Here is a 43918-nt window from a genome sequence, read left to right as displayed (position 1 = left end):
AAGAATTACGGGCGGCGGAAGACCCTGAGTTTGAAACCTTCTATACCAAAAACATTTTGCTGAACGAGGGTATCCGCGCTTGGATGGCTCCTCAAGATCAACCCCACGAACAGTTTGTATTCCCTGAGGAGGTATTACCACGTGGTAACGCTCTCTAATAGACCAAATATATTAGGCGGCACTGGACGCGACCAAGAATCTACTGGCTTTGCCTGGTGGTCTGGTAACGCGCGTTTAATCAATCTATCCGGCAAACTCTTGGGCGCTCACGTTGCCCACGCTGGCTTGATTGTATTCTGGGCAGGAGCGATGACTTTGTTTGAAGTCGCTCACTTTGTTCCTGAAAAACCCATGTACGAACAGGGCTTGATCCTGTTACCTCACCTCGCTACCCAGGGTTGGGGCGTTGGTGCTGGTGGTGAAGTTATCGACACCTTCCCCTACTTTGTTGTCGGTGTACTCCACCTAATTTCCTCAGCCGTCCTTGGCTTTGGCGGTATCTATCATGCCGTTCGTGGCCCAGAAACCTTAGAAGAATACTCTTCTTTCTTTGGTTACGACTGGAAAGACAAGAACAAGATGACCAACATCATCGGCTTCCACCTGATTATTTTGGGATGCGGTGCCTTGCTGTTGGTTCTAAAGGCAATGTTCTTTGGTGGTTTGTATGACACTTGGGCACCAGGTGGTGGTGACGTTCGTGTTATTACCAATCCAACATTGAACCCAGCAGTTATCTTCGGTTATGTAATCAAGTCTCCCTTCGGTGGCGAAGGCTGGATTGTCAGCGTTGATAACTTGGAAGATGTGGTCGGCGGTCACATTTGGATTGCCTTTATCTGTATTGCTGGCGGCGTTTTCCACATTCTTACCAAGCCTTTTGCTTGGTCACGTCGTGCATCCATCTGGTCTGGTGAGGCTTACCTCTCCTACAGCTTGGGCGCTCTTTCACTGATGGGCTTCATTGCCTCAATCTTTGTTTGGTTCAACAACACCGTTTATCCCAGCGAATTCTTTGGCCCTACTGGTCCAGAAGCTTCTCAAGCTCAGGCTTTGACCTTCTTGATTCGTGACCAACGCTTGGGTGCTAACGTCGGTTCTGCCCAAGGTCCCACAGGTCTAGGTAAATACCTGATGCGCTCTCCAACTGGTGAAATCATCTTCGGTGGTGAAACCATGCGCTTCTGGGATTTCCGTGGCCCTTGGTTGGAGCCTCTACGTGGCCCCAATGGTCTTGACTTGGAAAAAATCAAGAACGATATTCAGCCTTGGCAAGCTCGTCGCGCTGCTGAATACATGACTCACGCTCCTCTGGGTTCTTTGAACTCTGTAGGTGGTGTGGCTACCGAGATTAACTCCTTCAACTACGTATCTCCTCGTGCTTGGTTGGCGACTTCTCACTTCGTACTAGGATTCTTCTTCCTAGTTGGTCACTTGTGGCACGCTGGTCGCGCACGGGCTGCGGCTGGTGGTTTTGAGAAAGGAATTAACCGTGATACTGAGCCAGTGATGTTCATGGACGACCTAGATTAGGTTATAAAGTTTATTTCATCACTGACAACTAAATAATTTAAAAGCTCTTGCGTAAAAGCAAGGGCTTTTTTTATAAGAAAATTAGTAATCTATTGATTAAACTCAGCGACTTACCAAAGGAATTAATACTATGAGCGACTCTAATTTTATTGATGCTTTGCGGTGGACATCAGAAGCTAAAGAAAAGTTACAAAATATTCCCTTTTTTGTCCGCTCTCAAGCTAAAGCCAGAATTGAACAGCTAGCTCGTGAATCAGGTCAAGAGGTTGTGACAGATGATTTGGTAGAACAGGCTAGGCTTGAGTTTGGACAATAAAACATTCTGGAGCTCGTAACAATGACAGTCGTCAAAAATCGAGCGGACCGAGTAATGCTCTACGACATTAGCTGGCAACAGTTTGAAAATCTTCTAAAAGACTTGGAAGAGCATCGAGAGTAATTGTTTTAGCTTGAGAAATACTAATTTATACTTAGTTTATTTATCTACGTCAATTTGAATGGGTGATGTATCGAAAAAATGTCTCATATCAGTCCATATAAATCGATTTTTTATTGTTTGTGAGAAATTTGCGTTAATGCGCTTCTTTTCAACAGAACACTTTTCACAAGCTTCTTTTACAATCTTGATTTCATCAACTGTCAAAAGCTCATCAGGCTAAACCAGACGCTAAAATCCTAGCTGCTTTTAGGGGTCAAATGAGCAGTGATTCCGAAAGTTACGCTAAGGAATTGTTTTCAATACTGCGTAGCTTGCCGCCGCAGGCATCGCCACGGATGAAACTGTACCAATTGAAGTCTCTGAAATTTAGGAGCTTCAAACCCAAGATGAGCCGTATTAAATTGTTACACCAAATAGCCTATGGGTTAATTGGTACATTGAGAATTGCCAAAAATATCGATTGACATAATGCTTGTACAGTAAGGGTTCCAGCCTTAGCGTATCTGTACCGTTGCTCATTTGACCCCGTTCCCATCGCCCAAATAAAGCAAATTGCCAACTAAACTCATGAAAGGCGATGGATTCTCCAGTTTTTTGGCGCTCGTTGTCAAAAATATTATCTTCTCTCTTAACTAACCTGTGGAATGTAGAGTGAAAAGTCAGATATGTAGTTGGGATAATTAAGCGTTTGGCAGTTGCTGAGGCTCCATAGGCTGAAATTGTGCTTGCGAAGTTCTTCTTACCCAAGGGGTAAACCGATTAGGATGAACACATTCAGCACCATTTAGTTGGTCTTTAAGGTTACTGGCGAAGACCTCAAAAATCTCAACCAGAGCTTGGCGATCGGTTAAGCAACCTTGAAGGGCAATAAGTTGTTCGAGAGTCCAATTATAAAGTTGGGTATCACCCTGTTCAATATGAAAATATAACTGACTCTCAAACTGTCCTAAACGGGCGTAAAAGTTCTCTACCTCAGTTTTGATTGATTGCATATCAATGTAGAACTGCTGTTTTTTGATATCTGATAAAATCGTCGTTTTGAGAGACTCCGTGAAGTTTTGGTTAATCTCATTGTTAACGAGCATAGATACTTCATTGCGGAAGTTGACAATTTTATTGTCTAAGTTGACATTGATGCGATTATCAAGCTCGTTGGCGACATTATTAACGACTAACTGAACATTGTTATTGGTAGATTGATTAACGACAGACTTGATGCGTTGATCGAAATCAGCTTCAATCTGTTGGACTACCAGGCTCTTAATATTTTGGGTTTGATTAGCGATTTTAAGGTTAACTACCGCATCAATACGCTTATCAATGTTACTTTGGATCTGCTGAACCACTTGATTGGTAATGTCTTGGGCTTGATTAGCAATTTTGATGTTAACTGCGTTGTCAATCCGTTCCTCAATGTAGTTTTGCATTTGCTGAATCACAAGATTCTTGACATCCTGGGTGTGATCAGAAATTTTCAGGGTGACGACATTATCAATACGCTGATCGATGTCAAATTGTATCTGCTGAGTTACTTGATTGCTGATCTGTTGAGATTGATTAGCAATTTTGACGTTAACCACATTCTCAATGCGCTGGTCAATGTCATTTGATATCTGGTTAATGACTTGAGTGTTAATCTCTTGAGATTGATTAGCAATTTTGACATTAACGACATTTTCTATCCGTTGCTCAAGTTCTGTTTGCATTTGCTGAACGACTGAAGCCTTAATCTCTTGAGCTTGATTAGTGAGTTTCAGATTAACTACAGACTCAACACGCTCATTGAGTTCTGTTTGTATCTGTTGAATTACTAAGTTTTTAACTTCTTGGGTTTGTTCTGTAATTGCCAGATGGACCTGATCATTAACTATTCTGGGAATTCTCGTAATAAACAAGTCATTGAGATTTTTATTAAAGTAACTAGACCAACCTTGGAAGCTTTGGTTAAAATTTACCTCCGTTTGTTGTATCAGAGTCTGCATCATGAATTCAAGCCGTGCTACCTGCATGGCAAGTTGCTTAGCTTGGCTTTGATAGCCTTTGAGTATCGATTTTTCAAGACCTTCCCAGTAGGCTTGTTTATTTTCGTCTTTTTGAGCCGTTACGCTTACTGAGCTTTCGAGCCTGGCTGACATCTCTTGCCACATTCGCTCCATCTGATCTTGATCGAAACTGAAGCTGAAAGCATTCTCTCCACTGAGGCTACCTCCTCCACTACTGATAGCAGAACCTGTTCCTCCAGTGCTAGTTCCACCACCAGTGCTTACAACAGTGACATTGCCTTCTTCATTCACATTACCGTCTGGCACTCCTGTTACTGGCAGTTTCGGCTGATTGCCATAGCCTGTAGTTACTACAGCCTGACTCACTGTGTTAATTTCTAGAACAACTTGTCCTTTGTTATCTTCTTTGTAGGTATCAAAGAAAAATCCTAAAATAGTGGTTTTTTCTTTAACTTCTAAAATGAATTCGTCTTGTAATCCATTGAGCGAACACCAAGTTTCTTTAACCTCAAGACCAGTAAGATTAGAAACAAATTTCCCATCTTTAATCCATAGCAAAGCCCAAGGCTCTAATTGAAATCTTTGCTCAGAAGACCAATAAGTAGCGTTGCTTTCACGAATCTTTATCTTGTAATTGCCTGGTTCCAATTCAACAAAATTGGAACTTGGTTGCTTCAGATTGGATATAAAATTTTTATCAAGAACATAACAATTTTGCTTACTATCAACTGTTATAATTTGAGGATTAAAATGTGGTTTATTGCTGCTAACTAAAAGATTGACCGATCCTTTGTTCTCACTATTGTTAACATCAAAAAATAAAGCACAAATAACGGTTTTCCCTTTGACTTCCAACTGTAACTTCTTGTTGTATCCGTTTAAAGTTGTCCAAGTTGCACCTGTTTCAGTGCCTGTGTTTTTGTTGATAAATGTACTGCCATCAGCCCCATATATCCAAAGTACAACTAAAGGTTCGCCTTCAGTTTCGCTCTGAGCATAACTATAGCGACCACTGGTAATTCTTATATCAAAAGTCCCTTTCTCCAAAGTAAAAGTGCTAGCAACATCTTGTTGCAGGTGGTTCATTGCATTAGCGTCAATAACGTAACAATTGTTTTTGGTGTCAATCGTTAAAAGTTTCATTTTTTCTTGGTGAGTTTTAGCGTTTTGAGAAGTTTTCGGCTGGAGTTTAAAATAAAAGCGATATCGGGATTTAAACAAAATCGAAGGTAAAAAAAGAGTATAATGCTATCTGGGCATAGCTTTCACATTGAAAAAAGCTTATGGATACTGTCGGCAAACTTAACAATTCACCGGAGAGAAGATAGGAAGGAGGGCGAAAGAAAAAAGATTCAAATCCCACTTCCGCTACATCTTTATATATAAGTTTCGCGTTTTTTGTACAGTAAACATATATCCCAAGAGGTAAATGTCCTTCCTTTCCTCTGAGCTTAAAAATAAAACCATAATCATACTTGCAGATTTTTTTCGAGAGTTAGGTGGTGAATCAAGTCGTGCCGCAATGCAACGGGCAGTTGCAGTAGTAAATGAAACTTTGTTGTACGATACTAAGACTACGATTATTGTCATGCATGGTAATTTAATGACCGTGCTATTAAAACATTTCCACCAGCAGAATAGGTTTTGCTGAGTGGCAGCGTTTGACAAATCCAGACATATATAATGTTGTGACTGGCAATGATTATGTAGAAGTTAAGCGGGTATGGGGTACAGCCGGGATACGTGTAAATTGGGACATGCTGTAAAGTTTTGTAACGTCAAAGAGTTGAAACCATTGATTTAGCGTTGTTTCAAACCGTGGTTTTGATGTCAACTGAATATGAAAACATCACCCAAAATGATTGTTTATGGGCAAGATTGAGGCACTGAAAGGGGTAAAGAGTTGATTTTACTGTGTAAAATTTTGATTGCTTGAAGCCTGATGATTGCTAATTTATAGTTACTTTTTTTAGTCTCATAAATTTCAATAGATGATATATCAAAAAATGTCTTACATCAAGTGATGTGAATTGATTTTTTGTTGTTTGTGAGAAATTCGCGCTGGGAGTACTAGAACTCTGGTGTTATGACTCCGGTGAACTAAAGATTTACCACCTACAAAATGGGGAATATGTCGAGTTAGAGAACAGTTTAGTATTTCCTACTTTAGCAATTCGATATCTGCCAAAACTCATTGATAATCGGGCAAATGGCAGACGGACAATTCGTTAGGCAGTGCGGAAGTGGGTAAATATTGAACTACCCAAGCAACCTAGTTCATAATTACGAATTACGAATTACGTTAGCGTAGCGATAGCGAGTCCGCGTTAGCGACGCAGGAGCGTCGCGTCATTACAAATTAGTATCAACTTCCTCCCACATTCATTGCTGCTAAAAAAGCCTTTTGGCTCACATCTCTGTAAACTGTATTTAAATACTTCATTACCACATCACTGGAAGTTGAATTTACTGTATTTTCCTCTTCCTTCGCTAGGAGAATTGCTCCTAATACATCTAGTACCATCTCATTAGTAGAGGGCGCAATCACTACTAATGATGACTCTAGTGGCTCATTGTATTGCCAGAAAGAATCAATTTTTACAGAATATTTATTATTAGGAATTGACTGTTGAATTTCGGGCGATTCTGTAGTAATTGGCTGAATCTTAGCGCTACGTAATTGACGTAAATCGCTGATAATTTGCTCTTTGGTGCGTCCGCGCAATTGAAACAGTACAAAAGGGTCTTCACTGAAGCGATCGCCTAACTGATAGTACAGCGCACCAATGTGTTTACAGGGATTTGCTTTATCAGGACAAGAGCATTTACTCTGGACATCACCAAGAGTAAAAGGGAATATCGAAAGACCATTAGCCGTGAACACTTCTTCTATATTTTGTGGCATTTCTCCTGCTAGTAGCTTGGCAGCAAAAATTGCCCTTTGGGACATGGTTTCAATTACATAACCCCACTGTTCATCGCTAAAAGGTTCAAGGGAAAGAGAAACTTTATAAGGTTCTACTTCACTACCTTGCACCCTAGCTAATACTTTTGCACCTTTAAATTCGATACTCAAAACATTTCCTTGACGAGCATAATTTCTCGCACGTTCTAAACGCTTTTTAAAGCGATAAGAATCTAGCAAATCTAGCCATTGTTGTGACCACCATTCTCGACTTGCTTGTAATGTGTAGTTAGTCATAATAAATTTAAAATTCAAAATTATGCAATGGATAGGTTGATCTAGTTTTGTGATAGTTACCTCAGACTCTAGCATTTATGGTTGGGAGCATATCAGTTTCGCAAAGATACGGCTACAGATTGGAAGCCTGAGACTACATATAGACGTAAAACCTTGAATTAATTACGAATTACGAATTACGAATGACGAATTATTCTATCCCCGTATTACGCCGCAACCACTCAACCAATTGGCGCGAAAAATCCAAGTTCTTATCGCGCAGGCGTTCTCGGATTTCCAGCGCAGTCAGTGCTAAGGGTAGTGCCTCTGCATAGCGCCCCTCCTGCTTCAAAACTCGTGCTAGCCCCTGTTGAGCATCAGCGACCAAACTTTGCTGTCCTATTTCCAGCGCCAGGGTTAACTGATGCTCGTACCAGGTACGGGCTTCTGTAAGGCGGTTGCGGTCAAGGGCGAGATGTCCTAAACCAGCAGAATGAGAAGCTTCTTGTTCTTTAAAACCCAGCTTTTTAGTGATCATCAATGCTTGCTTGTAGTAGGATTCGGCGCGATCGTAGTCTCCCTGTGATCGTGCAAATCCTCCCAAATTGTTAAGGGCGATCGCCTCTCTCTTCTCATTCCCTAACTTTCGGTAAATTGTTAATGCCTCCTGATACAGCTGCTCCGCTTCGGCCCAGTCCTGCCGTTGCTCTGCAATCACTCCTTGCATACGGGTTGCAAAAGCCTTGTCCCGAAGGTTGCCGCCCCGTTCCATCATCTCCTTCATCTGATCTCCCGAACTTGCTGTTCGATCTTTGTCCGCACGTTGGTAGTGAATCCAGGCAACATGATATGCACCCCAACCAGCATCGCTCCACTGACTCAGCGCCTTTCCTGCCTGATATCGCCACTCAGCCAAGCGTACCCACTCATCCCAGTAGCCTCGAAACCGGAGGAAGCTAGACAAAGCGTTTTCCAAATCGATGAGCATTTGGGCAGCTTGTTGGTCTTTCAGCGTACCGGGGATACTTGCCACCTCCCACAAGGTTGTCGCCACGCCTTCTAGATTCTGCCACTCGGCTTCCAGCTTGTCATGGGTCTGATAGGCATCTTTGCCCTCACCCCCGTACTTTTGGGCAAAGTCTACCCAGTAGCGCAGAACTTTGCGTTGGGCAGCAGAGTCAAACCGAATTCCACTTAGGGGTGCAGTTACAACGGTATCCGTTCCGCCCACAGCTGCCAGGATATATGTGCGAGTGAGGGGGTGCAGGCCAAACCGTTCTCCATCCAAGTCATTTACCAAAGATAGAGTGACTAACCGCTCTAAAGAAACTTGGATCTCGGTTATGGCTAAATCTGTAGCATCTGCCAGTGCTGCGGTTTTTGCTGGTGTCAGGAACACAGCCAGGGCAGACAACACTGTGCGATCATTTCCAGCAAGAGTTTCGGCGGCATCGGCAAACAGAAACCCATAGAGATCAGGAGATTTAGCGGCATTACGCAACCGCTCTAGGGCATCACTTATGGAGTAGCCTTTATGTGCCACCTGTCCCAATGTCCAATCCAGCGCTAGGGGATTGCCACCAGACGCTTCATATAAAGCGGTCAATATCTCTGGCTTCGTGGCATTTAATTCCTGGGCTAGACGGGGGTGCGATCTTCCCTTCGCCTGCATTAACTCCAAAGCTTCTGTCTCTAAGAGACGATCTAAGCGGATGGTGACGGCGCTTTCCCCAGTGCGGCGGCGGCTGGTGATGATGGCTTTGTTGGGGGCAGGCAGTTTCCGCAAAAACTCGGCAATCATATCGCGTTCTTCTGCATTCAGCGTTTCCAAGTTGTCCCAAATCAACAGGGTGCGCCGTCCCCGTAGAGCATCGAGAAGGGCGCGGCGGCGTTCTGTGGCATCAGTCATTTTCACAATATCTGTCTGTCCTAACCCCTTGGCAAATTCCCGGCAGAAGCTATCGAGAGAAGACAGGGCAAGGGTTTCTTGCCGGACTCCTTCAGTTGAGAGCCTGGTAGTCTTGGCAGAAACAAATAGGTAGGCATCAAACAAGGCTTGCTTACGGGCAAGGTGTGCTACCTCTAGCGCTAACACCGTTTTGCCCATACCACCAATACCATCAATCACAACACCCCAACCGCGCTCCTCTGGTGAAAGTGCTTCCAAACAACGGGCGATTTCTTGTTTGCGTCCCACAAACACATCGTTATAGCGGGGCAGGTTATCGGGCAAACTTTCCGGGCGTTGTCCCTGTAACTGGCTTAATCGCGCCTCTAGGCTAGTGACTTCCTGGCGTTTCTCGTCTAGTTGTACCTTCAGATGAGCCGGAATAGTCAAGTTGGTATAGCCTGCCGCCTGCTGTTCCAACACCATCAGTATCATGCGGGCGGTAGAAAGCATTTGTTCGAGGTTTATTTGATCTTCCATAGCAGCCTGTGGGAATTACTTACTCTGATTTTTTCAGTCTAGCTTCAAGATTTGCCACTTCTTGACGTTTTTCTTCTAGCTCAATTCTCAGATGACCTGGCATTTGCAGCTTACCAAATCCAGCAGCCTGCTCTTCTAAAATTGCTAGTGAACGACGTGCCATTGCCAATGCAGGTGTTACAACCTCTTGATTGCTCATCACTCTAGGCAAATCTGAGATTGGGGTTGAGTTTGGTAGTCCTTTCCCTCCCCGCAGCATGGCAATAGGAAAATCTTCCATCGCTGTATCAAAAAACGGAGTCTGTTCTGCCTGATGTTGGGTTCTGGCGCTCTCTGGAACAGTTTTACCCAAATGATTGATCAGATTTGAGAGCATAACTTTGGAATCCCCTGGTTGATTAGCCGCTCCCCGCAATGCCTCAATTAGATGATAAGTGTAGAGACTCATGGTTCCATCAGGACGTATCCAAGAAACCTGATTGCCTCTGGAAGACGTAAACACCGCCCTTCCTTCGCCCTGCTTCAAGGCATCGACTATGCCCTTGGGCAATGCCGTAGCGATAAAATCAGCAGGTAGTTCGCCTTTAGAAGTAGCCATACCCTCTGCATGACAACTATCAATTACCACCCACAACCGCTTTGCTTGAATCTGCCGCAAAGCTTGAGTAAATTCTTGGGCAGATAGGGCGGTGTTAGCAATGTCTGTGGAATTGAAGTCATGTTGTAGCAAATAATAAGATTGACTTGATAAGTCAAAACACCCATGACCAGAGTAAAAAACTACAATTGTTGCATCTTTATCGGCAGCAGCCTTTTCCTTTAACCACGTTAATCCATCTAAAATTGCGCTGCGCGTTGTCTGTTGATTCTGCAATCAGCGAATATGTTCGGAATCATCCAGATAGGCACACAAGTTTGGATCGGTTAGTACTGTTTTCAGGGCTTGCACATCTTTAACTGTGACAGGCAATGAATATCGAGATTCGGCTGTTCTGCCAACCCCAATTAACAATGCATAACCGTGGGCAAAGTGATTCGACATGATGGCACAGGGTAAGGAAGAAGGTGTGATATTTTTCAATATCGCATATTTAATTTAGTGGTTCATCGCGTTAATTATCAGGGGGGTGAGAAACGAACCGCAAAGGGCGCAAAGAGCGCAAAGGAAGAAAAGTTAAGAATAAGTTTACTTTGTGGTAGGTGGCTCTAACCCTAAATTCAAGAACTAAAGCCCTTACTACAAACTTATTCTGCATCATCGTCAATTACTGCACTGCGATCGAGTATTAGTAAGTTGCGAAGTTGGTCTGTATCTAGTTCAGTCAACCATTCTTCACCAGCACCTACAACTTGTTCAGCCAATTGTTTTTTACTCTCAATCATGTCATGAATTTTTTCTTCTAAAGTGCCTGTACAAACAAATTTATGTACTTGCACATTCCGGGTTTGACCAATCCGAAATACTCTATCTGTGGCTTGATTTTCTACGGCTGGATTCCACCATCTATCAAAGTGGAATACATGATTTGCTCGTGTTAAATTCAATCCTACTCCACCCGCTTTCAGAGAAAGAATCATAATCGGTGGCCCTTGAGGATCGTGTTGGAAACGATCGATCATTTCCTCACGTTGTTTTTTACTGGTACTGCCATATAAAAAGAATATTTCTCGCCCTAACTGTTTTTCTAAATAGGGTTTAAGTAATTTACCCCATTCAGCAAATTGTGTGAATATTAGAGCGCGATCGCCTTCTGCTAAAACTTCTTCTAACATTTCTTCTAGCCGCAGAAGTTTGGCTGAATTATGTTGCTCTAATGTCGCTTCTTTCAAATATTGGGCTGGGTGATTGCAGATTTGTTTGAGTTTAATTAGTAATGCTAAAATCATCCCCCGGCGTTGCAATCCTTCCGCAGATTCTATCTCTACTAAAGATTGTTCTACAACTTGTTGATAAAGTGCGGCTTGTTCACCAGTCAAACCGCAAAATACGGTCATTTCTTGCTTATCTGGTAAATCTTGAATGATGTCGCGATCGCTTTTCAATCGCCGCAGTATAAATGGTTGCACTAATGAACGTAATTGAGTCAAAGAAGCCGTATCACCATACTTTTCAATTGGCATGGCAAACCGACGCTGGAAAAATTGCTTATTGCCTAAATAGCCAGGATTGAGAAAATCTAAAATAGACCAAAGTTCTTGCAGCCTATTTTCTACTGGTGTCCCCGTCAACGCAATACGAAATGTCGCTTCTAATTCTCGCACTGCTTTTGACTGCTTTGCCTCTGGGTTTTTCACATTCTGGGCTTCGTCTAAAACAATTATCTGCCAGGAGACACTTTGCAATGACTTGATATCTCGATGAAGAAGCGAGTAACTAGTAACGATTAAATCGTGCTTTTTCACTGCTTCTAAAAACGCTTTTCCTTTTGGGCGTTTGTCACCGTGATATTGCAAAATTTTCAGACTTGGTGCAAATTTATTGACTTCCCTTTCCCAATTGCCTAAAACCGAAGTTGGACAAACTAGCAGTGTTGGATTTTCTAGCGCATCTTGTTCTTTCAAGTGCAGCAGAAAAGCAATGAACTGCACGGTTTTTCCGAGTCCCATATCGTCGGCGAGACACGCACCCAAACCCCAGCGTTCTAAGAATGACAGCCAAGCAGCACCACGTTCTTGATAAGGTCGTAACTGCCCTTTAAAGCCTGTTGGTGTGGGCAAAGGTGCGATCGCTTGATTATTACTTAACGCCCCAATCAACTCTTGCAATGCCCCAGATGCCTCAAAGCTGACGACTGGTAATTTTTCTATTACCTGGGTATCTCCTGTACTAAAACGCAAGGCATCCTCCAAGGAAAGGGCCATTTGGTCTTTGCGAGTAGTAAAAAAAGTTTGGGCTGTCTTGATATCTTGAGGCCGCAATTCCACCCACTCGCCGTTAATTTCTACTAGCGGACTATTTAAAGCCACAAGTTTATCAAACTCAGCTTTGGAAATAGTTTGTCCACCAATTGCCAATTGCCATTGGAAATTCAGCAGACTTTGCAAGCCTAAACGCCCCTGCTTTTTCTTTGGGGTTTCGGCAGTAATTTTCAAACCCAAACGGTTCGCCCATCCTTCGCGGTTCGCTAAACTGGGAGGCAAAATTACTCCTAAACCACTGTCTTCCAACCTCCAAGCTACAGCTTTGATAAACTCATAAGCTTGCATGGGGGTGATACGAGAAGATTGGGGATATTCGGTTTCAAAACTCGGTGCGATCGCTGGATATAATCGAGAAGCTAGCCCCAAACCTCGCAAAAAGGTTTCCTGTGGTTGCTCAATTGTCCGATTTTCATAAACCAATCGTTCAACTGGATTGTTCCAAATAGTTACCGCATCCACCAAAAACTCAGGATCGTCAGCCGCTTGCAGAAAATACGCCAATGTCCAATCTGTTTCGCCAGATTCTGGAGAACGCAGTTGAAAACAGGTGCGAAATAGAGTTTTAAGAGTTAATTGGTACTGTAGCGGCATCGTCCAAGCCTTCAGTGCCGCTTCCAGTCGTTCCACTTCAATTGAATCTGCGTTAACTATATGAGATGCACTAGTTAAGCCTTGCAACCACTGTCGCACCCCACTTGGTAAAGATGCCATCGCTTTAGCTTCCATTGGAGGCTGAGAACCTACCATCCCTCGCACTTGCGTATCTATCGTACTGTTGAGAAATCCCAAAAGTAATTCTTGAGGTTCGGCTGGAAAGTCTACATAAAGTAGGGATTGCGAAAACTCCTCCCCAGTCCCCAGTCCCTCTTGATAAGTCCGACAAACCAACGGCATATCCGCAGAAAATTTTTCTAGGCGAGTTCCATCTACAGCACTGTCTAGAAGTACTTGCCATTTAGCAGCAAATGCACCGTCTGATTGCCGTTCAATTCTTGGTAAAAACTTACACCGCGAGATTAAATCTAAACTCCATCGGGAAACTTGCGACCAAAAACGTAAATCTCCTCCTAAAAAGGCATCTTCCCCTTTTGCAGCATTTAGAGGAATAGCAGCGAGAAATTTTACTGCTTCGCTGGGGTTAAGACAAAAACCCTCAACTCGCCACGGTTGTAAATATTGTGGAGAGTCTGTTTCTAGCCCCAAGCTGGCAGAATGCACAGGGAAAATTGCAGATGTTCCTTCTGCACTCTCTTCGGGAATATAAGTTGGTAAGGCAATTATTTGTGAATGCGTTGGTAAATTTATCTCAGTGGCACTGGCGGCTTTACGTGTTCGCCCAGTAGTAGCGTTCGCAATTTGGGGTTGCTGGATAAAGTTGGTAATCGCCATCTTCTGGGAAACCAACCACTCGCTTAACTCTACTGATGTCATTGCCAATGGATGTAGTGGGATATCTTCAGATCCATTAGACTCGAAATTAACTCGTGGCGATCGCCAAGTTTCTCCCCAAATAAATAAACAACCCTTTTGACTTTTTAGTAACCAATTACCGTGTAAAATCGCCATTTGCTAACTACTCAGATTCTCGTAAAATTAAATAATTTAACTCGCAAAGCTATAACTATTAAATCTTGTCAATAGCATTTATAATCAAATCATTGCATACAAATAATTTTCAAATAATCATTCTGCATCAACATTATTACTAATGGATTTCCCCATTGTTAAAGTTATAAAAAATAACATAACAGTAGAACTAGATTATATTTATCCTCAAGAACAGGAGGTTGTAAGAACATTACTCAATGTTGTAATTGTTGAAGGTAAAACTTATCCCCAAAGGCAACCTCTATCTCAGGCAGAATTTTCAACTTACTGGTTAAGCAAGGATGCCTTTGTTGTCAGGACATCTGTTTTGGATGCTACACACAAGCCCAAAGAAATATTAGGGGCGTTTTATTTAAAACCAAACTTCCCCGGTCGGTGTTGCCACATTTGCAACGCTGGTTTTATTGTACAACCTGGGTTGCGCGGTCAGGGCATCGGGCGGTTCATGGGGGAGGCTATGCTCTTGATAGCAGCAGACCTAGGCTACGAAGCAGTAATGTTCAATTTGGTCTTTGAAACTAATATACCTTCAATTACCCTTTGGCAGTCGTTAGGATTTGAGATTATTGGGCGAATTCCTCGTGCGGCGAAGCTAGATAATGAACAGGTGGTAGACGCGCTGATGATGTATCGTGCTTTGGGTTGATGACAACTCTTATCTTTGTATGTACTAGAAGTCAGCCCTAGTGCATAAATGTTAGGATTGCCACAGAAAGAGAATAGCGAAAGAGAAGGAAAAAGAACTGAATGGCAGAAGTTGATAAGTCAATATCCTTCGATGGAAGGGATATTCGACTGAAAGTAGGCTTACTAGCTCCCCAGGCAGGTGGGTCGGTTTTGATAGAATCAGGGGACACATCCGTTTTAGTGACAGCTACGCGATCGCAAGCCAGAGAAGGCATTGATTTTCTTCCCCTCACAGTAGATTACGAAGAAAGACTGTATGCAGCTGGTAGGATTCCCGGCGGGATCATGCGGCGGGAAGGTCGTCCACCAGAAAAAACAATTCTCACCAGCCGTCTTATAGACCGTCCCATGCGTCCCTTGTTCCCTTCATGGTTACGGGATGACCTGCAAATTATCGCCTTAACACTATCGATGGACGAGTTGGTTCCACCCGATGTATTAGCAGTTACAGGCGCTTCCATCGCTACCCTGATTGCCCAGATTCCTTTTAATGGGCCAATGGCAGCAGTTCGCGTTGGTTTAGTGGGAGATGATTTCATTATTAACCCCACTTATGCAGAAATTGAAGCCGGAGATTTGGATCTGGTAGTAGCCGGTTCTCCACATGGCGTAATCATGGTGGAGGCGGGAGCCAATCAGTTGCCAGAGCGAGATATCATCGAGGCGATTGACTTTGGTTATGAAGCAGTGCGGGACTTAATCAAAGCGCAGCAAGATTTAGTAGCAGAACTGGGCTTAGTGATAGTGCAAGAAGCACCACCAGAAGTAGACCAGACGCTAGAAAATTATATCCGCGATCGCGCTAGCGGTCAGATTAAGAAAATCCTGTCTCAATTTACCTTCACCAAACCCGAACGCGATGCAGCTTTAGATGTCGTCAAGGATGAAATTGCCACGACGATTAAGGAACTACCAGAAGAAGACCCAATTCGAGTTGCCGCAACTGCAAATAGCAAGGCACTTGGTAACACTTTTAAAGATATTACCAAGTACTTCATGCGGCGGCAAATCATCGAAGATAATGTTCGCGTTGATGGTCGTAAACTCGATGAAGTTCGACGTGTATCTTGTTTAGTTGGTGTCTTACCAAAGCGAGTCCACGGTAGCGGTTTATTTAACCGGGAACTAACTCAGGTATTATCCACTTGTACTTTGGGTACACCGGGTGATGCTCAAAACCTCAACGATGATATGCAGTTAGACCAACATAAGCGTTATCTGCATCATTACAACTTCCCGCCGTTCTCAGTCGGGGAAACCAAGCCAATGCGTTCTCCAGGAAGGCGTGAAATTGGTCACGGAGCATTAGCAGAGCGATCGCTAATTCCTGTGTTACCCTCAAAAGAACAATTTCCCTACGTGATTCGCATCGTATCGGAAGTACTTTCTTCCAACGGTTCCACCTCAATGGGTTCAGTCTGCGGTTCCACTCTCGCCCTTATGGATGCTGGTGTACCAATTCTCAAACCCGTTAGTGGCGCAGCAATGGGTCTGATTAAGGATGGGGACGAAGTGCGAATCCTCACCGACATTCAGGGCATTGAAGACTTTTTGGGCGATATGGACTTCAAGGTTGCCGGGACGGATACCGGAATTACCGCCTTGCAAATGGATATGAAAATCCCCGGTTTGTCGTTGGATGTTATTTCCCAAGCCGTCCACCAAGCCAAAGCAGCTAGGTTGCACATTCTGGAGAAAATGCTCGCCTGCATCGATGTGCCACGGATTGAAACCTCACCTTATGCCCCACGTCTGTTAACAATCAAGATTGACTCAGACATGATTGGTCTGGTCATCGGGCCTGGAGGCAAGACTATTAAGGGCATCACAGAGGAAACTGGTGCAAAAATTGACATCGAAGATGATGGCACCGTGACAATTTCGGCTGTGGATGAGAACAAGGCGAAGAGAGCCAGAAACATCATCCAAGGTATGACCCGCAAGCTCCACGAAGGGGATGTCTATGCAGGACGTATTACTCGGATTATACCGATAGGTGCATTTGTGGAATTTCTGCCTGGGAAAGAAGGGATGATCCACATCTCACAACTAGCTGACTACCGCGTTGGCAAAGTTGAGGATGAAGTAGCGGTGGGCGATGAAGTGATTATCAAAGTCCGTGAAATTGATAACAAAGGTCGGATTAATCTCACCCGCTTGGGTATCCACCCAGATCAAGCAGCAGCAGCAAGAGAAGCTGCGGCGGTGAATCGATAACTCGATTTGGGATTTTAGATTTTATCTAAAATCCGCGATGCCTACTGTGAAGGCATCGCCGTATGCTTCTCCAAATTAGTTGCACGAAATTTATTGAAACTCCTACTTGTAAATCTCTCTGATGACTATAAAAGATAAGTAACTAAGCCTAAATAAATTAAAGTTTGTAGTAAGGACTTTAGTCCTAATAATCCTAATTTTGAGAAATTTATCCCTCAAAAGTAGGATTTTATTTTATATTTAATTTTACTATGATTAATTTTGCTATTATGTTTAATTTTAACTTCCTACTTAACACCATATAGCGATTCTCAATTGCATTGAAATTGTAGGGAAGGACAGTAAAATTCAAAGCTTTTCTCATTTTAAGCTACGGTGTACGTACAACTCTGTACAAGGTATAAAACGAAGTTAGATCCTCCTAAATCCACCTTAAAAAGGGGGACTTTGGCTCCTACAGTACTTACGCAAAAAATAGCCAAAACTTTGATTGTTAAATAGAGGCAATTCATGAATTTCCCCTACTGCGTGTAATTTTGCGTAAGTCCTATACTATTACGGTAGAGGAAATCTAAATGCTGTGAGACAACTTTAAAAGACTTGTGTAGACAACCTAGCATAGCGTCTTTGACAAGAGAAGAGTTAAGCAAAAAACGGGATAAAAAACACAATTTTTTTGAGTCAGGCGAACGCAAATCATTTAACTTTTATGAAAAAATAGATAAATTGGTATTTGATAAAACTCATGTTTCGATAAAGTTTAGTTATCTATTAAAATAAAAATAAGAGTTATTTGGGTTTTGCGATCGCTACCAAAGCTCCAATTATTTTTAACTAAAATTTAAGTTATCATCAATAAAGCTAACTTATGTGCTTCGCCATTTTCGGTAGTAGATAATGTTTACCTCTAACAGTGTAGTTATGTCTATTCCTAACGACTTATTTATTAGCTTGCAGTTGAATAAATCAGCAAGTATTAAATTAGTAAAGCCTGCTTTAATACCACACTAAATCTAGAGGCTTTTCGTATTTTAATTTATTATTAATTACCTAGAAATAAGCCTTGCTATTAAATACTAAATATGTCATATTAAATACTTCATTCAGAACTAAATATATTGACACAATGTTAGCTACATATCTAAAATCTCTTAATGAGAACGATCGAATTCTCAACAATGAAGGTGAAGATGTTATCCAAGGATTAATTCAAAGTCCCAAAACTTTACCCCCTAAATATTTTTATGATGATTACGGCTCAGAACTATTTGAACAAATATGTGAATTATCAGAATATTACCCAACACGAACAGAAGCATGGATTTTACGCCAATATGCCGATGAAATAGCTCAGATAACAGGTAATTGTGAACTTGTAGAGTTAGGCAGTGGTAGTTCTACAAAAACTCTTTTTTTGCTAGATGCTTACCAAAAAATTGCAAGCCACTGTAGATATATACCCATTGATGTTAGTCATGGCATTCTTAAATCCAGCGTAATAAAATTACAACAAAAATATCCACATTTCTTTGTTGAGGGATTAATAGGAACCTACGAACAAGCCTTGACAAAGCTAGAATCAACATTTGCAGCATCACGGATGATTTTTTTCTTAGGCAGTTCTCTTGGAAATTTTAATCCACGAGAATGTGATAATTTTTTAAGCCAAATTACTAGGACTTTGCAAGCAGGTGACTACTTCCTTTTGGGAATTGATTTACAAAAACCCAAAGAAATTTTGGAGCCAGCTTATAATGATAGTCAAGGAGTAACAGCTGCTTTTAATTTAAATATCCTTTCTCATTTAAATTGGCGTTTTCAAGGTAATTTTGACCTCAGCTTATTTACTCACCAAGCTATTTATAATGAAAATGATGCTCAAATTGAAATGTATCTGCATTGCCAAAAGAGTCATGAAGTATCTTTAGAAGCGCTAGATTTACAAGTTGGCTTTGCAGGTGGAGAAAGCATTCTCACCGAAATTTCTCGCAAGTTTGATTTAGTAAATATGCAAAAACAACTGGAGACACATGGACTCAAGACTCTGAAAACTTGGACAGATCCCAATCAGTGGTTTGGGCTAATTCTTTGCCAAGCTTAAATTTTGCTTCCCCAAATTTGAATTTAAATAGACATATCCGTTAATTAGGCTTTAAACCTTAACTTACAAAGCTTATGGTTTGTTTATGAATGGCGCTTACTTAAGGCTGATAGGCATTGATCGTCCTACAGTATCTCAGTATTTTTAGCCATTTTATAAATGCCTAATGAAGCGGCATTTGTTTGTTCATGGATATGTTTCATTTAGCAAGATTCAACATATCTGGAAAAATAGAAATAGAGCCGGAATGCAATCAACAATTAACATTAGCAATTTTTTGATTAAGTTTGTCAAGTAAATCAGCCAGAGTTAATCGTCTCTATAATAGCAATTGAGTTACATCATGAACAATCTTCAATCTACTCATCCACCTAAACTAGATAGTTGCGATCGCCAAGTTATCCTCGATTATTTTGAGAATGCTTGGCAACTAGAAGATATGCTGATGAAAACTTTAATAGAAGAAGATACATTTTATCTCAATCCCGATCCTTTGAGAAACCCTCTAATTTTCTATCTTGGACATTCGGCTGTTTTCTACATCAATAAATTAATTAGCGTTGAATTATTAGAAAAAAGGATCAATCCAGACTATGAAATTTTGTTTGAAATTGGAGTTGATCCAGAGGTAGCAGAAGAATTAAATCAAGCGATCGCTCATTTGGAATGGCCACAAGTTGCACAAACTTGGGAGTATCGAAAACAAGCATATATAGTAATTTCCGAAGTAATTAAAACTACTCCAATAACTCTACCAATTCACCCTACTCATCCCCTCTGGGCTTTAATGATGGGGATTGAACATCAGCGTATTCATATTGAAACCTCTTCAATGTTAATTCGCCAACTACCAATTGAGAGAGTGAAACGCCCTCAAAACTGGCAATATGCCCCTTTTAATGGCTACACTGCTCAAAACGAAATGATACAAGTGATGGGTGGGGTAGTCAAACTTGGCAAAGCCTTTAACGATCCAACCTATGGATGGGATATTGATTATGGCGATCGCACTGTTGAAGTGGATTCTTTTTTAGCCAGTAAATATCTGATTACCAATGCCGATTTTAGTTATTTTGTCAAGGCTGGTGGCTACGAAAACCAAGCGTATTGGGATGAAGAATCTTGGCATTGGAAAACTGAAAACAACATTCAATATCCCAAATTTTGGATACCCCAAAATGGCAGTTACAAGTATCGAGCCATGTTTGATGAAATCGGCTTACCCTTAGATTGGCCTGTAGAGGTCAATCATTATGAAGCAATGGCTTACTGTTGTTGGCAAAGTAAAGATACCCGTTTAATTAGTGAAGCCGAATATCATTTAGCAACTTATAGTAGTGGTTTAGTAGAAGATGTAGACAATTACAATGTAAATTTAAAATTTGGCTCACCTAGTCCAGTGGGAATGTTAGAAACCGCCAAAAGTTATTCTGGTTTGTATGATTTACGCGGAAATGTTTGGGAACACTTGAGTGATAATTTAAATCCTTTACCAGGATATAAGCCTCATTTCCTTTACGAAGATAATTCTGCAATATTTTTTGATAATAAGCATCAGATGATGTTAGGAGGATGCTGGATAACTAACGGTACAGAAGCTTTAAAATATTATCGCAACTGGTTCCGTCCTAATTTTTATCAACACGCAGGTTTTAGGATTGTTCAAGATATCAAGCAGTAACCCCAACATGAGGTTTTACAAAAATAATTTGCAGGATACTAACAGTTACAGAATAGCAGTTTTTACATCTTCCATTTCTCCCTGTAATCGTCAGGCTCAATTTTCGTTGAGACAGCAAACATATTACTAGCCTAAAATTTAGGAGAAATAGTACGAAAAAATCATCTAGAATAGAATTAGATTAATGCGAACTACCTTTGCATTTTAATGGCAAAGTAAAAACAAAAAATTATTAACCATGAGACCAAATCCTATTCCTCCACAACCCGGTCAAGAGTCAGTTTGGGATTATCCGCGTCCGGCTCGTTTAGAAGATACAAACAAATCAATTCGGATAATTGTTAATAATATTGTTTTAGCAGAAACAAGTAAAGCTAAAAGAGTCATAGAAACTAGCCATCCTCCTTCTTATTACATTCCTTCAGAAGATATTAAACTAGAATATCTGATAGAAACACCTAAAAAAAGTTGGTGTGAATGGAAAGGTAAGTGTCAGTATTATGATATAAGCATCGGTGATAAGTATATAAATAGCGCCGCTTGGCGATATTTTGACCCTACATCTGATTTTGTAACCATTCAAGAATACTATGCTTTTTACCCTAGTTTAATGGATGCTTGCTATGTAAATGATGAGCTAGTTATGTCTCAACCCGGTGATTTTTATGGCGGATGGATTACCTCTGATATTGTCGGGCCATTTAAAGGTAGTCCAGGAACAATGGGTTGGTAATTTTGGACATAAAATTAATAAGTCAGACTACAAAACCAAAATGTTGCAGATCCTCCTAAATTATCCTTAAAAAGGAAGAATTTAAGAGATTTTCCTTAAAAATAAAAAGGGGAGTTGGGGGAATAAAAAGCTTGTGGGACAACTTTAAAAGGCTTGTGTACACTGTAGCCAAGAATCAAGTGAGGGTTTCTCTAGATTTAAAGTTCTCAATCAATTTAAAGTATTAGATAACTTCATGGTGATATGCTCCAAATAAGCTACAGGGAACATAATTCCTGGCTTCTTTGTAGGAGGGTTTAGGGTGTTGAATAACCTGTCCCAAAATCCTTGAATTCCATAGTTTTTCTTGAAACAACTGTGGTGAAGATCGTGAAAATCTGATGGAACAAAAAATATTGATAAGGAACTATGACCTTCAAGGTTGTAAGCATTACCTATAATAGTCCAAGCACATAGTTGGGTGATATCATACCCAAATATAAAGATAGGCAAAAGGTCTGTAATAGTAACAATAATATATTCAGTCAAACTCTTATGTCCAGCAACAAAACTTGATGAGTCGGCAAACTCATGATGTTTTAAATGTATTTTTTGTAAAAACTTTCTGTGAAGTAGCGAATGAGAAACGTAAAAACAGAAATCAGCAACAATTATTCTCATCAAAAACCATCCAAGGTTTGAGAGCAGACTATTTCCTCTATTTACCTCTGGCGCTAAGTAGAGGATAATAAAAGCTGCTATGAAACTTTTGATTTCTCCAGTAATGATGCCTTTGGCAGTAAACGAAGGAAATGGTTGTGTTTTGACTTTCTTAACTCTGGCAGTTAATTTCTCTCTTAAATTATCATTGTTTTTAATTACCTTTTCGATGAAAAGACCAATGCTATAAAATGAAATAGAACCAACAAGCCAGTATAACAGCACTTGAGTTATAAAATTGAGTTCTATATTGTGCAACAACCAATAAAATATTTGCTGAAGAATGGTGCAAGTAATAGCAATTTTTAGATAAAATTCAGCCTCGAAGCAGAAATTAAAAAATTTTCTCATACCTACATCCTTTTAGTAGTTATGGAATTAAATCCTTTTTGCAAGTATAAATTATTTATTTTTGTATTTCACCAGATTATAAATAGCGTTTCTCAATTGTATTGAATATAGACCGAACAAGAACAGTCCTTTTCTGCTAGGGTTGGTGACATTGCATCCATAGATGATGTGTAGCGGCTTAACGCAGTGTACGATAAGCGTAATGTAGCAATCTGATTTGCAGGTATCCATCACTAAGCAAGCGCGCGAAGCACTCACCGTAGGCGATCGCAAAAATTTTCAGTCTACTAACATTTGTAATTATTTTATCGCTATCTACTTAGTGACATAATTTTTGTGACTAGGAGATTTTTAGTGATTAGAAATTTTAAACATAACGCAGCAAATGATACAATTCGGATTGGATTAATGCGAACTTCTTTTACCTTTTAATTGCAATGTGAAAAAAGACATGAGATTACCAAAATCAGATTAAGTCAGTGGGCGTAAATAATTGTCGTTGGGATAAGGCAATAGAAAATAGGCAATAGGCAATAGATATAAGGGTTTTAGCCTAGTTCATTTTTATTTACATAGTTTGATTTTATTGTGCCAACTTACTTCGTAAAACTTTCCCAATTAAAAATCCTCAATTCAGAAGGCGCTGACTGGATACAGGAAAACCAACATTCTCTATGCGATCGCATTCTCTATGGATGTAAAGAAACATTATTCAATCAATTAATTTGATGCAAATTGAAAATACGTTGCGTTTAAAAGGAATAATGCTGCTTATCCTTGTTAATGTAATTAGCGCTACAACTTTTCCATTGACTAAAGACATCGTTAGTAGTCTTCCACCAAGTGCATTGATTGCTACACGTTTTGTCATAGCAGCAGCAGTTTTTGCTGTAAATTTACGTAATATTAACGCACTTTTACTTCGTGATGGTACAGTACTAGGTCTTTTCCTTTTCTTTTTCTTAGCTATAGAAACAATTGCACTCAAGACTATACCAGCGAATCGGGCTGCATTCATTGGCAGTTTGAACGCACTCATAGTCCCACTACTAGCATGGCTGAGTGGTCAGCGCGTACCGTTGAGAACTTTCCTAGCTGCTGGAGTCGCTGTGATCGGTATTGGCGTGATGTTTTGGGAAGGGGGAGAACTAGGAATTGGCGATCTGTTGATGTTCGTTGATGCTTTTGTCTATGCAGGCTACATAATTTTCCTAGACCGGGTTGCGTCTCGTCACCCCACCTTAACGCTTACCAGTGTTCAACTTTTGTTCATTGCGGTGCTAGGTCTGCTTTGGAATAATACCCAAATTCTTAACCAATTTGAGGTAATTCACCAGCACTGGGGAGTGATTGTCTACTTAGGGCTGTTGGCAACTGCTGCTGTTATCTGGCTGCAAACATTGGCACAGCAATGGGTTTCAGCCGACGAAACAGCTTTACTTTATACACTTGAGCCATTGTTCGCCACAATTTTTTCGTTTTGGCTACTTGGAGAACATCTGGGAATGCGTGGTCTAATTGGCGCGATTCTTGTTTTAGTTGCTCTGCTTCTAAGTCAGAGCCCTCAAAAGCTTGAACCGGAAGCAAAAGTTGAGGTACAGAGCAGTTAACGAGCTTTTACCTCGAAAGTGAAATCTAACTAAGCCTAAGCCAAGTTTGAAATTTGAAAGCAAGAAATTTAAACATAGTGGGTCTTTATCTATGAATACAATAGAGTCAATTTCAGCTGTAAAGCTCAATTTTCATGTCACGATTCAGGAAACAGCAAAAGGAAGAGGAGTATTTGCTACGAAAAAATTTGCCAAAGGGGAAACGGTTGTGGTAGGTATCCCAACTGAAGAAGTTCCCCAACGAACAATTTATTCCTTTCAGATGGATTTTAATTTGTATGTCAACCTAGATGAGCCTGCTGTCGTAATTAATCATTCTTGCGATCCAAATACTGGTGTAAGCAACAATCAGTTTGGGGGATATGACTTCGTTGCTTTGGGCGATATCGAAGTAGGTGAGGAAATTACCTGGGATTACGAAACCACTGAATATGAATCAATAGCTGTCTCGCGGTGCTTGTGCAAATCTCTATCCTGTCGAGGAAAAACATTAGGATTCAAATTCCGCGAACAAATGTTGCGCGATCGTTATGGAGCGTACATTGCAGATTATCTCAAATCCTAAAGCAAATGATGTTATTTAAAATGCACATATCTACGCATTTTAAATAACATCTATAGCGGTATAAAAAATAATTTTGCGTAATTTCAAAATCATTGTAGAGACGTTGTAATGTAACGTCTCTACATTCAGATCCTTGTTTTGCTTAAGCTTTTTTCAACCAGCTAAACATAGCGCGTAAATCTTTACCAACTTCCTCAATTTTGTGTTCAGATTCTTTGCGACGCATGGCGGTAAATCCTGGTTTACCAGATTGGTTTTCGAGAACGAATTCTCGTGCAAATTGCCCAGATTGAATTTCGCTGAGAATTTTTTGCATTTCAGCTTTAGTTTGTTCGGTAACAATCCTTGGTCCACGAGTATAATCGCCATATTCAGCAGTGTTAGAGATGCTGTCGCGCATTTTGGCTAAACCACCTTCTACAACCAAGTCAACAATCAGTTTGACTTCATGCAGACATTCAAAATAAGCCAATTCTGGTTGATAACCAGCTTCTACCAAAGTTTCAAATCCGGCTTTGATTAAAGCACTCAAACCACCGCACAATACTGCCTGTTCACCAAATAAATCGGTTTCGGTTTCTTCGCGGAAAGTGGTTTCGAGAACACCAGCGCGAGTGCCACCGATACCTTTAGCATAAGACATGGCGCGATCGCGTGCCTGACCACTAGCATCTTGATAAACTGCAAACAGCGCTGGTACACCTTCACCCTGTTCATAAGTCCGCCGTACCAAATGCCCCGGCCCTTTGGGCGCTACCATCACTACATCAACATTCGCTGGTGGTACAACTTGCCCAAAGTGAATATTGAAACCGTGGGCAAAGGCTAACACATTCCCCGCTTCTAAATTTGGTTCAATCTCGTTTTTGTAAATCGTTTTTTGGACTTCATCAGGTAACAAAATCATGATAAAGTCGGCAGCGTTGGCAGCATCTGCGACATTCTTCACAGTTAACCCAGCAGCTTCAGCTTTTGCTACTGACTTACTACCCGGATATAGTCCCACAATCACATTCAAACCACTATCTTTGAGATTGAGAGCGTGGGCATGACCTTGAGAACCATAGCCGATGATAGCAATAGTTTTTCCAGCCAAAAGGTCTAAATTGGCATCTTCGTCATAGTACATCCGGGCCATAGAAGCATCTCCTGTCAGCAAGCATCGTCATTTATTGGCAGGCTTACGATTGTACCTCAAATTGAGTAACCCAGATTAACTATAAATAATTCAATTTATCTCTTTGGACCGAGGGGAGATGAGCAGAGGAAAAATGACAAATGACTAATGACAAACCTGTTACATAAATCGCAACAATACAGGTTTTAAGTTTTATTCCAGCAATACTGGGTTTAACTTCATCCATCTGGGGATAGATTATGTACGCTTCGACTAAATTGCCGCGCACATCTGCTTTATTTATCAGTTCGTTATTAGGAGGGGTGATTTTCACCAGTTGCGCCTCTTCCCATCAGTTAGCAAATAAGCAGTTACCTGGAGTTGCAGCTGATAGCGCGGCAAATCCAGCATCTGCACCAGCTAGCGAAAGCAGGATTTCCCAAAAGGCGGAAGCTTCACCAATAAACCGTTCTCGTCCCCAACTCATTAAAAAGGCAGCAATTTCTTTGACTGTCAATTCTGTAGATCGCACTATTGATGCTGTTTCGCAAATTATCAATAAACAGCAAGGGGATTTAATCGGGTTGAACCAACAACAACCCAAAAGTGACAACCCGCGTTACACAGCAACAATCCAATTGCGGATACCAGAGAATCGGCTAGAACCTACCCTGGAAGAACTAGCTAAATTAGGCACTGTAGAGAGTCGTAATATTACTGCGGAAGATGTCGGTGATCGCCTCGTGGATTTCCAAGCTAGATTAACTAATTTGCAGAAAACTGAAGCTAATTTCCAAAAAATTATGGATCGGGCGGGTTCTATTACAGATGTGCTTAGTGTTGCCCAACAATTGAGTAATGTCAGAGAAACGATAGAACAAATTAATGCCCAACTGAAAAGCCTACAAAATCAAGTTGCATATTCCACGATTACGCTGAACCTGGAAGCAGCAGTTTCTAGCACCAGTCCACAACCTGCCTTTGGTTTGCAAGTACAGGAGACTTGGAATAACTCTACCCATTCTTTGAGTACATTTTCCGTTGGCTTACTCAAGCTGGGTATTTGGTTAATTGTTTACAGTCCCTATTTGTTAATTTTTGCTGCTCTTGTCTATGGTTTTAGTCGTTGGCGGCGAAATCATTTACCAGAATCAACTCGTTCTGAATGAATTTGCATAAATCCTACATCTACCGTTGATAAATTTATATAAGCAAAGAGTATGTTAAATATTTCCAAATCTTATTGTCTAACCCTATATCTTTAAAAGTTCTATTTATCCTGTAGTTTTGATTGCTTTAATCATTCTTCAAATGTAAAGAGCAATACAAAATATATGATGACAATTTTGATACAAATCTGTTAAGAATAGTTACAATAGTCGGCATACACGATAATATTTCTTATGGTAAATTCACTTGACAATAATCCACCCCATAAAGTAGTAATAGTTGGCGGTGGTTTTGGTGGACTTTATGCAGCAAAAACACTCGCCAAAGCGGCAGTAAACGTTACTCTCATCGATAAACGTAACTTTCATCTATTTCAACCCCTCTTATATCAAGTCGCCACAGGTGCGCTATCTCCTGCTGATATTTCCTCACCGTTGCGTTCTGTCCTCAGCAAGAGTAAGAATACGAAAGTGCTGCTGGGAGAGGTGAATAATATCGATCCAGAAGCAAAACAAGTGACTGTGGGCGACGAAGCAATAGCTTACGATACGTTGATTGTTGCCACAGGTGCGAAGCATTCCTACTTTGGCAAAGATAACTGGGAAGAATTCGCCCCAGGCTTGAAAACTGTAGAAGATGCCATAGAAATGCGTAGCCGGATTTTTTCAGCCTTTGAAGCGGCAGAAAAAGAAACCGATCCAGAAAAACGCCGTGCCTGGTTAACCTTTGTAATTGTAGGTGGTGGCCCAACTGGTGTAGAGTTAGCAGGTGCGATCGCAGAATTGGCAAATCAAACCCTCAAAGAAGATTTCCGCAACATCGACACCTCAGAAGCCAAGATTTTGCTATTAGAAGGGCTGGATCGGATTCTGCCACCTTTTGCACCAGAGTTATCACAAGAAGCGGAAGCATCCTTGACACGCTTGGGGGTGGTTGTCCAGACAAAAACACTGGTAACGAATATTGAAAATGATACTGTTACCCTCAAACAAGGCGATGAAGTTAAAGAAATTGCCTCAAAAACGGTATTATGGGCAGCAGGTGTAAAAGCTTCAGCAATGGGAAAAGTGCTAGCAGAACGCACAGGTGCTGAGTGCGATCGCGCTGGACGGATTATCGTTGAACCTGACTTGAGTATTAAGGGACATCCCAATATTTTTGTAGTTGGCGACTTGGCAAATTTTTCTCATCAAAATGGTAAACCCCTACCTGGTGTTGCACCTGTAGCGAAGCAAGAAGGTGAATATGTAGCAGCATTAGTTCAACAGAGGCTTGCAGGTAAAAATTTGCCACCCTTTGCTTATACCGATCATGGTAGTTTAGCAATGATTGGGCACAATTCTGCTGTGGTAGATTTGGGCTTTACCAAGCTGAAAGGTTTCGTTGCATGGTTGTTTTGGCTATTTATTCACATCTACTTCTTAATTGAATTTAACAACAAATTAGTAGTAATGATTCAGTGGGCATGGAGCTATTTCACCCGTAATCGCGGAGCAAGATTGATTACAGGAAAAGAAACCATCACGGAATTTGTAATTAGCGATCACAACAGTTATTCAGCCGATAATAAACAACCAGTAAATGTCTAGTTGGGCATTGGGCATGGGGCATGGAGAAGAGACAAGGTAAACAAGGGAGAGACTTGTTCAATAATTCCCCCTTGTCTCCCCTGCCCCTCTGCTCCCCTGCCTCCCCTCCTCCCTCATCCCCACTCCCCGCCCTCATAAATTAGCAGTAAGCTATTTGAGGGCGTTTTTTCATATCTACATAATGGCAACTATTAACGACAACTACCTGAAACTGAAAGCAGGTTATCTGTTTCCAGAAATTGCTCGGCGAGTGAATGCCTTTGCAGAAGCAAATCCTGATGCTAAAATTATCCGGCTGGGCATTGGTGATGTTACCGAACCTCTACCGGAGGCTTGCCGCACAGCTATGATTAAAGCTGTGGAAGAAATGGGCGATCGCAGTACCTTCAAAGGCTACGGGCCAGAGCAAGGCTACGCTTGGTTACGGGAGAAAATTGCTACTCAAGATTTCCAAGCACGGGGAGCCGATATAGATGCTTCCGAAATCTTTATCTCCGATGGTTCCAAGTGCGACACGGGCAATATTCTGGAAATCTTTGGTCATGACAATATAATTGCTGTTACTGACCCTGTTTACCCTGTGTATGTAGACACCAACGTTATGGTGGGTAATACGGGAGATGCCAACGATAAAGGCGAGTTTGAAGGCTTAGTTTATCTACCAATTACGGCTCATAACAACTTTATCGCAGAGATTCCCTCAAAGAAAGTCGATTTAATTTATCTCTGCTTTCCCAATAACCCCACTGGCGCAACTGCTACTAAGGAATATTTAAAGGCATGGGTGGACTATGCCAAAGCTAATGGCTCGATTATTTTCTTTGATGCAGCCTACGAAGCTTATATTACCGATCCATCGATTCCGCACTCAATTTATGAAATAGAAGGTGCAAGAGAAGTTGCGATCGAATTCCGTTCTTTTTCCAAGAATGCAGGCTTTACAGGAACTCGTTGCGCCTTAACCGTTGTACCGAAGACACTCACCGGAAAAGCCGCCGATGGTTCCGATGTAGAACTATGGAAACTCTGGAATCGCCGCCAGTCTACTAAATTTAATGGTGTTTCTTACATTGTTCAACGGGGAGCCGAAGCGGTTTACTCTGAAGAAGGGCAAGCACAAATCAAAGGATTGGTTAGTTTCTATCTAGAAAACGCCAAAATTATCCGCGAGAAACTCACAGCCGCCGGATTGTCAGTTTATGGTGGCGTGAATGCACCTTATGTTTGGGTGAAAACTCCTAATGGTTTATCCAGTTGGGAATTCTTTGATAAGTTGCTGCAAACCGTCAACGTTGTGGGGACACCCGGTTCTGGCTTTGGTGCTGCGGGTGAAGGTTACTTCCGCATTTCGGCGTTTAACAGCCGGGAGAATGTCGAAGAGGCGATGAAGCGGATTACCGAGAAGTTTAAGGTGTAGAGCGATCGCTTTTGTTAAACTCATCCTATTAGTCTAAAGGTTACGGTGGGCTGGATTATCCACCGCAACCTAATAGATTTTGAATTTTCAATTTTGAATTTTCAATTTTGAATTGGAGCGAAGCGACATGACTGCTGCTATCCCCGTTTTCAAAGCTGTTAGCCGGATGCAGTTAGCACCTGGTAGCGCAGTGACTATTCCTGATGTTAGCTGGCAAGAATTTGAATCTATTTTAGAAGAATTGGGACAAAAAAGAACTACGCGAATTGCCTACAGCCAGGGTACTTTAGAAATTATGGCTCCTTTACCAGAACATGAAATTCCCAAAGATTTAATTTCTGATATTGTCAAAATATTACTAAAGGCTAAAGATATCAGATACCAACCTTTTGGTTCCACCACATTTAAACGGCAAGGTGTGGCAGGAGTTGAACCTGATGCTTGCTTTTATATTCAGAATTATCAACAAATGATTGGTCATCGCCGCTTACAACCTGATGATCCGCCGCCAGATTTAGCGATTGAAACTGATGTCACATCGAAAACTACTCTTGATGCTTATGAAGCCATTGGAGTCCCAGAATTATGGGTTTACGACAGTGGAAACCTTTCTATTTATTTGCTCAGAGATGGGACATACATAAAATCTAATACCAGTCCTAATTTTGAAGATATAGCTATTACTCAAATTATTCCTGCTGCCGTGGAACGCAGTTGGCAAGTAGGAAGTTTTCAAGCTTTGGAAGAATTGGAAGCGATGATTTAGTAAACGGTTCAAATTGATATAGCTGTTTCATACTATAACTCCTTAATTTCTGCCTGAACAAACAATTTACTTCTACAGATAGATGTCTTTTTATTATCTATAGAAATAAATTTTATTACCAAAAGAAGAAGTATCAAAAAAAACTAAATTATTTTTTATAAAAGTTAAGTAGGAAAACCGTACTTATCTGATAGGTTTTCTGTACCATATATCTAAGTTTAGCTGGATACAATCAAAGTATGGCTTAAGTAATGCTGTTTTCTAGAAAATTTATACAGCATTAGTAGGAGAGCGAAAATATGGGAAATCAAGTGAAAACGGCTGCTTTACTAGCTGCATTAAGTGGTCTTTTGATCGCAATTAGTTACTGGGTAATTGGCGGTAGTAGTGGCTTAATAATTGGAATTGGCTTGGCAGCAGCAACAAATCTATTTTCCTGGTATCAATCAGATAAGATTGCTCTGGCAGTATATCAGGCCCAGCCTGTGAGTGAAGGAGAAGCACCAGGACTTTATCGGATGGTGCAGAGATTAAGCGATCGCGCTAATATTCCCATGCCTAGAGTTTACATTGTCCCAAGTCAAGGTGCTAACGCCTTTGCCACAGGGCGCGATCCCGAACACGCTGCTGTGGCTGTCACCGAAGGCATTTTGAATATATTGCCAGACGATGAACTCGAAGGTGTTATCGCTCACGAACTCACCCACATTATTAATCGTGACACCCTGACACAAGCTGTTGCTGCTACCGTTGCTGGTGCGATCTCATTCCTAGCGCAAATGGTGAGTTATAGCTTATGGTTTGGCGGTGGTTCACGAGATGACAACAGAGGTGCAAATCCTTTGGGAGTTTTGTTAACAGTAATGCTTGCGCCATTAGCTGCAACAATTATTCAGCTAGCAATTTCGCGCACACGAGAATTCTCTGCTGATGCAGGTTCTGCTAGATTAACTGGTAATCCCCGTGCATTAGCTAGGGCATTACAACGCTTAGAAGCCTCAGCAAAACAGATCCCTTTAAATGCCAATCCAGCTTTTGAACCGTTATTAATTATCAATTCTATCTCTGGACAGTTTATGGGTAACTTATTTTCCAGTCACCCTGCTACAGAAGCACGAGTTGCAGCATTATTGAAATTAGAGCAACAACTGCCAACGAAAGCTTATTGATTTGTCATTTGATGTAGTTTTCATCCAAGACTAAACTTTGCAATTTCAGGATGTTTTAACTATGAATGCTAACAACATCGAATCCTTTGAAAGCACAGTCATTGAATCTACAGAATCCATAGTAATTGTAGAAATTAGTTCTCAAACCGACGAACTAGTAGAAACCGAAATGGCTAACGAAAGTGATGAAGTCAAGCGCGAAACCAAAGCGCTGATTGAGGCACTAAAAAGACGCGCTCAAGCTGAGGCTGATTCAGCAGGTACTCTCACACGTGAAACTTATTTGAAAGCTGTGCGACAAGCACGGGAATTGGTTGAAGGCAGAAAACTGATGCAACGCGATCGCTTAGAGGACTCTTGGGCGATAATTCAGGATGAAGTTGAGAGAAACTGGTATTTATTGATGAAAGACTTAGTGGACTTCAATTTTCGCCTGCGAAAAGCGGCTATGGCAGCTTGGGAAACCTTCAATAATCCTTACTCTCGTTAGTTCGCAGAACCTTTCCCTATCTTGAACTAAAGTTAAAGTCTGTCCCTCTCCGACTCGGTGAGGGACAGATTTTGCGTAGTACAACTAGAGAAAGGTCTTTTTATATAGATTTTGCGTCGCGGATAAGATAAAGAAGTAAGATAGCTCCTCACACAAGTAGCAATGACTTCAACCCTGCGGAAATTTACTCGTCTTCATAGCCCAACCCTGCATCACTTACCCAATGGTTTGACAATCATAGCGGAGCAGATGCCAGTTGAAGCTGTAAACCTCAACTTATGGATTAAAGTTGGTTCAGCCGTCGAATCTGATGCCATTAACGGTATGGCTCACTTTTTAGAACACATGATTTTTAAAGGAACAGAACGACTGGCTAGCGGCGAGTTTGAACGTCGAATTGAAGAACGGGGTGCTGTCACCAATGCCGCTACCAGCCAAGACTATACTCATTACTATATAACTACTGCCCCCAAAGATTTTGCCCACCTTGCTCCACTACAAATAGATGTAGTATCAAATGCTAGTATTCCTGATGATGCTTTTGAACGTGAGCGATTAGTAGTTTTAGAAGAAATTAGACGTTCAGAGGATAATCCCCAACGGCGGACATTTCGCCGGGCAATGGAGACAGCATATACTGAGCTACCTTATCGTCGTGCGGTATTGGGGCCAGAATCGGTAATTGCTGAACTTAAACCCCAACAGATGCGGGATTTTCATCATAATTGGTATCAACCCCAGTCAATTACTGCTGTAGCTGTGGGCAATTTGCCTGTGGAAGAATTAATTGCGATCGTTGCTGAAGGATTTACAAAAGCTGATAAAACTCAGCACTCCCCACTCCCCACCCCCCACTCCTCACTAAATCCTGAGTCACCATTTACAGAAATTGTCCGTCGAGAATTTACAGATGAAAGTCTCCAGCAAGGCAGGCTAGTGATGGTTTGGCGGGTTCCAGGAATGGCGCAGTTAGATCGCACCTATGGATTGGATGTTTTAGCTGGAGTTTTGGGACACGGACGGACATCGAGATTGGTGAGGGATTTACGAGAAGAACGGGGATTAGTTTCTTCAATTTCTGTGAGCAACATGAGCAATCAACTGCAAGGAACATTTTATATTTCAGCTAAATGTGCAGTAGAAAATTTAGCTGAAGTAGAGGATGCGATCGCTCAACACATTCGCAAAGTCCAAACCGAGTTAGTCACAGAGTCAGAAATTGCCCGTGTACGGCGGCGAGTAGCGAACAGATTTATTTTTGGCAATGAGACACCAAGCGATCGCACTGGGTTGTATGGTTACTATCATTCCTTGGTGGGAGATTTAGAACCCGCCTTTAACTACCCAGACTATATTCAAAGTCAAGATGCAACTGACTTAATGCAAGCAGCCAAAGAGTATCTTTCCCCAGATGCTTATGGTGTAGTTGTCGTTAAGCCGTAAAGTGAAGAAGGCAGAAGGCAGGGGGCAGAAGGCAGGAGGTTGGAAGAGGAATTTTCCCCCTGCTCCTTGTCCCCTGCTCCCTCATCCCCAATCCCCAATTCAATCATGTGGACTCAAATCGACACCCATATCAGCCAGGTGACTGGCGAAAAATTTCAAAGTCAGCAACGGCGATCGGTTGGTGGCGGATGTATCAACCAAGGTTATGCTGTTTCTAATGATGAGATTACCTACTTCGTCAAGCTCAACCTTGCATCCCAAGTTGCGATGTTTGAGGCTGAGGCATTGGGTTTAAAGGAAATGCTAGCAACAGCTAGTATTCGCATCCCAAAACCTATTTGCTGGGGTGTAGCTGAGAACTCTAGCTACATTGTGCTGGAATGGTTAGAACTTGGTAATGGTAACAGCAATACTTGGCAAGAGATGGGGCGCAAGTTGGCGGCGATGCATCAAGCTAGCAGTAGCCAAGGGTTTGGTTGGAAAATTAACAATACCATTGGTTCAACGCCCCAAATCAATACTTGGACAGCAGACTGGACAGAATTTTATATTAAACATCGCCTTGGTTATCAATTTCAGTTGGCAAGGCGACGGGAAGGAAACTTCCCCTCTTCAGAAAAATTACTAGCAGCTATCCCTGAACTATTGGCGCACCAAGTACAACCTTCTTTAGTACATGGCGATTTATGGGGCGGAAATGCCGGGTGTACTGCGTCAGGAGAACCCGTGATTTTTGATCCAGCAACTTATTTTGGCGATCGCGAAGTTGATATTGCCATGACAGAATTATTTGGTGGGTTCCCCGCAGCTTTTTACAAAGGTTATAACGAAGTTTTTCCTTTAGATGCAGGCTATGAGCAGAGAAAAACACTTTATAACCTGTATCACATTTTGAATCACTTCAATTTATTCGGGGGAAGTTATGCTTCCCAGGCGAACCGGATGATTGACCAGATTTTGCGCTAACTACAGCATTTCATTAATTCGTAGCGAATTAAATTTGGCAATACCGTGCATTGTGAATGCGTCAGCTTGCTTTGTTAGTGCATCGGCTTGCATTGTGAATTCATTAGCTTGCATTGTAAATGCGTCGGCTTGCATTGTGAATGCGTTGGCTTGCATTGTGAATGCGTCGGCTTGCCTTGTTAATGCATACCCTTGGATATAAAAACAGGAAGGTGGTTATTGCTTATAGACTGATGTCAATACTTTTCGGATAAACCTAACAATCTCTCTTCTGATCTGGGGAAAGGTTACTGGGCTTGGGGAAGAAGTAAATTCAAACCCTTTCCCTTTCCCCTTTCCCCCTTAACCGAAAAGTATTGAGACTGATGCTACTTTAAAGCCACTATTTGATTCACCATCACCGCCAATGCCACCATCCCCAAAATCGTCATTAATCCCGCCGGCATAAACTTGCGTGTTTTAGCCAGCCGAACTGCAAAGACCACTACTAAAATACCAGTAACTAACACTGCTAAAATCGAACCCCAGGTTTGCCCTTGGAGTTGAAAGTAAGCAGCGAGTATTAGTAATAGACCGCTAATACTACCACTTAACAGTGAAACCTTACTTCTAGCTTGAATATAGCCAATAATGCCACCAGCGATCGCTAAGATGCCGTAGGCGAAAGCAGCAATTATACTTAAATTCATTGTTAATACATCTGTAGATTTTGACTTTACTACCAAGGTCAGCAGACAATTTACCATAGCTAAATAGCTATACCACACAGTTGATTGATGGATAATCAAGCGATGCCAATAACAAGTACTACTTCATATACAAAAGTCCAATATCTCCAGCGTCAAGCGGCCTCACTTTTACTGTACCAGTCTGTTCTTCAAGGCGAAGTGGGGATAGCATTTCTGGAACTGTTGCAAGCTATACGTTACACTGACTCTGATGCACGGGGTTGTCTCCAAGCCTACGGTCGTTACTTCCACGCTTTAGCTGCTAAAAATCAAAACTGGGAAGACTATTTAATTACTCAACTTCTCTTCTCTAATAATCCTTTTACAAAACTGGCCCAAGTGAAAGAATTTGAAGAATTGCCCCCAGCTTTAGTAGCAGCAGCACAGCACGATTTACAAATATTACAAAGTCTCTATGAATGTAGCAGCGCCTCTTTGAGTGAGTGGATACAAAGCGTAGCTCACATGCCGATTTCGCCAGTAGTGTGGTATAAAGAGCAAGAATTCGTAGGAGTAGAGACAAAGTTCGCTACATATTTACAAGACTTAGACAATTGGGGTGATGCTGTAGAAGAGTTGGCAGCTTATTATCGGCAATGTGGCTCTGGTTTATTTGCAGAATATCGCGCTTTACGTTGGCAAGCTGGGCAATTTATCGGTATCCGATATTCTGATCCGGTTAAGTTGAGTGCGCTTGTAGGTTACGAGTCTCAAAGAGATGCTTTGTTAAAAAATACAGAGTTTTTATTATCAGGAGAGATGGCACTCCATGTATTACTTTACGGTAGTCGTGGTTCTGGCAAATCTTCTTTAGTGAAAGCTTTGTTAAATGAATATAGCGAGCGTAGTCTCCGCTTATTGGAAGTGACAAAATCTGATTTAAAAGACTTACCAGAAATTGTGGAACATTTACGAGGAGTGTCACAAAAATTTATTATTTTTGTCGACGATCTTTCCTTTGAAGAAGATGATGATGCCTTTAAAGCGCTCAAGGTAGTTTTAGAAGGTAATTTAACCGCGCGCCCGCAAAATGTAGTTGTGTATGCTACTTCCAATCGTCGCCATCTGATTCGAGAGTTCTTTGTGGATAGACCTACCCCCAAGGATAATGAGGAAGTCCATGCTTGGGATACGATGCAGGAGAAGCTTTCGTTTAGCGATCGCTTTGGTTTAACCTTGACCTTTGAACCAGCCGATCAGAAAACTTATTTGAAGATAGTACAACATCTAGCAGCACAAGCTGAAATTAATATTACCCAAGAAGATTTAGAGTTTCAAGCATTACAGTGGGCAACTCGCCACAACGGTCGTTCTGGACGCACAGCACGGCAATTTGTTGATTTTTTAAAAGCAGATTTAAGACTTCTTTATGCAAATAACCATACATCTAATACTTCGGATTAAAATTAATTTATTGATGATTAAATTTTTTGGTTAGTTACATAACAATATGATGCGCCAGTAACTAAAACTAGATATTTCAGAAATACTATGATACAAAACTTTGGAAAAATGCCTTATTTAACCAAACAGAATCACCTGTGTATTCTAATTTGTAATTACATTTTGGTGTCCACCAATGTAATTACGAATTACGTAGCTTGCTTCTCGCCTTCTCTACGAGATGCTACGCCAATGGCGACTATTACGAATTAGTATGAAACTTACTTATTCTGATAATTTCACTACGCTAAAAACGAGCAATATGCAATCAGTAACGATCAGCAATCGATTTATACTAGGAATAGTTGCCTTTAGTGTGAGTTTTGGTCTTAGTCTCGTCCCAAGCTGGGATTTTAATAAAGCTTTTCTCACAGGTTTAATTACTGCCGCTACTATCTATGCAACAGCATTATTTGTAGATAAGCGGCGAAGAAATTATGAAATGTTTGTTTTAGGTTCTCTCCGCAAACGAATTAAAGAAATGGAGGGGCTAAAAGCTCGTGTTGTCAGAGAAATCAATCAAATCGAAGAACATCATAATTTATTATATGCAGAGTCACAGCAACTCCAAAATCAAGTTGCAGAAAGCCGTAACCAAAGAGATAGTTTACATCGAGAGTTAAGAACATTTACCGGACAAAAAAAACAGCTAGAAACTGAAATAAATATCCTGCAAACTGAAATTAATAACTTGCAGAAAAATCAAACAGAATTGAACAATGCTTTTTCTATACTTACAGCAGAAAAGCGTCGTCTAGAGTCAAATTGTAATGTATCTCGTGCTGAAATCACGCAATTGCAAAGCCAAATTTCAGAACTCCAACAAGAGAAACAAGAAGTTGAAAGTAATTTAACTCTTTTAGGCAGACTCAAACCCCAATTAGAAGAAAAACTATACGAACTGCGAATTGCAATTCAAGAATTAGAAGTTGAGACAACCCAAAAAAATCAGTTGCTTGTAGCGACAAAAACCGAAAGAGAAAATATTCAAGCTATCCTACATTCTTCACAAACCCAACTAGCAGAACACAAAGTCGAATTACAGCAGTTGCAAGGGCAAATTGCATTATTGCAAGAAGAACGAGATTCATTGCAAAATCAAGTATGGGAATTACTCCAACAACTAGAAACATTTAATCAAGAACCTTTAGTTGATAATTTCCAAGAAGATGATACTGAATTGTTTCCCTTTTCTGAAATAATGGAAACTACAGCAGTCATAAATAATTCAGAAATTGAGACATCAGAAAATATACCTGAAGAATGGACTAATTTTTTAGAAAATCTCCTAGGATACGAATTACAAGTATTAAAAGCTATAGTTGAGCAAGATAATCCCAAGGCTGCTATTAAAAAAATTGCCGAAGCAAATATCACTATGCCGAATCTTTTAATCGATTCTATAAATGAACGGGCAAATGATACTATTGGGGAATTAATAATTAACTCAGATTCGGAAATTCCAGAAGTTTATCATGAGCATATTACCCATGTCAAAAAAATGATCGCAACGCATGAAAGTCTCATGGCTAGACATGCGTCGACAAATTAAAATATTATTGCTGTCGTCAAGTTAGTAGTAAGGTGAATATGTACCTTACCTATTTACTGCGTGCTTATGCGTTTAGAATAAAAAGAAGTGTAATACATGGCAAAGCTCAAAATCTCGAAAAAAATCTCCACTGGTTTAATCAATTCCCTTGGTGCGGGGGTAGTGCCAAGAGTAGGAGTTGAATATATCGCAGTAGGTCGAGAAAAAGAACTAAAAAGCCTATTACAAAATCTTGATGATATTGCAGAAGGTGTAGCAGCATTTCGCTTCATAATTGGTAACTACGGTTCCGGAAAAAGTTTTTTACTGCAACTACTTCGTAACCGCGCTATGGAGCAAGGTTTTGTAGTAGCGGATGCTGATTTATCTACTGAACGCCGATTAGCTGGGAGCAATAATGAAGGTGTAGCCACATATCGAGAATTAATGAGCCACCTAGCTACAAAAACTCGTCCTGATGGTGGTGCTTTAGTCTCGATTTTAGAAGGATGGATTAATAAAATTCAACAAGAAGTGGTTAAAGAAACTGAAATGCGTCCCAATGACGATGGTTTTGATGACCAAGTTGAATCAAAAATTAGGGAAGTAGTTCAATATATTGAAGACTTAGTTCATGGTTTCGATTTTGGTAGCGTAATTATTGCTTATTGGCGTGGCTACCGAATGGATGATGATAATTTAAAAAATGCGGCAATGCGCTGGTTGCGGGGAGAGTTTACTACTAAAGTTGAGGCGAAAGCAGCTTTAGGAGTGCGCGTTATTATTGATGATGATAGTTGGTATGACTATATAAAATTGTTTGCGAAGTTTGTCGCTGAGATTGGTTATAAAGGACTGTTAATTTTAGTTGATGAAGCCGTACATTTATATCAAATATCTACTACGGTAACGCGAGAAAAGAATTATAATCGACTCCTGGCAATGTTTAACGACACCATGCAATGTAAAGCAGAACATCTTGGAATTGTTGTTGGTGGAACAACTAAATTTTTAGAAGACCCTAAACGCGGACTTTTTGCAGACCAAGCTTGGCAAAGACGCACAAAAGAAAGTCGTTTTGTTGCCCAAGCTAATGTTCAAGAAAATTCAGGGCCAGTAATTCGGTTAAATCCTTTGAGTGAAGTAGAAATCTTAACCCTTCTGCAACGTTTAGCTGAGATTCATGCACTTAATTTTGGTTATGAACAGACTTTGACAAATCGTGAGTTGAAAGAGTTTGTGCAAGAAATTATTAATCGCTTGGGTGCAGAAGCATTACTGACACCAGGAGAAATTGTGCGAGATTTTATGAGTGTGCTGAATATTCTTCATCAAAATTCAGGAATTGCATTCGGTGAATTAATTCATGGCTCTAAATTTAAACCTACTGCTATGGGTAAGGATTCAAATGTGGATGAAGATGGCGCAGCAGAATTTAGTTTGTGATTTACTCTTTAGTAATTGGTAAGCCTAGCGAATCACTCAACCAGAGCTATTTGTTAATAGAATATTGCTTGGTTTGATATCACGCTGAATTATGGGCGTTTGACGACCATGTAGATATTTGAGAATTTATAGAATGGCTTTTGCTAGTTTTTTAACTTCTTCTTCACTGAAACTACGCCCAGCTTTGAGTTGTGCTTCTAGAGATTGGGCTGGGAATCAGTACGAGTGTAAATCCTCTACTGTTGGGTGAATCTAGCTCAAAGTAGTCAAGGTAGCGGTGAATAGCTGGCTGGGAGAGTGCTTTGAGTGTTTCAGCTTGTGCTGAATTAAGACGAAATTAAAGCGTCAATTAAGAAACTATGTTGTAGCAACTAGCGCGTCGAATCGTATTTTCTCCTTAACATTACGGATGTAGCAGATAGCTTAAGTCTTTTTCCTGCTTCAGAATTTCTTGACTCCCGCGTTATCATCTGAAAAAGATAAAACTTTTGTGAGGTGGGGAGGTTTTCTCGCTTAGGGAGTTCCGACAACTAAATCATCCCGTAGAATAGACAGGTAATAAACCCTGCCTCATATAAAATACGGGAAAATTTTTAGAAATTCCTCAAGACTCAGGACTCGCTATTTATCTGCTCACTCAGGATTCAGGACTCTTTATGTTAGCAGGCACAATTTTGCAAGATGGAAAATATACCCTAATTCAAGAAATAGGGCGGGGTGGCTTTGGTATTACATTTAAAGCTACCCATCACTACTTGGGCCAGGAGGTGGTGATGAAAACCATCAATGAACGGCTGCGACAACATCCTGATTTTGCGAAATTTGAGCGCCAATTCCAAGATGAAGCCAGACGATTAGCTACCTGTATTCATCCAAATATAGTCCGAGTCAGTGACTTTTTTGTGGAAGCTGGACTGCCTTACATGGTAATGGAATACATTCGTGGCGAAACCTTGGGAGACGCATTTGTATTACCAGGAATAACTTTGCCTGAAGCCACAGCAATTCATTACATTCGGCAAATTGGAGCAGCTTTACAGGTAGTACATAACAATGGTTTGCTGCACCGAGATGTTAAACCAGATAATATTATTCTTCGTCAAGGAACACAAGAAGTAGTACTAATTGATTTTGGCATTGCCAGGGAATTTAATGGCAATGTCAGACAGACTCACACTGGTCTGGTTTCTGAAGGTTATTCTCCAATTGAGCAATATTTGACGCAAGCGCCGCGCACACCCGCCACTGATGTTTATGGTTTAGCCGCAACTTTGTATGCACTGTTGACAGCACAAGTGCCTATGCCAGCATTATTGCGCGATCGCGAACAAATGCCTTCCCCCCGCGAATTGCAACCACACTTGAGTGCTGCTGTCAATCAGGCAATAATGCGCGGTATGGCGGTGGAGTCTCGTTTTCGACCAGCGACAGTTGCTGAGTGGTTACAACTCCTACCTGGAAATGAGGGACTGATGACACCGGAAGCCTTAGCAACTTATGCAGTCCCAACTGTTAATTTATCTGCCCAACAAGCTGCAACTTTACTTGGAAAAACTGGCCAAAATCGCCTTCATAAGCCATCTGTGTTAGCACAGCCCAACCAAAGCATTGCTAAAGAAAATCCACTGGCAAAAAAACCGGGATCATCTCAAATACTCATGGGTGTAGGTGTAGCCTTAGTTGCTGCTACAGCAGGTTTTGGCATCACTAGCATTTTACCCAAATCTCAGCCGCAGCCAACCACAAAGCCGCTTTTTGAACAGCCTACTCAACAACCAGCCGCGAAAGTACCTAGCTTAGAAAATGGTGAAGAGACTAACACCCCCTCAAGAACAGAATCAGCACCTCTTTCTAATTCCAAGCAGCGCCGACGTAATCGCCGTTCTTCCCCCGAAGAAACTCCTAGCAGTCCTATAGGAGAATCACAACGGGGCGATTTGCAGCAATCTCCATCTTCACCTAGCGTTTCCCCCACACCCTCGCTAGTGGAAAAACTACGGGCGATCCGGTCATCTCGTAGTGCTTCCCCTGCGCCATTGCCACAAAATAACTCACCCGCTTCTAATCAGAATTCTGCTTCCCCTCAACCGATAATTCCACCAAATTCTGTGGTTATACCAGCAGCACCACCAACACAATCCAAACAGTCAGATCCTTCTGCCGTAGTAGTACCAACATTAGAAAAGCAAAATTCACCAACTGATAATCAACCCCAGAGCGATCGCAAATTGCCAGAAAAGCTACAAGATGACAATAATTAGTCAATTTTAGATTTTGTCTTCACACCCCAAAAGGGGATTTTCTGTATCAAGAAATACTTGGGAGTTACCCTTCTGTGACAGATGTAGGTATACCTTTGCTCTGCTTTAACCCCGAATCTCAGCCAGAATCGGTATGGTAATTAAAAATTCAGTTCCCTTACCGGGTGTAGAATTTATAGAAAGCAACCCTTTATGTTTTTCTGTGATGATTTGATAAGCGATCGCTAACCCTAAGCCAGTTCCTTGACCAACAGCTTTAGTAGTAAATAAATGGTCAAATATTTTTTCTTTGACTTGTTCGCTCATCCCAATACCATTATCCGCAATTGCAACTTGAATTTGGTCAGCCCGGACGCGACAAATTTCCACAATTCCTTGCAAGAAGGCGGGAAAGTGGATGGCTTTGGGGATGAGTTCGAGTTTGCGGGCTTCGATTTTGGATAGGTCTAAGATGTCGTTAATCAGTGTCAGAAGATGAGAGCCGCACTGATGAATAATATTCACCCCATGACGTTCTTTATCGGGTAGAGATTTGAAGCGATTTAAGATTTGGGCAAAGCCGAGAATGCCGTTGAGCGGTGTACGTAGCTCATGGCTCATGTTAGCCAAGAATTCACTCTTGGCATGGTTTGCACTGTCGACTACTTCTTTCGCCTGCTGAAGTTCAACCGTGCGTTCGGCAACGCGTTCTTCGAGTTCGGTGAAGGAGGTTTTGAGTTGTGCCGCCATCAATACTTGTCGGTTAAGGGGAAGGGGAAAAGGGAAAGAAAAAACCTTTAACCCTTACCCTTTAACCTTTTCCCCAAACTAAATTCTGAGTTCAAAATGCTTAACCGAGTAGTATTGGGGCCGCCATTTGATTAAACGATCGCGCCAATGCTTCTAATTCATTGATGCCTTTCACTTCTACAGTGCGATCAAGTTTCCCAGTGGCGATCGCTTCACTCGCTTGCTGTAATTTGAGGATGGGATGGGTAATCCAACGGGAGGTATAGATACTTATAATGGTTGCCAAACCCAACGCACCCAAGCAGAGCAAAATCGTGTTGCGCGTATTGGCATTAATTTGTGCCATAAAGTCCGATTCCGGCACGACAACTATGCTCAACCAATCAATGCCTCGTCCGTCTCGAATCGCTGAAACTTGCACAAACTGCCTTCCAGTTGGCAGATTGAAATCAATCTGTTGACTCTCTTAACAGAAACATCATTGACTGCCTTCTGCCCATTCCGTAAGGAAATATACCCCGTCAACCCAACCGCTGCAAAGATTTGCAGGACAAATGGAACAATCAAGAGCGATCGCAATGGCAAACGGTGAATCAAGTTACGAGCTATGATTTTTTTTGAAAAGGAAGACATAACTGCTGACTCCTATAAACTGGCAATGCTGAAGTGTGCTATCGCCCTTATCAGTACCCAATAAATTACAAAACTTTGTTTCAATACTTTTAAATATTCCGGTTAGCTGATAAATAATAATCTTTACTTAATAAATCACGCCTAATGTGAATTAGGAAAAAAGGCGGGAGAAGTAAGAAGATGAAAGTTACCAGCTTTTCAACTCAGACTTCCCCCATGACTAGCATAGACTTTGGAACGTTAATCACAACAATCTTTGTCA

General features: G+C 41.2%; 34 protein-coding genes and 3 pseudogenes. 24 read left to right on the top strand and 13 right to left on the bottom strand.

What is annotated here, in order from left to right:
- The 3 genes and pseudogenes from IQ274_RS31335 to IQ274_RS31325 all read left to right on the top strand — a co-directional run.
- A pseudogene (locus tag IQ274_RS31335) lies at positions 1-158 on the top strand (photosystem II D2 protein (photosystem q(a) protein)); the annotation flags it as partial.
- Positions 142-1533, top strand: a complete 1392-nt coding sequence (psbC, locus tag IQ274_RS31330; protein ID WP_114081127.1) for a photosystem II reaction center protein CP43 — start codon at positions 142-144, stop codon at positions 1531-1533. The pseudogene IQ274_RS31335 and the gene psbC, both read left to right, overlap by 17 nt.
- 130 nt (positions 1534-1663) lie before the next feature.
- Positions 1664-1849 (top strand): PCP reductase family protein, encoded by a 186-nt coding sequence (locus IQ274_RS31325; protein ID WP_194144578.1) that lies wholly within the window; start codon positions 1664-1666, stop codon positions 1847-1849.
- Positions 1850-2652: 803 nt separating this feature from the next.
- Here the strand turns inward: IQ274_RS31325 and IQ274_RS31320 are convergent.
- Positions 2653-5061 (bottom strand): hypothetical protein, encoded by a 2409-nt coding sequence (locus tag IQ274_RS31320; protein WP_228058490.1) that lies wholly within the window; start codon positions 5059-5061, stop codon positions 2653-2655.
- 343 nt (positions 5062-5404) lie between these two features.
- Between IQ274_RS31320 and IQ274_RS38170 the strand changes: the two genes are divergently transcribed.
- Positions 5405-5626, top strand: coding sequence for a histidine phosphatase family protein (locus IQ274_RS38170; protein WP_416209860.1), 222 nt, complete (start codon positions 5405-5407; stop codon positions 5624-5626).
- Positions 5627-6340: 714 nt separating this feature from the next.
- Here the strand turns inward: IQ274_RS38170 and IQ274_RS31310 are convergent.
- The 5 genes from IQ274_RS31310 to IQ274_RS31290 all read right to left on the bottom strand — a co-directional run bounded on the left by IQ274_RS31310 (position 6341) and on the right by IQ274_RS31290 (position 14072).
- Positions 6341-7177, bottom strand: a complete 837-nt coding sequence (locus IQ274_RS31310; RefSeq protein WP_194144576.1) for an SWIM zinc finger family protein — start codon at positions 7175-7177, stop codon at positions 6341-6343.
- 190 nt (positions 7178-7367) lie between these two features.
- A complete protein-coding gene (locus IQ274_RS31305) occupies positions 7368-9584 on the bottom strand; it encodes a tetratricopeptide repeat protein (RefSeq protein WP_194144575.1) in 2217 nt (738 codons plus the stop codon).
- Between the two features lie 19 nt (positions 9585-9603).
- Entirely contained in the window at positions 9604-10458 is an 855-nt protein-coding gene (locus IQ274_RS31300) for a caspase family protein (protein WP_194144574.1), read from the bottom strand.
- Positions 10459-10626: a hypothetical protein gene (locus tag IQ274_RS31295; RefSeq protein WP_194144573.1), complete on the bottom strand. Its 168-nt coding sequence runs from the start codon at positions 10624-10626 to the stop codon at positions 10459-10461.
- Between the two features lie 203 nt (positions 10627-10829).
- Complete coding sequence (locus IQ274_RS31290; protein ID WP_194144572.1) at positions 10830-14072, bottom strand: DEAD/DEAH box helicase; 3243 nt, start codon at positions 14070-14072, stop codon at positions 10830-10832.
- A gap of 142 nt (positions 14073-14214) precedes the next feature.
- Here IQ274_RS31290 and IQ274_RS31285 point away from each other — a divergent pair, with 142 nt between their 5' ends.
- The 5 genes from IQ274_RS31285 to IQ274_RS31265 all read left to right on the top strand — a co-directional run bounded on the left by IQ274_RS31285 (position 14215) and on the right by IQ274_RS31265 (position 21533).
- Positions 14215-14760, top strand: coding sequence for a GNAT family N-acetyltransferase (locus IQ274_RS31285; protein WP_194144571.1), 546 nt, complete (start codon positions 14215-14217; stop codon positions 14758-14760).
- 101 nt (positions 14761-14861) lie between these two features.
- On the top strand, positions 14862-17018 hold the full coding sequence (locus IQ274_RS31280; RefSeq protein WP_163936013.1) for a polyribonucleotide nucleotidyltransferase: 2157 nt from the start codon (positions 14862-14864) through the stop codon (positions 17016-17018).
- A gap of 1126 nt (positions 17019-18144) precedes the next feature.
- On the top strand, positions 18145-19119 hold the full coding sequence (gene egtD / locus IQ274_RS31275) for an L-histidine N(alpha)-methyltransferase (RefSeq protein ID WP_194144570.1): 975 nt from the start codon (positions 18145-18147) through the stop codon (positions 19117-19119).
- Between the two features lie 343 nt (positions 19120-19462).
- Positions 19463-20800, top strand: coding sequence for a 5-histidylcysteine sulfoxide synthase (gene ovoA / locus IQ274_RS31270; protein ID WP_194144569.1), 1338 nt, complete (start codon positions 19463-19465; stop codon positions 20798-20800).
- Positions 20801-21038: 238 nt separating this feature from the next.
- Entirely contained in the window at positions 21039-21533 is a 495-nt protein-coding gene (locus IQ274_RS31265) for a DUF427 domain-containing protein (protein ID WP_163936021.1), read from the top strand.
- Positions 21534-21743: 210 nt separating this feature from the next.
- Here the strand turns inward: IQ274_RS31265 and IQ274_RS31260 are convergent, their stop codons facing one another.
- Positions 21744-22583: a sterol desaturase family protein gene (locus tag IQ274_RS31260; RefSeq protein ID WP_163936024.1), complete on the bottom strand. Its 840-nt coding sequence runs from the start codon at positions 22581-22583 to the stop codon at positions 21744-21746.
- Positions 22584-23171: 588 nt separating this feature from the next.
- Between IQ274_RS31260 and IQ274_RS31255 the strand changes: the two genes are divergently transcribed.
- The 3 genes from IQ274_RS31255 to IQ274_RS31245 all read left to right on the top strand — a co-directional run bounded on the left by IQ274_RS31255 (position 23172) and on the right by IQ274_RS31245 (position 24758).
- On the top strand, positions 23172-23312 hold the full coding sequence (locus IQ274_RS31255) for a hypothetical protein (protein WP_163936027.1): 141 nt from the start codon (positions 23172-23174) through the stop codon (positions 23310-23312).
- 35 nt (positions 23313-23347) lie between these two features.
- Positions 23348-24193 carry a DMT family transporter gene (locus IQ274_RS31250; RefSeq protein ID WP_243458583.1) on the top strand — a complete coding sequence of 282 codons (846 nt, stop codon included), beginning with the start codon at positions 23348-23350 and terminating at the stop codon, positions 24191-24193.
- A 91-nt stretch (positions 24194-24284) separates the two neighbouring features.
- Positions 24285-24758 (top strand): SET domain-containing protein, encoded by a 474-nt coding sequence (locus IQ274_RS31245; protein ID WP_194144568.1) that lies wholly within the window; start codon positions 24285-24287, stop codon positions 24756-24758.
- A 142-nt stretch (positions 24759-24900) separates the two neighbouring features.
- Here the strand turns inward: IQ274_RS31245 and ilvC are convergent, their stop codons facing one another.
- Positions 24901-25896 (bottom strand): ketol-acid reductoisomerase, encoded by a 996-nt coding sequence (ilvC, locus tag IQ274_RS31240; RefSeq protein WP_194144567.1) that lies wholly within the window; start codon positions 25894-25896, stop codon positions 24901-24903.
- A gap of 239 nt (positions 25897-26135) precedes the next feature.
- On the opposite strand from ilvC, the gene IQ274_RS31235 reads away from it, so the two are divergent.
- The 8 genes from IQ274_RS31235 to IQ274_RS31200 all read left to right on the top strand — a co-directional run bounded on the left by IQ274_RS31235 (position 26136) and on the right by IQ274_RS31200 (position 34885).
- On the top strand, positions 26136-27044 hold the full coding sequence (locus IQ274_RS31235) for a DUF4349 domain-containing protein (RefSeq protein WP_194144566.1): 909 nt from the start codon (positions 26136-26138) through the stop codon (positions 27042-27044).
- Positions 27045-27278: 234 nt separating this feature from the next.
- Positions 27279-28634 carry an NAD(P)/FAD-dependent oxidoreductase gene (locus tag IQ274_RS31230; RefSeq protein ID WP_194144565.1) on the top strand — a complete coding sequence of 452 codons (1356 nt, stop codon included), beginning with the start codon at positions 27279-27281 and terminating at the stop codon, positions 28632-28634.
- A 181-nt stretch (positions 28635-28815) separates the two neighbouring features.
- Positions 28816-30051, top strand: a complete 1236-nt coding sequence (locus IQ274_RS31225) for an LL-diaminopimelate aminotransferase (protein WP_194144564.1) — start codon at positions 28816-28818, stop codon at positions 30049-30051.
- A gap of 127 nt (positions 30052-30178) precedes the next feature.
- Positions 30179-30817: a Uma2 family endonuclease gene (locus IQ274_RS31220; RefSeq protein ID WP_194144563.1), complete on the top strand. Its 639-nt coding sequence runs from the start codon at positions 30179-30181 to the stop codon at positions 30815-30817.
- 299 nt (positions 30818-31116) lie between these two features.
- Positions 31117-31986, top strand: coding sequence for a zinc metalloprotease HtpX (locus tag IQ274_RS31215; protein ID WP_194144562.1), 870 nt, complete (start codon positions 31117-31119; stop codon positions 31984-31986).
- A 61-nt stretch (positions 31987-32047) separates the two neighbouring features.
- On the top strand, positions 32048-32476 hold the full coding sequence (locus IQ274_RS31210) for a hypothetical protein (protein ID WP_194144561.1): 429 nt from the start codon (positions 32048-32050) through the stop codon (positions 32474-32476).
- Between the two features lie 162 nt (positions 32477-32638).
- The gene (locus IQ274_RS31205; RefSeq protein WP_194144560.1) at positions 32639-33919 is read left to right on the top strand and encodes a M16 family metallopeptidase; all 1281 of its coding nucleotides are present in this window, start codon (positions 32639-32641) and stop codon (positions 33917-33919) included.
- Between the two features lie 105 nt (positions 33920-34024).
- Positions 34025-34885, top strand: a complete 861-nt coding sequence (locus tag IQ274_RS31200; protein WP_194144559.1) for a fructosamine kinase family protein — start codon at positions 34025-34027, stop codon at positions 34883-34885.
- Here IQ274_RS31200 and IQ274_RS31195 read toward each other — a convergent pair whose 3' ends face one another.
- Together IQ274_RS31195 and IQ274_RS31190 are read right to left on the bottom strand one after the other, a co-directional pair.
- Positions 34886-35041: a hypothetical protein gene (locus IQ274_RS31195; RefSeq protein ID WP_228058489.1), complete on the bottom strand. Its 156-nt coding sequence runs from the start codon at positions 35039-35041 to the stop codon at positions 34886-34888.
- Between the two features lie 212 nt (positions 35042-35253).
- Positions 35254-35574 (bottom strand): TMEM14 family protein, encoded by a 321-nt coding sequence (locus tag IQ274_RS31190; RefSeq protein WP_175586824.1) that lies wholly within the window; start codon positions 35572-35574, stop codon positions 35254-35256.
- A gap of 87 nt (positions 35575-35661) precedes the next feature.
- Here IQ274_RS31190 and IQ274_RS31185 point away from each other — a divergent pair, with 87 nt between their 5' ends.
- From IQ274_RS31185 to IQ274_RS31175, 3 genes are all read left to right on the top strand, one after another.
- Entirely contained in the window at positions 35662-37017 is a 1356-nt protein-coding gene (locus tag IQ274_RS31185) for an ATP-binding protein (RefSeq protein ID WP_194144558.1), read from the top strand.
- Between the two features lie 301 nt (positions 37018-37318).
- Complete coding sequence (locus IQ274_RS31180; protein WP_194144557.1) at positions 37319-38608, top strand: tellurite resistance TerB C-terminal domain-containing protein; 1290 nt, start codon at positions 37319-37321, stop codon at positions 38606-38608.
- A gap of 96 nt (positions 38609-38704) precedes the next feature.
- On the top strand, positions 38705-40033 hold the full coding sequence (locus tag IQ274_RS31175; RefSeq protein ID WP_163932295.1) for an ATP-binding protein: 1329 nt from the start codon (positions 38705-38707) through the stop codon (positions 40031-40033).
- Positions 40034-40072: 39 nt separating this feature from the next.
- Here the strand turns inward: IQ274_RS31175 and IQ274_RS36940 are convergent.
- Positions 40073-40355, bottom strand: a pseudogene (locus IQ274_RS36940) (protein kinase domain-containing protein); the annotation flags it as partial.
- 334 nt (positions 40356-40689) lie between these two features.
- On the opposite strand from IQ274_RS36940, the gene IQ274_RS31170 reads away from it, so the two are divergent.
- Positions 40690-42294 carry a serine/threonine protein kinase gene (locus tag IQ274_RS31170; protein ID WP_194144556.1) on the top strand — a complete coding sequence of 535 codons (1605 nt, stop codon included), beginning with the start codon at positions 40690-40692 and terminating at the stop codon, positions 42292-42294.
- A gap of 144 nt (positions 42295-42438) precedes the next feature.
- On the opposite strand, the pseudogene IQ274_RS38165 reads toward IQ274_RS31170, so the two are convergent.
- Positions 42439-43486 (bottom strand): annotated as a pseudogene (locus IQ274_RS38165) (histidine kinase dimerization/phospho-acceptor domain-containing protein); the annotation flags it as partial.
- Positions 43399-43656, bottom strand: coding sequence for a hypothetical protein (locus IQ274_RS31155; RefSeq protein ID WP_194144554.1), 258 nt, complete (start codon positions 43654-43656; stop codon positions 43399-43401). The pseudogene IQ274_RS38165 and the gene IQ274_RS31155, both read right to left, overlap by 88 nt.
- Positions 43657-43918: the final 262 nt, after the last annotated feature.

This window comes from Nostoc sp. LEGE 12447 (assembly GCF_015206985.1).
Classification (GTDB): Bacteria; Cyanobacteriota; Cyanobacteriia; order Cyanobacteriales; family Nostocaceae; genus Nostoc.
The sequence above is the reverse complement of the archived record's forward strand: the minus strand, read 5'-3'. Positions and strand labels throughout refer to the sequence as shown.

Bases quoted from the DNA above. Each gene is read 5' to 3' on its own strand.
- IQ274_RS31170 (WP_194144556.1), top strand. From the start codon at position 40,690: ATGTTAGCAGGCACAATTTTGCAAGATGGAAAATATACCCTAATTCAA.
- IQ274_RS31290 (WP_194144572.1), bottom strand. From the start codon at position 14,072: ATGGCGATTTTACACGGTAATTGGTTACTAAAAAGTCAAAAGGGTTGT.
- IQ274_RS38170 (WP_416209860.1), top strand. From the start codon at position 5,405: ATGTCCTTCCTTTCCTCTGAGCTTAAAAATAAAACCATAATCATACTT.
- IQ274_RS31225 (WP_194144564.1), top strand. From the start codon at position 28,816: ATGGCAACTATTAACGACAACTACCTGAAACTGAAAGCAGGTTATCTG.
- IQ274_RS31185 (WP_194144558.1), top strand. From the start codon at position 35,662: ATGGATAATCAAGCGATGCCAATAACAAGTACTACTTCATATACAAAA.
- IQ274_RS31195 (WP_228058489.1), bottom strand. From the start codon at position 35,041: ATGCAAGCCAACGCATTCACAATGCAAGCCGACGCATTTACAATGCAA.
- IQ274_RS31210 (WP_194144561.1), top strand. From the start codon at position 32,048: ATGAATGCTAACAACATCGAATCCTTTGAAAGCACAGTCATTGAATCT.
- IQ274_RS31260 (WP_163936024.1), bottom strand. From the start codon at position 22,583: ATGAGAAAATTTTTTAATTTCTGCTTCGAGGCTGAATTTTATCTAAAA.
- IQ274_RS31155 (WP_194144554.1), bottom strand. From the start codon at position 43,656: ATGTCTTCCTTTTCAAAAAAAATCATAGCTCGTAACTTGATTCACCGT.
- IQ274_RS31295 (WP_194144573.1), bottom strand. From the start codon at position 10,626: ATGTCGAATCACTTTGCCCACGGTTATGCATTGTTAATTGGGGTTGGC.
- egtD (WP_194144570.1), top strand. From the start codon at position 18,145: ATGTTAGCTACATATCTAAAATCTCTTAATGAGAACGATCGAATTCTC.
- IQ274_RS31245 (WP_194144568.1), top strand. From the start codon at position 24,285: ATGAATACAATAGAGTCAATTTCAGCTGTAAAGCTCAATTTTCATGTC.
- IQ274_RS31230 (WP_194144565.1), top strand. From the start codon at position 27,279: ATGGTAAATTCACTTGACAATAATCCACCCCATAAAGTAGTAATAGTT.
- IQ274_RS31325 (WP_194144578.1), top strand. From the start codon at position 1,664: ATGAGCGACTCTAATTTTATTGATGCTTTGCGGTGGACATCAGAAGCT.
- IQ274_RS31320 (WP_228058490.1), bottom strand. From the start codon at position 5,061: ATGAACCACCTGCAACAAGATGTTGCTAGCACTTTTACTTTGGAGAAA.
- IQ274_RS31215 (WP_194144562.1), top strand. From the start codon at position 31,117: ATGGGAAATCAAGTGAAAACGGCTGCTTTACTAGCTGCATTAAGTGGT.
- ilvC (WP_194144567.1), bottom strand. From the start codon at position 25,896: ATGGCCCGGATGTACTATGACGAAGATGCCAATTTAGACCTTTTGGCT.
- IQ274_RS31310 (WP_194144576.1), bottom strand. From the start codon at position 7,177: ATGACTAACTACACATTACAAGCAAGTCGAGAATGGTGGTCACAACAA.
- IQ274_RS31205 (WP_194144560.1), top strand. From the start codon at position 32,639: ATGACTTCAACCCTGCGGAAATTTACTCGTCTTCATAGCCCAACCCTG.
- IQ274_RS31235 (WP_194144566.1), top strand. From the start codon at position 26,136: ATGTACGCTTCGACTAAATTGCCGCGCACATCTGCTTTATTTATCAGT.
- IQ274_RS31220 (WP_194144563.1), top strand. From the start codon at position 30,179: ATGACTGCTGCTATCCCCGTTTTCAAAGCTGTTAGCCGGATGCAGTTA.
- IQ274_RS31305 (WP_194144575.1), bottom strand. From the start codon at position 9,584: ATGGAAGATCAAATAAACCTCGAACAAATGCTTTCTACCGCCCGCATG.
- IQ274_RS31200 (WP_194144559.1), top strand. From the start codon at position 34,025: ATGTGGACTCAAATCGACACCCATATCAGCCAGGTGACTGGCGAAAAA.
- IQ274_RS31180 (WP_194144557.1), top strand. From the start codon at position 37,319: ATGCAATCAGTAACGATCAGCAATCGATTTATACTAGGAATAGTTGCC.
- IQ274_RS31190 (WP_175586824.1), bottom strand. From the start codon at position 35,574: ATGAATTTAAGTATAATTGCTGCTTTCGCCTACGGCATCTTAGCGATC.
- IQ274_RS31250 (WP_243458583.1), top strand. From the start codon at position 23,348: ATGCTGCTTATCCTTGTTAATGTAATTAGCGCTACAACTTTTCCATTG.
- IQ274_RS31175 (WP_163932295.1), top strand. From the start codon at position 38,705: ATGGCAAAGCTCAAAATCTCGAAAAAAATCTCCACTGGTTTAATCAAT.
- IQ274_RS31285 (WP_194144571.1), top strand. From the start codon at position 14,215: ATGGATTTCCCCATTGTTAAAGTTATAAAAAATAACATAACAGTAGAA.
- IQ274_RS31265 (WP_163936021.1), top strand. From the start codon at position 21,039: ATGAGACCAAATCCTATTCCTCCACAACCCGGTCAAGAGTCAGTTTGG.
- ovoA (WP_194144569.1), top strand. From the start codon at position 19,463: ATGAACAATCTTCAATCTACTCATCCACCTAAACTAGATAGTTGCGAT.
- IQ274_RS31280 (WP_163936013.1), top strand. From the start codon at position 14,862: ATGGCAGAAGTTGATAAGTCAATATCCTTCGATGGAAGGGATATTCGA.